Source organism: Morococcus cerebrosus, from assembly GCF_022749515.1.
GTDB lineage: Bacteria > Pseudomonadota > Gammaproteobacteria > Burkholderiales > Neisseriaceae > Neisseria > Neisseria cerebrosa.
On the sequence record NZ_CP094242.1, the window covers coordinates 1,498,976 to 1,556,646 of the forward strand.

Annotated in this window: 54 protein-coding genes, 2 tRNA genes and 1 pseudogene (1 of these 57 cut by a window edge); 21 read left to right on the top strand and 36 right to left on the bottom strand. The window is 51.8% G+C overall.

Annotated features, from left to right (window positions below):
• The first annotated feature begins 199 nt into the window (after positions 1 to 199).
• A complete protein-coding gene (locus MON37_RS07005; protein ID WP_039406620.1) occupies positions 200 to 1,618 on the top strand; it encodes an alanine/glycine:cation symporter family protein in 1,419 nt (472 codons plus the stop codon).
• A gap of 279 nt (positions 1,619 to 1,897) precedes the next feature.
• Here MON37_RS07005 and MON37_RS07010 read toward each other — a convergent pair whose 3' ends face one another.
• Both MON37_RS07010 and MON37_RS07015 read right to left on the bottom strand, forming a co-directional pair.
• Positions 1,898 to 2,692 (bottom strand): Cof-type HAD-IIB family hydrolase, encoded by a 795-nt coding sequence (locus MON37_RS07010; protein ID WP_039406623.1) that lies wholly within the window; start codon positions 2,690 to 2,692, stop codon positions 1,898 to 1,900.
• 209 nt (positions 2,693 to 2,901) lie between these two features.
• Positions 2,902 to 4,305, bottom strand: a complete 1,404-nt coding sequence (locus MON37_RS07015) for a 3'-5' exonuclease family protein (RefSeq protein WP_039406625.1) — start codon at positions 4,303 to 4,305, stop codon at positions 2,902 to 2,904.
• 118 nt (positions 4,306 to 4,423) lie between these two features.
• On the opposite strand from MON37_RS07015, the gene MON37_RS07020 reads away from it, so the two are divergent.
• From MON37_RS07020 to MON37_RS07050, 7 genes are all read left to right on the top strand, one after another.
• Positions 4,424 to 4,500, top strand: a tRNA-Arg gene (locus MON37_RS07020).
• A 15-nt stretch (positions 4,501 to 4,515) separates the two neighbouring features.
• Positions 4,516 to 4,590 (top strand) — tRNA-Glu (locus MON37_RS07025).
• A gap of 185 nt (positions 4,591 to 4,775) precedes the next feature.
• The gene (locus MON37_RS07030; protein ID WP_242883573.1) at positions 4,776 to 5,126 is read left to right on the top strand and encodes a helix-turn-helix domain-containing protein; all 351 of its coding nucleotides are present in this window, start codon (positions 4,776 to 4,778) and stop codon (positions 5,124 to 5,126) included.
• Positions 5,030 to 5,926: an IS3 family transposase gene (locus MON37_RS07035; protein WP_242883576.1), complete on the top strand. Its 897-nt coding sequence runs from the start codon at positions 5,030 to 5,032 to the stop codon at positions 5,924 to 5,926. The genes MON37_RS07030 and MON37_RS07035 overlap by 97 nt, the downstream gene beginning before the upstream one ends.
• A gap of 139 nt (positions 5,927 to 6,065) precedes the next feature.
• Positions 6,066 to 6,683, top strand: a complete 618-nt coding sequence (trhA, locus tag MON37_RS07040; RefSeq protein ID WP_039405409.1) for a PAQR family membrane homeostasis protein TrhA — start codon at positions 6,066 to 6,068, stop codon at positions 6,681 to 6,683.
• A 118-nt stretch (positions 6,684 to 6,801) separates the two neighbouring features.
• The gene (locus MON37_RS07045) at positions 6,802 to 7,695 is read left to right on the top strand and encodes a DMT family transporter (protein ID WP_039405406.1); all 894 of its coding nucleotides are present in this window, start codon (positions 6,802 to 6,804) and stop codon (positions 7,693 to 7,695) included.
• Positions 7,696 to 7,718: 23 nt separating this feature from the next.
• Positions 7,719 to 8,078 (top strand): SpoIIAA family protein, encoded by a 360-nt coding sequence (locus tag MON37_RS07050; protein WP_016687463.1) that lies wholly within the window; start codon positions 7,719 to 7,721, stop codon positions 8,076 to 8,078.
• A gap of 76 nt (positions 8,079 to 8,154) precedes the next feature.
• Here MON37_RS07050 and MON37_RS07055 read toward each other — a convergent pair whose 3' ends face one another.
• Positions 8,155 to 8,379 carry a hypothetical protein gene (locus MON37_RS07055; RefSeq protein ID WP_039405402.1) on the bottom strand — a complete coding sequence of 75 codons (225 nt, stop codon included), beginning with the start codon at positions 8,377 to 8,379 and terminating at the stop codon, positions 8,155 to 8,157.
• Between the two features lie 82 nt (positions 8,380 to 8,461).
• Positions 8,462 to 8,665 (bottom strand): cold-shock protein, encoded by a 204-nt coding sequence (locus MON37_RS07060; protein WP_003682902.1) that lies wholly within the window; start codon positions 8,663 to 8,665, stop codon positions 8,462 to 8,464.
• Between the two features lie 313 nt (positions 8,666 to 8,978).
• Here MON37_RS07060 and clpS point away from each other — a divergent pair, with 313 nt between their 5' ends.
• A complete protein-coding gene (gene clpS / locus MON37_RS07065) occupies positions 8,979 to 9,290 on the top strand; it encodes an ATP-dependent Clp protease adapter ClpS (RefSeq protein ID WP_003755322.1) in 312 nt (103 codons plus the stop codon).
• Position 9,291: 1 nt separating this feature from the next.
• Entirely contained in the window at positions 9,292 to 11,577 is a 2,286-nt protein-coding gene (gene clpA / locus MON37_RS07070) for an ATP-dependent Clp protease ATP-binding subunit ClpA (RefSeq protein ID WP_039405393.1), read from the top strand.
• A 68-nt stretch (positions 11,578 to 11,645) separates the two neighbouring features.
• Here the strand turns inward: clpA and MON37_RS07075 are convergent, their stop codons facing one another.
• Positions 11,646 to 12,011: a transcriptional regulator gene (locus MON37_RS07075; protein ID WP_039405391.1), complete on the bottom strand. Its 366-nt coding sequence runs from the start codon at positions 12,009 to 12,011 to the stop codon at positions 11,646 to 11,648.
• A gap of 143 nt (positions 12,012 to 12,154) precedes the next feature.
• Here MON37_RS07075 and MON37_RS07080 point away from each other — a divergent pair, with 143 nt between their 5' ends.
• Together MON37_RS07080 and MON37_RS07085 are read left to right on the top strand one after the other, a co-directional pair.
• Positions 12,155 to 13,525, top strand: a complete 1,371-nt coding sequence (locus MON37_RS07080) for a Slam-dependent surface lipoprotein (protein ID WP_242883579.1) — start codon at positions 12,155 to 12,157, stop codon at positions 13,523 to 13,525.
• Positions 13,526 to 13,650: 125 nt separating this feature from the next.
• Positions 13,651 to 15,072: a surface lipoprotein assembly modifier gene (locus tag MON37_RS07085; protein WP_070635810.1), complete on the top strand. Its 1,422-nt coding sequence runs from the start codon at positions 13,651 to 13,653 to the stop codon at positions 15,070 to 15,072.
• A gap of 287 nt (positions 15,073 to 15,359) precedes the next feature.
• Here MON37_RS07085 and MON37_RS07090 read toward each other — a convergent pair whose 3' ends face one another.
• The 3 genes from MON37_RS07090 to MON37_RS07100 form a co-directional block, all read right to left on the bottom strand.
• Positions 15,360 to 16,235 (bottom strand): metal ABC transporter permease, encoded by an 876-nt coding sequence (locus tag MON37_RS07090; RefSeq protein WP_019270326.1) that lies wholly within the window; start codon positions 16,233 to 16,235, stop codon positions 15,360 to 15,362.
• A gap of 106 nt (positions 16,236 to 16,341) precedes the next feature.
• Positions 16,342 to 17,067 (bottom strand): metal ABC transporter ATP-binding protein, encoded by a 726-nt coding sequence (locus MON37_RS07095; protein WP_209323750.1) that lies wholly within the window; start codon positions 17,065 to 17,067, stop codon positions 16,342 to 16,344.
• 523 nt (positions 17,068 to 17,590) lie between these two features.
• Entirely contained in the window at positions 17,591 to 18,574 is a 984-nt protein-coding gene (locus MON37_RS07100) for a porin (protein WP_039405350.1), read from the bottom strand.
• A 314-nt stretch (positions 18,575 to 18,888) separates the two neighbouring features.
• On the opposite strand from MON37_RS07100, the gene MON37_RS07105 reads away from it, so the two are divergent.
• The 5 genes from MON37_RS07105 to MON37_RS07125 all read left to right on the top strand — a co-directional run bounded on the left by MON37_RS07105 (position 18,889) and on the right by MON37_RS07125 (position 26,275).
• The gene (locus MON37_RS07105; RefSeq protein WP_039405347.1) at positions 18,889 to 20,514 is read left to right on the top strand and encodes a peptide ABC transporter substrate-binding protein; all 1,626 of its coding nucleotides are present in this window, start codon (positions 18,889 to 18,891) and stop codon (positions 20,512 to 20,514) included.
• 104 nt (positions 20,515 to 20,618) lie between these two features.
• Positions 20,619 to 22,415: an aminopeptidase P family protein gene (locus tag MON37_RS07110; protein ID WP_039405344.1), complete on the top strand. Its 1,797-nt coding sequence runs from the start codon at positions 20,619 to 20,621 to the stop codon at positions 22,413 to 22,415.
• Between the two features lie 329 nt (positions 22,416 to 22,744).
• Positions 22,745 to 23,665: an oligopeptide ABC transporter permease OppB gene (gene oppB / locus MON37_RS07115; protein ID WP_039405341.1), complete on the top strand. Its 921-nt coding sequence runs from the start codon at positions 22,745 to 22,747 to the stop codon at positions 23,663 to 23,665.
• 74 nt (positions 23,666 to 23,739) lie between these two features.
• Positions 23,740 to 24,648, top strand: coding sequence for an oligopeptide ABC transporter permease OppC (gene oppC / locus MON37_RS07120; RefSeq protein WP_016687970.1), 909 nt, complete (start codon positions 23,740 to 23,742; stop codon positions 24,646 to 24,648).
• Positions 24,649 to 24,670: 22 nt separating this feature from the next.
• On the top strand, positions 24,671 to 26,275 hold the full coding sequence (locus MON37_RS07125) for an ABC transporter ATP-binding protein (RefSeq protein ID WP_039405338.1): 1,605 nt from the start codon (positions 24,671 to 24,673) through the stop codon (positions 26,273 to 26,275).
• A gap of 433 nt (positions 26,276 to 26,708) precedes the next feature.
• On the opposite strand, the gene MON37_RS07130 is transcribed toward MON37_RS07125, so the two are convergent.
• The 18 genes and pseudogenes from MON37_RS07130 to sodC form a co-directional block, all read right to left on the bottom strand.
• A complete protein-coding gene (locus tag MON37_RS07130) occupies positions 26,709 to 26,978 on the bottom strand; it encodes a hypothetical protein (protein ID WP_003755528.1) in 270 nt (89 codons plus the stop codon).
• On the bottom strand, positions 26,971 to 27,369 hold the full coding sequence (locus MON37_RS07135; RefSeq protein ID WP_039405337.1) for a phage holin family protein: 399 nt from the start codon (positions 27,367 to 27,369) through the stop codon (positions 26,971 to 26,973). Before MON37_RS07135 ends, MON37_RS07130 begins: the two co-directional genes overlap by 8 nt.
• Positions 27,370 to 27,510: 141 nt before the next feature.
• On the bottom strand, positions 27,511 to 27,945 hold the full coding sequence (locus tag MON37_RS07140; protein ID WP_039405335.1) for a DUF883 family protein: 435 nt from the start codon (positions 27,943 to 27,945) through the stop codon (positions 27,511 to 27,513).
• A 209-nt stretch (positions 27,946 to 28,154) separates the two neighbouring features.
• Complete coding sequence (gene sucD / locus MON37_RS07145; protein WP_003745608.1) at positions 28,155 to 29,045, bottom strand: succinate--CoA ligase subunit alpha; 891 nt, start codon at positions 29,043 to 29,045, stop codon at positions 28,155 to 28,157.
• A 10-nt stretch (positions 29,046 to 29,055) separates the two neighbouring features.
• Complete coding sequence (gene sucC / locus MON37_RS07150; RefSeq protein WP_039405333.1) at positions 29,056 to 30,222, bottom strand: ADP-forming succinate--CoA ligase subunit beta; 1,167 nt, start codon at positions 30,220 to 30,222, stop codon at positions 29,056 to 29,058.
• A 98-nt stretch (positions 30,223 to 30,320) separates the two neighbouring features.
• Entirely contained in the window at positions 30,321 to 30,608 is a 288-nt protein-coding gene (locus tag MON37_RS07155; RefSeq protein WP_003755543.1) for a hypothetical protein, read from the bottom strand.
• Between the two features lie 17 nt (positions 30,609 to 30,625).
• A pseudogene (locus MON37_RS12470) lies at positions 30,626 to 30,749 on the bottom strand (IS5/IS1182 family transposase); the annotation flags it as partial.
• A 174-nt stretch (positions 30,750 to 30,923) separates the two neighbouring features.
• Positions 30,924 to 32,357 carry a dihydrolipoyl dehydrogenase gene (gene lpdA, locus MON37_RS07160; protein ID WP_016687976.1) on the bottom strand — a complete coding sequence of 478 codons (1,434 nt, stop codon included), beginning with the start codon at positions 32,355 to 32,357 and terminating at the stop codon, positions 30,924 to 30,926.
• Between the two features lie 195 nt (positions 32,358 to 32,552).
• Positions 32,553 to 32,822 carry a hypothetical protein gene (locus MON37_RS07165; RefSeq protein ID WP_039405330.1) on the bottom strand — a complete coding sequence of 90 codons (270 nt, stop codon included), beginning with the start codon at positions 32,820 to 32,822 and terminating at the stop codon, positions 32,553 to 32,555.
• A 193-nt stretch (positions 32,823 to 33,015) separates the two neighbouring features.
• A complete protein-coding gene (odhB, locus tag MON37_RS07170) occupies positions 33,016 to 34,197 on the bottom strand; it encodes a 2-oxoglutarate dehydrogenase complex dihydrolipoyllysine-residue succinyltransferase (protein ID WP_039405329.1) in 1,182 nt (393 codons plus the stop codon).
• A 112-nt stretch (positions 34,198 to 34,309) separates the two neighbouring features.
• The gene (locus tag MON37_RS07175) at positions 34,310 to 37,138 is read right to left on the bottom strand and encodes a 2-oxoglutarate dehydrogenase E1 component (RefSeq protein ID WP_039405326.1); all 2,829 of its coding nucleotides are present in this window, start codon (positions 37,136 to 37,138) and stop codon (positions 34,310 to 34,312) included.
• 207 nt (positions 37,139 to 37,345) lie between these two features.
• Positions 37,346 to 38,629, bottom strand: a complete 1,284-nt coding sequence (gene gltA / locus MON37_RS07180; RefSeq protein ID WP_039405324.1) for a citrate synthase — start codon at positions 38,627 to 38,629, stop codon at positions 37,346 to 37,348.
• A 117-nt stretch (positions 38,630 to 38,746) separates the two neighbouring features.
• Positions 38,747 to 38,995: an FAD assembly factor SdhE gene (locus MON37_RS07185; protein WP_003779310.1), complete on the bottom strand. Its 249-nt coding sequence runs from the start codon at positions 38,993 to 38,995 to the stop codon at positions 38,747 to 38,749.
• 3 nt (positions 38,996 to 38,998) lie between these two features.
• Positions 38,999 to 39,706, bottom strand: coding sequence for a succinate dehydrogenase iron-sulfur subunit (locus MON37_RS07190; protein ID WP_002241462.1), 708 nt, complete (start codon positions 39,704 to 39,706; stop codon positions 38,999 to 39,001).
• Positions 39,707 to 39,830: 124 nt separating this feature from the next.
• Positions 39,831 to 41,594 carry a succinate dehydrogenase flavoprotein subunit gene (gene sdhA / locus MON37_RS07195; protein WP_019270309.1) on the bottom strand — a complete coding sequence of 588 codons (1,764 nt, stop codon included), beginning with the start codon at positions 41,592 to 41,594 and terminating at the stop codon, positions 39,831 to 39,833.
• Positions 41,595 to 41,596: 2 nt separating this feature from the next.
• A complete protein-coding gene (sdhD, locus tag MON37_RS07200; RefSeq protein WP_003755562.1) occupies positions 41,597 to 41,938 on the bottom strand; it encodes a succinate dehydrogenase, hydrophobic membrane anchor protein in 342 nt (113 codons plus the stop codon).
• On the bottom strand, positions 41,932 to 42,309 hold the full coding sequence (sdhC, locus tag MON37_RS07205; RefSeq protein ID WP_003779309.1) for a succinate dehydrogenase, cytochrome b556 subunit: 378 nt from the start codon (positions 42,307 to 42,309) through the stop codon (positions 41,932 to 41,934). The genes sdhD and sdhC overlap by 7 nt, the downstream gene beginning before the upstream one ends.
• A gap of 653 nt (positions 42,310 to 42,962) precedes the next feature.
• A complete protein-coding gene (gene sodC, locus MON37_RS07210; protein ID WP_039405320.1) occupies positions 42,963 to 43,532 on the bottom strand; it encodes a superoxide dismutase family protein in 570 nt (189 codons plus the stop codon).
• 294 nt (positions 43,533 to 43,826) lie between these two features.
• On the opposite strand from sodC, the gene MON37_RS07215 reads away from it, so the two are divergent.
• On the top strand, positions 43,827 to 44,225 hold the full coding sequence (locus tag MON37_RS07215) for a YkvA family protein (protein WP_003755567.1): 399 nt from the start codon (positions 43,827 to 43,829) through the stop codon (positions 44,223 to 44,225).
• Between the two features lie 67 nt (positions 44,226 to 44,292).
• Here the strand turns inward: MON37_RS07215 and MON37_RS07220 are convergent, their stop codons facing one another.
• From MON37_RS07220 to MON37_RS07260, 9 genes are all read right to left on the bottom strand, one after another.
• Positions 44,293 to 44,805 (bottom strand): lipoprotein, encoded by a 513-nt coding sequence (locus MON37_RS07220; RefSeq protein ID WP_003755569.1) that lies wholly within the window; start codon positions 44,803 to 44,805, stop codon positions 44,293 to 44,295.
• A 110-nt stretch (positions 44,806 to 44,915) separates the two neighbouring features.
• Positions 44,916 to 45,089, bottom strand: a complete 174-nt coding sequence (locus MON37_RS12325) for a hypothetical protein (RefSeq protein WP_052242808.1) — start codon at positions 45,087 to 45,089, stop codon at positions 44,916 to 44,918.
• Between the two features lie 22 nt (positions 45,090 to 45,111).
• A complete protein-coding gene (gene cysK / locus MON37_RS07230; protein ID WP_003769224.1) occupies positions 45,112 to 46,044 on the bottom strand; it encodes a cysteine synthase A in 933 nt (310 codons plus the stop codon).
• Positions 46,045 to 46,158: 114 nt separating this feature from the next.
• Complete coding sequence (locus MON37_RS07235) at positions 46,159 to 46,767, bottom strand: hypothetical protein (protein ID WP_039405317.1); 609 nt, start codon at positions 46,765 to 46,767, stop codon at positions 46,159 to 46,161.
• Positions 46,764 to 47,615, bottom strand: coding sequence for a diaminopimelate epimerase (gene dapF / locus MON37_RS07240; protein WP_003755574.1), 852 nt, complete (start codon positions 47,613 to 47,615; stop codon positions 46,764 to 46,766). Before dapF ends, MON37_RS07235 begins: the two co-directional genes overlap by 4 nt.
• 122 nt (positions 47,616 to 47,737) lie before the next feature.
• Positions 47,738 to 48,400: a TetR/AcrR family transcriptional regulator gene (locus MON37_RS07245; protein ID WP_039405314.1), complete on the bottom strand. Its 663-nt coding sequence runs from the start codon at positions 48,398 to 48,400 to the stop codon at positions 47,738 to 47,740.
• Positions 48,401 to 48,411: 11 nt separating this feature from the next.
• Entirely contained in the window at positions 48,412 to 49,452 is a 1,041-nt protein-coding gene (murB, locus tag MON37_RS07250; RefSeq protein WP_039405313.1) for a UDP-N-acetylmuramate dehydrogenase, read from the bottom strand.
• A gap of 76 nt (positions 49,453 to 49,528) precedes the next feature.
• Positions 49,529 to 50,908, bottom strand: a complete 1,380-nt coding sequence (gene norM, locus MON37_RS07255; RefSeq protein ID WP_039405361.1) for a multidrug efflux MATE transporter NorM — start codon at positions 50,906 to 50,908, stop codon at positions 49,529 to 49,531.
• Positions 50,909 to 50,979: 71 nt separating this feature from the next.
• The gene (locus tag MON37_RS07260; RefSeq protein WP_242883581.1) at positions 50,980 to 51,945 is read right to left on the bottom strand and encodes an IS30 family transposase; all 966 of its coding nucleotides are present in this window, start codon (positions 51,943 to 51,945) and stop codon (positions 50,980 to 50,982) included.
• 27 nt (positions 51,946 to 51,972) lie between these two features.
• On the opposite strand from MON37_RS07260, the gene MON37_RS07265 reads away from it, so the two are divergent.
• Positions 51,973 to 52,155 (top strand): hypothetical protein, encoded by a 183-nt coding sequence (locus MON37_RS07265; protein WP_039410197.1) that lies wholly within the window; start codon positions 51,973 to 51,975, stop codon positions 52,153 to 52,155.
• Between the two features lie 6 nt (positions 52,156 to 52,161).
• Here the strand turns inward: MON37_RS07265 and MON37_RS07270 are convergent, their stop codons facing one another.
• A complete protein-coding gene (locus MON37_RS07270; protein ID WP_016687995.1) occupies positions 52,162 to 52,500 on the bottom strand; it encodes a P-II family nitrogen regulator in 339 nt (112 codons plus the stop codon).
• Between the two features lie 348 nt (positions 52,501 to 52,848).
• On the opposite strand from MON37_RS07270, the gene purL reads away from it, so the two are divergent.
• Together purL and MON37_RS07280 are read left to right on the top strand one after the other, a co-directional pair.
• The gene (gene purL / locus MON37_RS07275) at positions 52,849 to 56,745 is read left to right on the top strand and encodes a phosphoribosylformylglycinamidine synthase (protein ID WP_039410194.1); all 3,897 of its coding nucleotides are present in this window, start codon (positions 52,849 to 52,851) and stop codon (positions 56,743 to 56,745) included.
• A gap of 73 nt (positions 56,746 to 56,818) precedes the next feature.
• Positions 56,819 to 57,671: the 5' portion of an IS5 family transposase gene (locus tag MON37_RS07280; protein ID WP_242883552.1), read on the top strand. 155 nt of this gene lie beyond the right edge of the window; the window shows 853 of its 1,008 coding nt (coding positions 1–853); it begins with the start codon at positions 56,819 to 56,821; the stop codon falls past the right edge of the window.

Genomic DNA, 57,671 nt, shown 5'->3' on the forward strand with positions numbered 1-57,671 from the left:
CCCAAACCTGGCCCTTTTTTTCGTTTGCCTCACAAAAGGTTTACGGTATCATGCAGGCCTGCTTCAGGATTGTTGACAACTTGGGGCGAAACGGACGAAACCGGCCTGCTCGCCGCGCCGTCCGACACAACGGCATTCAACGGAGTAACCGCCGCCGGATGCCGTCATCTGTTCATTTTTCAATATAAGGTTTGTAATTATGGAAAAAACATTGTCTGCACTGGTGGGCGCAGTCAATCTGATTCTGTGGGACTACCTGCTGATTTACGCCCTTTTGGGCATCGGCCTGTTTTTCACACTCTATCTGGGTGCGCCGCAGATTACCAAATTTGGCGAAGGTCTCAAATCCGTCTTTGGCGGCTTGTTTTCCAAAAAAGACAAAGACGATAAATCTTTGTCGCAATTCCAAGCACTCGCCGTTGCCGTCTCCGCCCAAATCGGCACGGGCAACGTCGCCGGCGTGGCAACCGCCATTACCGCAGGCGGGCCGGGCGCGATTTTTTGGATGTGGCTTTCCGCCGTTTTGGGGATGTCCACGATTTTTGCCGAAGCCCTGCTCGCGCAAAAATACCGCGTCGTCAGCCACGGCAAATACATCGGCGGCCCCGCGTTCTACATCACACACGGCCTGACCCCGAAAATCGGGCGCGGCGCGGCGCGTTTCTTATCGGGCTTCTTCTCCATCGCCCTGATTATCGCGCTGGGTTTTATCGGTAACGCCACGCAGGCAAACTCCATCGCCTCCTCTGTTACCATCGCCTTTAACGTACCGGCATTGGCAGTGGGCATCACCCTCGCCATCCTTGCGGGCATGATTATCGTCGGCGGCGTAAACCGCATCGCCAACATCGCCCAATTCGTCGTGCCGTTTATGGCGATTATCTATATTTTGTGCGCGGTCGTTATCCTGTTTGAATTCTCCGACCACATCGTACCGATGTTCAACCACATCTTTACCGCCGCCTTCAATCCTGAAGCCGTTTTAGGCGGCGCAGCGGGTATCGGTATGCGCGAAGCCGTCCGTTACGGCGTGGCACGCGGGCTGTTTTCCAACGAAGCGGGTATGGGTTCGACGCCGCACGCACACGCAACCGCCGACGTGAACCACCCTGTTCAACAAGGCTTGGCAGCATTTATCGGCGTGTTCATCGACACCATCTTGGTCTGCACCGCCACCGCACTGATTATCCTCCTGACCGATGCCAACCTTTCCGGCGAACAAGGCGCGGCGGTGACCCAATTCGCCTTCAGCAAAGCCTTCCCCGGCTTCGGTTCGCAACTGCTCGCCGTCTGCCTGACCTTCTTCGCCTTCACCACCATCATCGGCTGGTACTACTTCGGCGAGTCCAACATCCGCTTCCTCTTCAGAGGCAAACACTTGGGCATCTACCGCGCGCTCGTGCTGCTGGCTATCGTGTTGGGCACGCTGGGCAAAGTCGATTTGGTTTGGAGCCTGTCGGATATGTTCAACGGCTTCATGGTCATCCCCAACTTAATCGCCCTATTCCTCTTGCGCAAAGAAATCCGCACCGTTTACGACGATTATCTGGCGCAGAAAAAAGCAGGCAAAAACTTGTCCTACCAATATGAATTCCACGAATTCCACGACAAGGCTTAATCCGCAATCGTGAAAATATGACTTAGCATCATATTGAGATTAAATGTAGTTATTTTTTTCTTGATACTTGTTTATTGCTGTTTTACCAGCTATGCCAATCTGCGGCTGCTTTTGCAGCCGTTTTTCTTTGTATATTCATATTAAATAGTATTGTAATAATGTAGATCCTCAAAGACTGTTAATGAGCTTGGTATTTCTGAAAGATTTTTGAAATAGCAAAACAACAAAGGGCCTCTGAAACCTGCTTTTCAGACGCCCCCCTCTAAAAACTACTATCCATCAATCAATAATTCCCAATTCAACCAAAGCCCTGTACACACCATCTTCATCTACACTCGGCGCAATAAATTTCGCCGCAGCCTTCGCCACCTCCTCACCATTTCCCATGGCCACGCCGAAACCGACGGATGAGAGCATTTCCAAATCATTAAAGCTGTCGCCGAAAGCCATAACATCTTCCATGCCTATGCCCAACTTTTCTACTGCATGTGCAATGCCTCTTGCTTTTGAACCTTCGCGGCGCAGCATATCCAGCGCAGACTCGTGCCAACGCACGGATTTGAAGCCTTCGGATTGGATTTTTCCGATAATTTCCTGCTCTTGGGCTTTATCTGCAAACACCAGCATCTGATAAACCGATTGTTTGCGGAAATATTCTTTATCCACTTCAAAAGCAGGCAGGATGTGCGACAAGGCTTCTTTCACCCTTTCGCCGGCAGCCGATGCGACAATTTCGGCATCATTTACGAAAGCATAATCAATATACTGACTGTCAAAAAATGCACACATCCGCTCCACTTCGGCTTCAATCATCGGATAAGCCTGCAACACCTCCCCGTGAAACGTCGTATATTGCCCGTTAATCGTAACCAGCATATCAATACCGCTGTCGCGTATCAGGGTTTTAACCTTACCCGGAATGGCCACCGGCGGTCTCCCCGTCGCAATCGCCGTCAAAATACCCCGCGCTTTCAATGCCTCCATCGCTTTAGCAACAGACGGGCGCAGCGTATCGGTATATTTTCGGTATAACGTGTCATCAATATCGAAAAAAATAATTTTTGGCGTATTCATTATCAGGCATACAATCGGTTTCAGACGACCTATATTGTAACGTGCAATGACGGGAACAATGCACAATTTCTACATGCAATGATGTAAACAAGCTGTGTATAAATCCGACTTCATATTGATTCCCAAGAGAAAAACAAACCTGATTAAAAGATAAGCAGGTTATCAGAGGTCGTCTGAAACCTGCTTATTCCATTTTCGCCATTATTACATTAAGCAATAATTTTGACGCTTTCCCGCTCCCGCCTGAATTTCATTTTCAGCAACGCGGGCAGACTGTCATCAAAGTACCAGCAGCCGTCCGGCATAGCAATCGCCCCGCCGGCACAACGCAAAGTGATGCTTTTTCCGGATAAGCCGTCCGTCTCCGTAATCTCTACCTCATGCGCTCTCCCCCAGTCTGCAACGGGCAACAAATGCGCCAATTCGCGGACACGTCCGTTTTGCGCTTCTATCCCATCCTCGGTACGGCAGGCACAGTCGCATTGCCCGAGTGCCTGTATAGGACACGGCACACCTTTTCCATTTGCAACAGGCAGGATATTCAAGGCATCAGGACAAAGTCTGTTTTCCAGCGCCCAACTATTAAGCGCGCGTTTGGCGGCTTTTTTATGGATGAACAACCCATACGGGCGGACAGCACGACTGCCATTATCCAAAGGCACAATCCTTGCCTGCAATACACCGTGTTCGTCGGGAGAAAAACGAACAGTAGAAAATGCAGTAGGCTTGGAAACGACTCGTTCAGGCGGGCGGATACCATATTCCCTCATCGCCTGAGCCTTCAGCCACACCGAATGCAGACTGCCCAACGCAGGAATAAAACGCACGGAAGCCGCAGCCTTCAAATAAAGCGGAACTTTTTTACCGTGCAGCATTTCTGCCGTTTCACTATACGCCTTCTCCAATGCAACTACCGCCTGCGCCTTGCCGAATGCGTCAAACCAGACCAACACACCTTCGCTGTCCGGCAACGCATAAATCTGCGCTGCCAAAGCATCCGTTACCCAATTTGGCAGCATTTTCGGATTCATCAAAGACCGGCAGTAATTATCCCAATCTTCTGTATTCTTTTCGCGCAAGCTGTGTTCCAAATAATCGCTCAAAGCCAAGACATCGGTCATCGCACGATGACGGTTTTCCACTGCAATTGCGTTCCGTTCGATAATGCTGTCCAAATTGTGTTTGTAAAACTCAGGATAAAGGCGGCGCGACAACTGGACGGTACACAAAGCAGGCGCAGCAAAATCAATACCGGCACGGCGAAACTCATGGCGCAGGAAGGTATAGTCGAAACGGCTGTTATGCGCCACCACCACGGCTCCCCGTAAAAGCGGCAACAACTGTAAAGCAATTTCCGCAAACAACGGAGCCGTTCTCACCATCTCATTGCTGATACCCGTCAGTTGCGCGACAAATTCAGGAATCGACTTACACGGATTCACCAGCCATTCATAACGGCATACGCTTTGCCCGTCGAAACGCAATAAAGCAACTTCCGTTACCCTGTCTTGATACAGATTCCCGCCGGTAGTTTCCAAATCCACCACAACCACAGGCCTCCCGAAACGGGCAAACGCCTTCTGCAACAACGGCCAGCGAGAAACGCTCTCCATTTTATTTTCCTGTAAATTCAACCAATAGCCGCGCATTTTACACTTTCCCTGTTTATTTTCCAACAACACCCTTGACAGAATTCCACCCCCTCCCTATAATCCCAATCTTTCTTACATCGCACCCGTAGCTCAGTTGGATAGAGTATCTGGCTACGAACCAGAGGGTCGGGCGTTCGAATCGCTCCGGGTGCGCCAAAAATCTATTTATCCGCGCCCATCGTCTAGCGGTTAGGACATCGCCCTTTCACGGCGGTAACCGGGGTTCGATTCCCCGTGGGCGTGCCAGTTGTTGATTAAAGCCTTGTTAATACAGCAAGGCTTTAGTTTTTTATTTTATATTGAAACATATCAATATCATTATTCAACCTAGCCTTAAAAAACAAAAGGCCGTCTGTAACCAAGATTTGTTTTTTGAACTGCACCCCAAAAGTTGGACATCCCCCCTCCAACTCACAAGGTGCAGTTTTTTTATGAGCAAATATACATTACACTTTAAATACCAAGCCGTACTCCACTACCTGCATATACGCAGCCAACAGCGTACCGCAGACCACTACGGCATCTCCCGAACCCACCTGCGACGATGGATACGCGCCTATCAAGAAGGCGGCATCGGCGCACTCGAACATCCCCAATCCAAAACCATGCCCCAACACCGCAAAAACCCCTTCATCGCCGACAAACCCGACCACGAAAAAACACAGGCGGAGCTTATCGAAGAGTTGTGCTATATGCGCGCAGAGGTCGCCTACCTAAAGGAGTTAAAAGCCCTCAGCCAAAAGCGGACCGAAAAGGACAAAGCCAAACCGTCCAAACACTGAGGGCGCAACACCCGCTCAAATACCTGCTGCACATCGCAAACCTGCCCAAAAGCAGCTTTTACTACCATCACCAAGATCGACCCGATCCCGACGAGGCCGACAAAGCCCTCCTTGTCGAAACCTACAAACGGCATAAAGGACGCTACGGACAAAGGCGCATTGCCGCAGCATTGGATTGGAACCGCAAAAAAGCAGCGCGGTTGATGAAGCAGTTGGAACTGAAAGCCCTCATACGGGCAAAAAAAGCCTACCGCCATCCCGCCATGGGCGAGATATCGGAACACCTCCTCAAACGCCTATTCACAGCCGAAAAGCCCAACGAGAAATGGCTGACCGACGTGACCGAACTCAAAGGAAAGGACGGCAAACTGTACCTCTCGCCAATCTTGGACCTGTTCAACCGAGAAATCGTCGCCTACGCCATGAGCCGCAATGCTAACAGCGAAATGGTGAAGGAAATGCTCGAAAAAGCCGCACCCCGGCTGACCGGCGAAGGAACGATGCTTCATTCGGACCAAGGCGTGCTGTACCGTACGGCGGGATATAGGGAATTGCTTGCGGAGCATTCCATGGTTCAAAGCATGTCGCGAAAGGCGAACTGCTGGGACAATGCGCCGATGGAAAGCTTCTTTGCGGTGTTGAAGACGGAGTGTTTCTATAACGCAGGAGAATTGACGGTGGACGAATTGATGAAGCAGATAGATGACTATATGGATTACTACAACCGGGAGCGTTGCAGTCTGAAATTGAAAAAGCTGAGTCCTGTCGCATACAGAACCCAGCTTGCACAGAGCGCCTGAAAAGGCTTTTATGAGTGTCCAAGATTTGGGGGCCAGTTCATTTTTCAGACGACCTTAACTTATCTTTATCCTTTTATCCTAGCCCCGCCTTTGCCTTTCGCGTACACTTTCTACACCTAAAGAAATGAGAACTACTCTTATGTATCACGGTGAACGTTTCAATGCGTACAGCCATTTGGCAGGCTCGATGCTAGCAGTGGCGGCATTAGTGCTGATGACTGTCAAGGCAAACGGTCCCTACCAACTTGCCTCGGCACTCACCTACGGTATCTGCCTGATCCTGCTCTATCTTGGCTCCACGCTTTACCACAGCATTCCTCAGCCCAAAATCAAAGCAATTTTGCAAAAAGTGGACCACTGCATGATTTATCTGCTGATTGCGGGCAGCTATACCCCGTTTACGCTGATACCCCTTAAAGGCAGCTGGGGGTGGTCATTGTTCGGCGTATCCTGGGGCTTGGCACTCTTCGGCATTATTCAAGAGCTGACTATCGGCAGAAAAAGCGAAAAACGGCTGCTCTCCATGATGATTTACATCATTATGGGTTGGCTGATTTTGGTTGCCGTATCGCCACTGGTACGCACCCTTCCCTTTGCCGGGCTGTTTTGGCTGGCGTTGGGTGGTATTTTATACAGCGCAGGCATTTATTGGTTTGTTAATGATGCCAAAATCAAACACGGACACGGCATCTGGCACCTATTCGTTCTAGGCGGCAGCATAGCGCAGTTTCTCTGTATTTATTTCTATGTTCTTTAATCCGTCAAAAGGTCGTCTGAAAACAAGATATACTTTTCAGACGACCTTTTTAAATATTTATTCCCCGAAGACCCCTATATCATTATAATGAACGCCCCATCTATCCATTAATATCGAAATGAACCAAACCGCGACTAAGGATCCGCTCGGTTCCGCATGGATTATCATCGCCACACTCGGTTTTACCGTCATGAACCTCTGCATCAAAGCGGCAGCAGGAAAATTCGGCTTCAGCAGCGGCGAATTGGTTTTCTGGCGCATGAGTTTTGCAGCCGTCATGCTTGCCGCCATAGCGAAAATGCGGGGAGACACATTTGCCACGCGGTATTGGAAAATCCACCTCAACCGCAGCGTCATCGGCACAGCGGCGATGTTGTGCCTGTTTTATGCCGTTACCCACCTGCCGCTGGCAACAGGCGTAACCTTAAGCTACACCTCGTCGATTTTTTTGGCCGTGTTCTCATTTTTGATTTTAAAAGAACGGATTGCATTTTATACGCAGGCAATATTGGTATTCGGCTTCATCGGCGTCGTCCTACTGCTAAACCCTTCGTTCAAAGGCGGACAAGAAATTGCCGCATTGGCAGGCTTGGCTGGCGGAGCGATGTCGGGCTGGGCGTATTTGCAGGTACGCGAATTGTCCCTGCTTGGCGAACCGGGCTGGCGGGTCGTTTTTTACCTGTCGGTAACCGGCGTCGCCATGTCGGCGGTTTGGGCGACGCTGACCGGCTGGCATTCCTTGTCTGCCGAGACATTACCCTACTTGGCAGGTATCGGGCTGTCCGCAACCATCGCCCAACTCTGCATGACCCGCGCTTATAAAGTCGGCAACAAATTCACTGTCGCTTCACTGTCCTACCTGACTGTCGTTTTCTCCGCATTGTCAGGCGTAATGTTTTTAGGAGATAGCGTTACTTGGCAGGAAACCTTTGGTATGATTATTATTGTAGCAAGCGGCGTATTGAGCGGTATCCGGCCGGTTGCGATTAAAAAATGGTTTTCCGGACATTAACGTCCTCAAACAAGGAGAGCATGATGATTTCCATCCGAGAGCAGTCTTATGGTTTGAATGTAGCGTTGTACAACGAGTTTACGCTGGACGACTTCCGCCAACTCGAATCCGCCCTGTTGGAAAGCAAACAAAAAATCCACCTGCCCGACATACTCTTAGATTTGTCCATGCTGAAAGACTTCACCATCGATATGGCGGTAGAACAAATAAAATTCCTCAATCAACACGAAAACGACTTTGGCCGGGTTGCCGTCATTACAGACGACATCTGGATCAAACTCGGCGCGCGCCTCTCCAGCCTCTTGACCAACCAACACCCCAAATATTTCGATGATGCCACAAAGGCTCAAGAATGGCTGCTGGCAAGCAACCTTAAACCTTAATCTCGAAAATAAAACGGCACGCCAAGGCGTGCCGTTTTATTTTTTATTTTTTATTTCCCAAAACCTGAAACTGTTTTTACTTGCCCCTTAAATGGCGGCGGTAAAACCGGTCGATATCCGCTATCGCCTTTTCATCACTCGGCCGCAGATCGATTTTCAAATCGGCAAGCCGTATCAGCATCAGGTCTTCTTGTTCCGCAACAGCGCAGCTCACTTCCCCGCTGCTGCGCAGATGCGTGATGAGTTCGTCCAACTGCCGCAGGGCGTTTTCGTAGGCGGCGTTTTGCGTGTCTTCTGCCATATAGGTTCCGTTTCTCATAGACAATAAAAAATGGCGGGGAATCAATCCCGCCATTATTCTACGGCATAAGCCGTACATTTATTTAAGCAGCCTGAATGTTAGCAGCTTGTTTGCCTTTAGGGCCGGTGGTTACGTCGAAAGACACGCGTTGACCTTCTTTCAGGGTTTTGAAACCATCCATGTTGATCGCTGAGAAGTGAGCGAACAGATCCTCGCCGCCTTCGTCAGGAGTGATGAAACCAAAACCTTTAGCGTCGTTAAACCATTTTACGATACCGGTTGCCATTAGAAACTTCCTATACTTAAAAATTAACAAAATCAGCAAAATAAGGCATACAGCAAACTTAAACGTTCAGCGTTTCTTCCTAGCTTTATATACTTGGTCGAGTGCCAGCTTCTGCTTAACCGTCTTTTTACATTTGTTAAGTCAAAACGTCAAGCCATATAAGGGAAAAAGTGCGAAAATGGCGGAAACAGACCAAAATACAACAGAAATTGAAATCAAACTCTATAATCACTATATTTATAGATTTATTAGGTATTAAATCTTTAGCAAGGTCGTCTGAAAACAAACCCTCTTCCACAAAGCCAAAATATTTATGAACAACCCAAACACACATCACGAATCCGATACTCTTTTAAGCGACCAAAAAACCGCCCCGCCGAAACGTTACGGCGTATTTTTGCTGAACGACGATTACACCACGATGGAATTTGTCGTCGAAATCCTGACCGAAATCTTTATGCTCGGACAGGAGCAGGCGGTGGCGGTGATGCTCTTAGTTCATCACGAAGGCAAAGGCTTGTGCGGCACTTACACACGGGACATCGCCCAAACCAAACAACAACAAGTCATGCAGCGGGCAAAAGCCGAAGGGCATCCGCTGCAATGTATTGTCGAGGAGATTTAATATGCTTTCACCCGAATTGGAACAGATTTTGCAGCAGCTTTACCGCGAGGCGCGTAAGACTCATTATGAATTTATCAGCCTCGAGCATCTGCTTTTGGTGTTAATCGAAGAAGATGCCTCCGTCCCCAACGTCCTCAAGCTCTGCGGCGCGGATTTGAAAGTGGTGTCCGAACAGCTCGCCGCCAGCGTTGCCGAAAATACCCCGCAGATTCCCGACCACCTTCTGGATACAGTCGAAACCCAGCCCACGCTCGGCTTCCAACGCGTCATCCAGCGCGCAATGGTGCATACCCAATCGGCGGGCAAAGGCTTGGTCGAGCCTTTGGATGTGTTGGTGGCGCTGATGAGCGAAACCGACAGCCACGCCGTCTATTTCCTCAAGCTGCAATCGGTTACGCGCTTTGAAGTTTTGCGCTGCATTGCCCACGGCGCAACCGAAGATGATGAACACAAAGGCTTTTCAGACGACCCCGACAATGATTCAGATGACCCCGTCGAATCGAAAAGCGGCTCGCTGTCGGACTACACCGTCAACCTCAACGCCGAAGTCAAAGCCGGCCGCATCGACCCCTTAATCGGCAGAAAGCACGAAATGGAACGGCTGGTGCAAATCCTCTGTCGCCGCCGCAAAAACAATCCGCTTTTGGTCGGCGAAGCAGGCGTGGGCAAAACTGCGCTGGCGGAAGGCTTGGCGCATCAAATCGTCAACGGCGATATTCCCGACGCGCTCAAAGAGGCCGAAGTGTACGCGCTGGATATGGGTTCGCTTTTGGCGGGTACAAAATACCGCGGCGACTTTGAAGCTCGGGTCAAATCCGTCTTGAAGCAGCTCGAAAAAATCCCGCAAGCCATTTTGTTTATCGACGAAATCCACACCATCATCGGCGCAGGCAGCACGAGCGGCGGCACGATGGACGCATCCAACCTGCTCAAACCGGCGCTGGCAAAAGGTTCGCTGCGCTGCATCGGCGCGACCACCTACGACGAATACCGCACTATTTTCGACAAAGACCATGCCCTAAGCCGCCGCTTCCAAAAAATCGACGTGGTCGAACCCACCGTCGCCGAGACCGTGCAAATCCTGCGCGGTTTGAAACCGATGTTCGAAGGCTTCCACCAAGTGCGCTACACGCAAGGCGCACTCGAAGCCGCCGCCGAACTCTCCGCCCGCTACATCAACGAGCGTTTCCTGCCCGACAAAGCCATCGACGTGATGGACGAAGCAGGTGCGGCGCAACGGATTTTACCCAAATCCAAACAGAAAAAAGTCATTGGCAAAGCGCAAATCGAAACCGTCATCGCCAAAGTCGCGCGGATTCCTGAAAAAACCGTATCGAACGACGACAAACAAGTGCTGCAATTCCTCGGTCGCGATTTGAAAAACATGGTTTACGGTCAGGAAAACGCCATCGACGCGCTGGTTGCCGCCGTCAAAATGTCGCGTTCCGGCCTCGCCCTACCCGACAAACCCATAGGCAGCTTCCTCTTCTCCGGTCCGACCGGCGTCGGCAAAACCGAAGTTGCCAAACAGCTTGCTTACTCGATGGGTGTACCGCTGCAACGTTTCGACATGTCCGAATACATGGAGCCACACGCCGTATCGCGCCTCATCGGCGCGCCGCCGGGCTATGTCGGCTTTGACCAGGGCGGTCTTTTAACCGAAGCCGCCAACAAACATCCGCACTGCGTATTACTCTTGGACGAAATCGAAAAAGCCCACCCCGACATTTTCAACGTCCTCCTGCAAGTAATGGATGCAGGCAAACTGACCGACAACAACGGCAAGAGTGCCGATTTCCGCAACGTCATCCTGATTATGACCACCAACGCAGGCGCGGAAAGCCTCAGCCGACCCAGTCTCGGCTTTACCACCAAGCGCGAACGCGGCGACGAAATGCAGGCGATCAACAAACTCTTAACACCCGAGTTCCGCAACCGCTTGGACGCGATTATCCCGTTTGCGTCCTTGTCCGAACCCGTCATCACCAAAGTCGTGGACAAATTCCTGCTCCAGCTCGAACACCAGCTCCTCGACAAAAAAGTCGAAGCCGAATTCACGCCGGCATTGCGCAAATATCTGGCGGAAAAAGGTTTCGACCCGCAAATGGGCGCGCGCCCGATGCACCGCCTGATTCAGGAAAAAATCCGCAAACCGCTCGCCGACGAACTCCTGTTCGGCAAACTCGCCGACGGCGGCTTCGTGCGGATAGACTGGGATGCAGCGAAAGAAGAAGCCGTGTTGAAATTCAAGAAAAACAAAGCCAAACCTGAAGCAGCAGCGGTTTGACGGATAAAGGCAAAAGGTCGTCTGAAAACGGGATTTCTGTTTTCAGACGACCTTTTTGTAATGAAAACTCAATCCTCCGCTTTATGAAGCAAAGTAATCAACGCCTCCTGCTTTTCAGGCGACAGTGCGCGGAAATATTTCAGCAACAACGTCTCTTGCGGAGAAACTGCCCCACCTTCTTCCAACATTCGCCCGTGCCGCAGCCATTCTCCGCTGGTATCCAGCCATTTCGCCAGCGTTTCGATTTTATCGGGCGTCGGAATCGAACGTCCGACCAACCAATGGTGAAAAGCCTGCGTGCTGACGGATTGATTGGGATGGCGCAGATTAAAGCGGTTGGCAAGGCTGGCATTGGAAAGATTATCCAAACCCGCCAGCCTGATTGCGGTTTTCAAGCGTTCGCTGAAATCGATTTTGTCTTGTTCGGTATGCATAATCGAGGATTATGAATAGCCGACTGTTGCAAAATTTAACAGTTTTGTTGTTTTTGTAAATTATTTACTTGATATTTTCAAATGACTGGTTGACAATACACCTGCATTTACTTATTAACCCTCCCATTACAAAGGAAGCATCTATGTCTTTACAAAAAATAAGCGCAGTAACCGTTATCGCTCTAAGTCTGGCAGCCTGTGGCGGAGGTGGGGGAGGAACGCCATCTGCACGACCAACAGATACCAATATTGAAAATACAAAAGCCGAAGAAGCTCGTAAAGCAGAGGAAGCTCAAAAAGCTGAAGAAGCCCGTAAAGCCGAAGAAGCTCGTAAAGCCGAAGAGGCTCGCAAAGCTGAGGAAGCCCGTAAAGCCGAAGAAGCTCGTAAAGCCGAAGAAGCTCGTAAAGCCGAAGAAGCCCGTAAAGCTGAAGAAGCCCGTAAGGCTGAAGAAGCCCGTAAGGCTGAAGAAGCTCGTAAAGCCGAAGAAGCTCGTAAAGCCGAAGAAGCCCGTAAAGCTGAAGAAGCCCGTAAAGCTGAAGAAGCCCGTAAAGCTGAAGAAGCCCGTAAGGCTGAAGAAGCCCGTAAGGCTGAAGAAGCCCGTAAGGCTGAAGAAGCTCGTAAGGCTGAAGAAGCTCGTAAAGCCGAAGAAGCTCGTAAAGCTGAAGAAGCACGTATCGCACAAAAAACTGCTGAATTAATTGAACAAGCTAAAGCTAAAGGGCTAAACGATGACGAAGCAAAACAATTTGCGCAAAATAATATCAATAATGAAGATGATGTATCTAAAGCAAATTTAGATAACATGATTAAAATAAAAGATTTGACAAAACTTGCTATTGCTGAAGGTCTTAATGAATATCAAGCTGCTGATTTTGCTAAAAATAATGTAGATTTAGATGAAGATACAGCAAAAGCTAACCTTGAAACACTTATCATCAATAATGCTAAAGGAATTTATAATGGACAATATCGTAATGGACTCGAGCAAAACCAATATGGCACATCAAGTAGTTCCTCATCTAGTTGTACAAATGGACATTGCTATTCAGTAAGAGAAACTATTACTACCGGTAAAGCAATCTATAATCAACCATATTCAATTGTTATTGCAGATACTAAATCAGGTGTTCGTAATTTTTCTAGTATTAATGAACTATCGAATGTACTAATTGCCGGCCTAAAAACAAAATTAGAAGCGATACCAACAAAAGGAACAGCTAATTATAGCGGTAAAGCATTTGATGCCGAAAATAATGGAACACTAGATTACAATGTTAATTTTGAAAATAAAACAGGCTCAGGAACTATTACCGGCTTAGGAAATAACATTACATTAGAACAAGGTTCGATTTCAGGAACTGGTATTTCATCTACTGCAACCCAAGGTTACAAATCAGGCTCTTACTCTTTAGATTTCTTCGGTAAAAATGCAGAAGAAATTGCAGGAAAAGTTATCTTTAATGGCAAAGATACTGTCGGCTTCGGCGGACAACGCAGAGAGATTCAAAAATAATTTTCCATCTTAATTATGATGTAAAAGGTCGTCTGAAACCGTTTCAGACGACCTTTTCGACCATTTTCACCGCGTTATCCGTATAATGACAGGATACGCCTGCCATCCATATCCCACTGAATAAAATGAATAAAAATTATCTCGTCTTACTGATGCTCTCTTTCCCGTCAGCCGCCCTTGCCGAGACACCCGTTGTCCGTGTACCTGCGCCTGTATTTTTTGACAAGCAGCCTAACAGCGAAACACCCTCAAAAGATTTTACCGACGACAAACCCGCAGAACAGAGGCTTTCAGACGACCTTTCTGCCGATTCCTCATTGGAAGCACAGATCAACCGCGCATTAATCGGACGGGACTGGAAGATGCTGGAAGGTTTGTTGGCGCAATATAAAGCCGCGCCCGACCAGGATGCCGTTTTATACGATTATGCTTTAGGTGCGTTGAGGCGCAGTCAGTTGCGGCATGATGAAGCTGTCTCGCTCTATCGCGGCATTTTGGCGAAACATCCCGATTTGGCGTATCCGCGTTTCGATTTGGGTGTAATGATGTTTGAAAACAAGCAGTACCGCGAAGCAAAGGCGGAATTGAAACAGGCAAAACCGGATTTGCAGCCGCCCATGCAGCAACTTGCCGACCGCTATCTTGCCGCCATTGAATCGGCGCAAAGCTGGCAGCCTGATGTTTCGCTGCAATACGAGCAGACCGATAATGTGAACAATGCCTCGTCCGAGCGCGTTATAGAATGGAACGGCAGACGCTGGAATAAAACCGCTGAGAGCCTGCCGCAAAAGGCGCACGGTATCCGCTACGGAGCTGGCGTATCACGCGAAATCAATGTAGGCGGACATCATTTTGTTTACGGCAGCCTGAACGGCGACGGCGTGCATTATTGGGACAATCAGGATTTTAACGAGCAAAGCCTGCGCTTGGCGGCGGGCTATAAAAACCGTTCGGCAGTGCAATCTTTCGGGATTGTACCGTTTGCTGAGCAAAACTGGCTGGGCGGCAAACGCTATAATCGCGAAACCGGTATCCATACCGATTTTTCACGTCGTCTGAACGAAAAATGGCGGCTCTCGCTCAATGCAGGTTATATCAAAAAATACTATCGGAACAGCGGCTCGGCAGCGCGTTACAACAGCCATATGCCGCTGGCGGGGGCAACGCTGGCATACTCTGCACCGAAAAACTGGCTGCTCTACGGCGGCGCAGACTGGTCGCACGACATGACCAAAGAAGCGGAGCAGGCATCCGTACGCAAGGGCATACGCTTCGGCGCGGCGAAAGCGTTTGAGAACGGATTCGGCATCCGCACCAACCTGCGCTACGCCCGCCGTACCTTTGATGCGCCGGGAAGCCTGGTGTACCGTCTGACCCGAAAAGACCATGAATATCAGGCAAATGCCTCTGTTTGGCACAATAAAATTTCATGGAAAGGCTTAGTGCCGCATTTGAATTTCCGTTATCTCAAAATCGACAGCAATATGAGCGGCTTCTATTCCCGCAAAAGTATGCAGACATTCGTCAGCGTGGAGAAACAGTTTTGAAGCAGCAGGGATAAAGGGTTGGAAAAACACTCTGCCCGCCATCCGCCGAGATTCCCGCGCAGGCGGTGATCCGTCGGACATCTTAAGAAACAGGTATTTGAAAAACAGTTGCCCAAATTGAAAGAAATTTCCGCCTTATCGGGAATAACGCCGATTGAAACGTTTCTATTTGAATGACAACAAATCGGTTTCAAAAATCCGATCGGTAAACCCGATAAAAAGGTCGTCTGAAAGCCCAAGCAGCTTTTCAGACGACCTTTTTGATTTTCAGCTTGCACAACTGCCCTTCACAAGGCCTTGTGCTTGCGACGCTTAAACCATTTGCCCAATATACCGCCTTCGCGCCCGAACACCAGCGATACGGCATACAGCACGCCGCAGCACAAGATAATCGCAGGTCCGGACGGAATTTCGACGTGATAGGAAAACAGCAGTCCGGCAAAACCGCAGACCAGCGCGATAAAGACGGACAAAGCCATCAACGCGCCCATGCTTTTCGCCCAGAGCCGCGCGGTAATCGACGGCAGCATCATCAGACCGACCGACATCAGCGTACCGAGTGCCTGAAAGCCTGCAACAAGGTTCATCACCACCAAAATCAGGAAAACGACGTGCCAAAAGCCGCCCTTCCCGCCGACCGCCTTCAGAAACAGCGGGTCAATGCTTTCCAAGACCAGCGGGCGGTAAATAATCGCCAATGCCGTTACCGTGACGCTTGCCGAGGCGGCAATCAGTTGCAGCGCGGGAATATCCACCGACAAGACCGACCCGAACAAGAGATGCAGCAAATCGACGCTGCTGCCGTTTTTACTGACCAAAACCACGCCGATTGCCAGACTGCTCAGATAAAAGGCAGCAAAGTTGGCATCTTCCTTCAACGATGTAAAACGGCTCGCCAAACCCGCCAAAAGCGCCATCAGCAAGCCTGCTGCAAACCCGCCGACGCTCATTGCAGGCAGGCTCAGCCCGGCAAACATATAGCCGATTGCCGCACCGGGCAGGACGGCATGACTCAAAGCATCGCCCACCAGGCTCATGCGCCGCATGACCAGGAACACCCCGACCGGAGCGGCACTCAAAGCCAGACAGAATACCGACGCAAGCGCATAGCGCATAAAGTCGAATTCCGCAAAAGGGGAAATCAGCAAATCGTATAAATTCATGGTATCCGGTAAATAAGGGAAAACTTCTGAAAATGGGAAACGTCGTCTGAAAATCCTTCGCCGCATCTTTCAGACGACGTACTGCCTTACAAGGGGGCTGCGCAAACTATACGTCGCACCAGTCCTCAGACTCCTGCCGCTGCATCAGCATATTCGCGCGGGCAAGGTTTTCATCGGTCAGGACGGACGGCGTTCTGCCCGCCGCAACCTTTTCCCGGGCCAGCAACAGCGTGTCCGAAAAATAATCGCGTACCTGCGCATAATCGTGCAACACCGCGATAATTGCCTGCCCTTCGTCATTGCATTGGCGCAATACATCCAAAAGAGCGTAAGTCGTGCGCGCATCGACGGCGTTGAAAGGTTCGTCCAAAAGCAGGAATTTCGCCCCCTGCGCCAGCATACGCGCAAATAAAACGCGCTGAAACTGGCCGTTGGACAAATGGGCGATCTGCCTGTCGGCAAAATCCCGCATACCGACGCGTGCAAGCGCATCCAAAACCCGGATACGCTGCGCTGCGTCAACCCGTCCGAAAAAGCCGATTTCGTACCACAAACCCATCGCCGCCAGTTCGAAAACCGTCATCGGCTGGCCGCGGTCGATGTCCGACTGCTGCGGCAGATAGGCGATGTCTTTGCGTTGCAGGTTTTGCAGGAGGACGCGTCCCGTATCGACTTGCTGCAAACCCATGACCGCCTTTAAAAAAGTTGATTTGCCCGCCCCGTTCGGCCCGCAGACCGCCCACATCGAATGCTCGGCAAATTCGATGCCGACATGGTGTACGGCAGGCCGTGTCCGGTAGCTGACCGTCAGATTTTCAACAACGATACTCATGCAACCGCCCAAAAATACATGCCCCAAACCGCCGCCAAAGCGAAAAGCGCAATCAGCAGGCGTTGGAACAATCCGGTGAGTAAAATGGAATTCATAACAATATCGGAATTAAAGACGATGTGTTCAAAATGAAACAAAAGTAAGGATGATACTTTATAACATTATGATTGTAAACATAAAGGCAGTATCCGGATATAGGCACGATTTTTGTGGACAAGGCATCTGCCGTTTTCAGACGACTTTTTTCAAAGCCGGCGCAGGCGGTTTGCCCGTATAAGCAGCGTGTGCCTTGCCCATGAAGAAACGACCCGGCTTATCGTCCGATTCAGGAGTCAGTAGGCCAGATATGAGTATCCAACGTTGCCAACATTCAAACCCTAATTAGGCAATGTGGAAAATTTCAAGCAGTTGTCGGATACAAGTATCCTACCTACATCAGCAAGCAATGAAGCCAATTACAAAAGGTCGTCTGAAAAACCCATATTCAGGTTTTCAGACGACCTTTTACGCTTCAAATCCCGCGTTATTGCAGGCTGTGTTCCAGCGAAATGCCTGCCGCCCAGCCGGTTTTGGGGTCTTTGCTTTCTTTGACTACGCCTGAGTTGAATGAGAGGGTCGTGCGTTTGGAGAATTTGTATTCGGTGTTAAACGCGAGCTGTTTGTAGTTCTTGCCGGTATCGGAGCGACCGTAGGCGACGCCGAGTTTGGGGGTGATGTTGCCCATGGTGTAGCCGGCGGTCACTTGGAAATCGCGGGTGTTGGTATTGGTTTTGGTTTCGTCTTCCCAGTGGAATTTGTCGGCAACATTGCGGGCGTACATCATACCGGCGGCGAGGTAGAGATTGTCTTTGTCGTAGCCGACTTTCATGGAATGAACCTGTCTGTCTTTGGTATCGTCAGGCGAGCCGTTGCGGGCGTATTCGAGGGCGTAGTGGGCGTTGAAACCGTTGGTCGGGTGTTTGTAGTGCAAACCTAAGCCCGCCATCCAGTCGCTGTTACGTTTCCTGTCTTTGTATTTGTTGGCACCGGGCGCGATTTGGACGCGGTAGTTGAAGCCGTTGTCAAAGGTTTTGGATTCGTAGTTCAGGGCGATTTCACGGCCGCCGAAACGGGTCATGCGCCCCATGGTTTGGGTGTGGTTGTTGCCGTTGAACGCGTCTTGTTCGCCGGTCAGGTAGTGCATGGGGGTACTGAGCCAGCCGGCGCGGACGGTACCGAAATCGCCGCGCAGACCGATGTAGGAGTCGTCCGTACTCCAGCCGTTGTAGTCGAAGGCGACGAATGAATTGACGCCGTAGATGAGCTTGAGGTCTTTGTCGAGTTTTTCACTGCCCATAATCCAGATGCGGCTGTTGTTGTCGGATATATCGGTAGCGGATTGCCCTTTGCCGTTGCGTTCGTGTTCGATAGAAGTAAATATCCGTCCGCCGATTTTGGCTTCGTTATCGGATGCCAATGCGGGGGCGGCAAGCGGGACGGCAACCGCAATCATTAATAACTTCTTCATTTTATTCTCCTTTTGCTTGATTTTTCTGAGGCTGCGTTTAAACAGGGTTTTATACTATTTGAGGCGTGCAAAAAAATCAATATTTTTGTAATCACTTGTAACTTTTATTTCAAAAAATGTTTTTTACGGCGTTTTTTTGTGTTATCTTGCAAACCGTTTCCCAAAGCAGGCGGATTTTTTCAAATATCCATAGAGAATAAATCTTTTTATCCGCCAAAAATCAGAATATTTCCCTGCCATGTAGTCATATGTAGTTTTTTATTTTTTGCAAAACGCAGGATGGAGGGAGAGATAGCGAGAAGAGGAGAAAAAACGTGCTGCCGAACAAACCTTATTCCATATCGGCTTTATCGCTTGCCATAGTGCTTGCGCTGTCGGCGTGTCATCGCGAAGTCAAGCCCGCGCCCGAATTCAAACGCAGCGAATACAATAAAATCGTCATCAGCAACGCGGTCGAACCGAGTACGCTCGACCCGCAGAAAAGCTCGGATATGGCGGCAGGCGCGATTATCCGTCAGATGATGGACGGCTTGGTCAGTACGGATGCCGAAGGCAAAACCATTCCCGCTTTGGCGTTGAAATGGGAGTCGTCGGACGAAGGGCGCGTTTGGACGTTCCACCTGCGCGATGCAAATTGGAGCAACGGCGACCCGATTACCGCCGAAGATTTCGTTTACAGCTTCCGCCGCCTCGCCGATCCCGCAACCGCCGCGCCTAACAGCAGCTATTTGGAAGACGCGAAAATACAGGGTGCGGCGGAAATCCTGCAAGGCAAGGCGAAGCCGGATACTTTGGGCGTCAAGGCTTTGGACAAGAAAACGCTGCAATTCACGCTCACCGCGCCCGTGCCGTATTTCCCCGATATGCTGATTCAGCAGTTCACCTACCCCGTCCACCGCGCCACGGTCGAGAAATTCGGCGAAAAATGGACGCAGCCGGGCAATTATGTTTCCAGCGGCGCATACATCCTCAAAGAATGGCGTGTCAACAGCCACATCACCATGGATAAAAACCCTGCTTATTACGACAGCAAAAAAGTATCCATCCCGCAGGCGGTGTTCCTCGCCAGCGGCAAAGAATACGACCGCTACCGCGCCGACGAAGTGGACGTTACCTACGGCATCCCTTCCGATCAGATTAAGATTGCCGAGAAAGAATTTCCCGGGCAGGTCCGGCGCGCGACTTTGCTGTGTTCTTGGTTTTTAGAGCCGAACTTGGAATCCGCCGAATTTAAAAATCCCAAAGTCCGCCGCGCGCTCAACCTCCTGACCGACCGCGCCATCATTACCAAAGTTGCCGGACGCGGCGACAAGGAAGCGTTCCAGCTTACCCCGCCAAATATGCAGGGCGGCGGCGAGTCTGCCCCCGCGTGGAAGCCGCTCAAGCGCGAAGCGCGCATTGCCGAAGCGAAAAAACTCTTGCGCGAAGCGGGTTACAGCGAAGAGAAACCGCTCGAGTTCCAAATCGTCTATACCACCAGCGAGGCCGCCAAAAAACAAATTACCGCGCTGCAATCCATTTGGAAGGCGACCGTGCCGTTTGTGCGCCCCACGCTGATGAACGAAGAATGGAAAACCTTTTTGGACAAGCGCCTGCAAGGCAACTTCAGTATGGCGTTTGCGGGCTGGTGTTCCGACTACAACGACCCTGCGGGCATGCTCAATATTTTCAAATCCAACAATCCAAACAACGCCTTCCATTACAAGAATCCCGAATTCGACAAGCTGATGAACAGCACGCTCGAAGCGGGCATTTCCGCCGAAGAGCGCGCCCGCCGCTACGTCAGCGCCGAGGCGATGCTGCAACGCGACGACGCCTTTATCCCGCTGTATCACCAAGTCAGCATCAATCTGGTGAAACCCGACATCCAAGGCTACTCCGACCGCGACCCGCTGAAAAATTACACCATCAAAAATTGGTCGTTTGCACCCAAGAAGTGATTTGATAACATAGACACGTTTTTCAGACGACCTCTCTGTACATCAAGTTAATCCGCTATAAAAAGGTCGTCTGAAACCACGAAACCCTATTGGAGAATCCGTTCATGAATACCGTATCGAATTACCTGTCCGCATTGCGCGAAGCCATGAAGGCGCAAGGTTTGGACGCACTCGTCATCCCCTCCGCCGACCCCCATCTTTCCGAATACCTGCCCGCACACTGGCAGGCGCGCCGCGAGTTGTCAGGCTTTACCGGCTCGGTCGGCACGTTCGTCGTAACCGCCGATGAAGCAGGCGTGTGGGTGGACAGCCGCTATTGGGAACAAGCCACCAAACAGCTTGCAGGCAGCGGCATTGAATTGCAAAAAAGCGGGCAAGTTCCGCCGTATAACGAATGGCTCGCGGCAAACCTGCCCGAAAACGCCGCCGTCGGCATCCCTTCCGATATGGTGTCGCTCACCGGCAAACGCACTTTGGCGCAATCCCTGACCGCCAAAAACATCCGCATCGAACACCCCGACGACCTGCTTGACCAAGTGTGGACAAGCCGCCCTGCCATCCCCGCCGAAACCGTGTTCATCCACGACCCTGCCTACGTCTCCGAGTCCGCCGCCGAAAAACTCGCCCGCGTGCGCGCCGTCATGGCGGAAAAAGGCGCGGATTACCACTTGGTTTCCTCGCTTGACGACATCGCTTGGCTGACCAACCTGCGCGGCAGCGACGTGCCTTTCAATCCCGTTTTCGTGTCCTTCCTGCTGATCGGCAAAGACAACGCCGTCCTGTTTACCGACCAAGGTCGTCTGAATGCCGAGGCTGCCGCCGCGCTGCAAACCGCCGGCATGACAGTCGAACCTTATGCCCAAGTTGCCGACAAACTCGCGCAAATCGATGGCGCGCTGCTCATCGAGCCGAACAAAACCGCCGTCAGCACGCTCGTGCGCCTGCCCGAAAGCGTGCGCCTTATCGAAGGCATCAACCCCTCCACCTTCTTCAAATCCGTCAAATCCGAAGCCGACATCGCCCACATCCGCGAAGCGATGGAACACGACGGCGCGGCGTTGTGCGGCTTCTTCGCCGAGTTTGAAGACATCATTGACAACGGCGGCAGCCTGACCGAAATCGACGTGGACACCATGCTCCACCGCCACCGCAGCGCACGTCCGGGCTTCATCTCATTGAGTTTCGACACCATCGCAGGCTTCAACGCCAACGCCGCCCTGCCGCATTACAGCGCGACGCCCGAAAGCCACAGCACCATCAGCGGCAACGGTCTGCTGCTCATCGACTCCGGCGCGCAATACAAAGGCGGCACGACCGACATCACCCGCGTCGTCCCCGTCGGTACACCGACCGCCGAACAAAAACGCGACAACACCCTCGTTCTCAAAGCCCATATCGCGCTTGCCGAAGCCGTGTTCCCCGAAAACATCCTCTCGCCGATGATAGACGCCATCTGCCGCAAACCCTTGTGGCAGGCGCAATGCGACTACGGTCATGGTACAGGACACGGCGTAGGCTATTTCCTCAACGTCCACGAAGGCCCGCAAGTCATCGCCTGTGCCGCCGTTCCCGGCCCGCAGCACGCCATGAAAAAAGGCATGGTTACCTCCATCGAACCCGGACTCTACCGTCCCGGAAAATGGGGCATCCGCATTGAGAACCTCGCCGCCAACCAAGCTGTTGCCAACCCGCAGGAAACCGAGTTCGGCAGCTTTCTCTACTTCGAAACCCTGACCCTCTGCCCCATCGACACCCGCCTGATGGATACCGCCATGATGACCGACGGCGAAATCGACTGGGTCAACCGCTACCACGCCGAAGTCCGCCGCCGCCTCGAGCCGCTGACCGAAGGCGCGGCAAAAGCATGGCTGATCAAACGCACCGAACCGCTGGCGCGTTAACCGCAAAGGTCGTCTGAAAAAGGCCGTAGCGTGGGCTTTGCCCACGAGAAACACCAGCAAAAAGGTCGTCTGAAACCAAAAATCCGATTTCAGACGACCTCCGAAACAAACCCAAAACGCAGGCTTCCGCCCGCGACTGCCACAATAAAAAACCGTCCGAAATCCTATTCTAAAGTTTTCAGACGACCATAAAACAAAAGCCCGCACACTCCAAAACCAAGGGCCTGACTACAAAGAAGAGAAACCATCCCAAGCGTCCGAACACCCGTTCAGGCCGCCTTCCCGTATTCAGGCATATTCCGACCCACCAAGCCCCGAGCAGGTACGATATGCTGAAATTCATCATCCGCCGCATACTTTCCGCCATCCCCACCATGCTGGTACTGATTACCGTCTCATTCTTCCTGATGCGGCTCGCACCCGGCAGCCCCTTCACCGGCGACAAAAACGTACCGCCCGCCGTACTGGCCAACATCGAAGCCAAATATCATCTGAACGACCCGATGTACCTGCAATACTTCAACTATCTCAAACAACTCGCCCACGGCGACCTCGGTCCCTCATTCAAATACAAAGACTACAACGTCAACGAGCTGCTCGCCCAAGCCCTGCCCGTTTCCGTCGAGCTGGGCGTGTACGCCTTCATCATCTCCACCGTCTTGGGCGTACTCATGGGCACCATCGCCGCACTCAGGCGCAACACATGGGCGGACTACACCATCATGACCGCCGCCATGACCGGCATCGTCGTCCCCAGCTTCGTCAAAGCCCCCATCATGATTTTCATCTTCGCCATCACCCTCAAATGGCTGCCCGCCGGCGGCTGGAATGACGGTTCGTTGACCAGCCTCATCCTGCCCGTCGCCGCCCTCTCCATAGGCTATGTCGCAGGCCTCGCCCGCATCACGCGCGGCGCGATGATAGAAGTGTTGAACAGCCCCTACATCCGCACTGCCCGCGCCAAAGGATTATCGATGAACAGCATCGTCCTGCGCCACGCCCTGCGTCCCGCCATGCTGCCTATCCTTTCCTATCTCGTTCCCGCCTTCGTCGGCATCATCACCGGCGCCATCGTCATCGAAAGCGTCTTCGGTCTGCCCGGCATCGGACAACTCTTCGTCAACGGCGCGCTCAACCGCGACTACGGCATGATCTTGGGGCTGACCATCCTCGTCGGCGTACTGACCATCGTCTTCAACGCCATACTCGACATCCTCTACGCCCTGATCGACCCCAAAATCCGCTATTAAAAGCAAAAAAAAGGTCGTCTGAAAACCGGTTTTGCCGTTTTCAGACGACCTCCGAACAAAAAACGGAGAACACCATGCTATTCAACAAGAAAAATTCCCGCGCCATAGCAGAAGCCGCCGAACAGGCACAAGTACACGGACGCAGCCTGTGGCAGGACGCATGGCGGCGTTTCAGCAACAACAAAGCCGCCCTGTGCAGCGTCTTCATCCTTGCCGCCATTATCCTCTTCGTTATCGCCGTCCCCTGGGTCAGCGCCTACACCTACGACCACACCGACTGGGACAACATGCAAATCCCGCCCTCCTTCGCCACCCGCCACTACTTCGGCACCGACCTGCTCGGACGCGACCTCCTCACCCGCGCCGCCGCCGGCGGACGCATTTCCCTGCTCATCGGCATCGCAGGCGCACTCGTCGCCGTCGTCATCGGCACGCTCTACGGCGCACTCGCAGGCTTTTTCGGCGGTAAACTCGACTCCGTCATGATGCGCCTGCTCGAAATTCTCAACGCCTTTCCTTTTATGTTTTTCGTCATCCTGTTGACCACCTTCTTCGGGCGCAACCTCTTACTCATCTTCGTCGCCATCGGACTCGTCTCATGGCTTGACGTCGCCCGCATCGTCCGCGGACAAACCCTCAGCCTCAAACACAAAGAATTCGTCGAAGCCGCCCGCATCACAGGCGTATCCCGCCGCCGCATCGTTACCCGCCACATCATCCCCAACGTACTCGGCGTCGTCATGGTTTACGCTTCCCTGCTCGTCCCCGGCATGATCATGTTCGAATCCTTCCTCAGCTTCCTCGGATTGGGCGTACAAGAACCCAAGACCAGTTGGGGTTCGATGCTCCAAGAAGGCGCAGCCTCCATGGAAGCCGCCCCGTGGCAGCTCCTCGTCCCCTGCTTCTTCCTCGTCGCCACCCTCTTCTGCTTCAACTTCATCGGCGATGGCCTGCGCGACGCACTCGACCCCAAAGACCGCTGACACACACAACGAGGACACACCCATGACCACCCCATTACTCACCGTCGAAAACCTCGACATCCGCTTCCAGCTCCACGAAAAAACCGTCCACTCCGTGCGCAACATCAGCTTCCAAGTTGCCAAAGGCGAAACCCTCGCCCTCGTCGGCGAATCCGGTTCCGGCAAATCCGTTACCGCCATGTCTCTCATGCGCCTTTTGCCCGAAAACACCACCCTTTACGGACAAGACTCACGCATCACCTTCGACGGCACATCCATCCTCGACGCAGACGAAAAAACCCTCCGCAGCCTGCGCGGCGGACGTATCAGCTTCATCTTCCAAGAGCCCATGACCTCGCTGAACCCCTTCATGAAAATCGGCACCCAGCTCACAGAAGCCCTGCGCGTCCACAACAAAACCATCACCCGCAAAGCCGCCCGCGAACGCATCCTCGACCTCCTCAACCGCGTCGGCATCCGCGAAGCAGAACGTCGTCTGAAACAATACCCCCACGAATTCTCAGGCGGCCAGCTCCAGCGCATCATGATCGCCATGGCGCTGCTCAACGACCCCGCTCTGCTCATCGCCGACGAACCCACCACCGCCCTCGACGTCACCATTCAAGCAGAAATCCTCGACCTCCTGCACGACCTCCAAAAACAAATGGGCATGGCGATTATCTTCATCACCCACGACCTCGGACTCGCCGAACACTACGCCGAAACCGTCTGCGTCATGAAAGACGGCGAAATCGTCGAGCGCGGCAAAATCAAACAAGTCTTCGCCAACCCGACCCACCCCTACACCGCCCAACTCATCCACTCCGTCCCAAAAGGCATGAAAGACCCCGTAGAAGGCAACCCGCCCGAGCTCATCCGTGCCGACAACATCAACGTCCACTTCACCCTCAAACACAACTTCTTCGGCAAACCCCTCAAAACCTTCCACGCCGTCAAAAACATCAGCCTCGCCATCCGCCAAGGCGAAACCCTCGGCATCGTCGGCGAATCCGGTTCCGGCAAATCCACGCTCGGCAAAGCCATCATGCAAATGCTCCCCTACCAAGGCAGCATACACTTCGACGGCAGCGACCTCGCCGCCCTCACCCCCGAACGCGCGCGCCAGCTCAAAGCCGAACGCCAAATGGTCTTCCAAGACCCCTACGGCTCACTCTCCCCTCGCCTCACCGTCGGCGAAATCATAGGCGAAGGCCTCACCGTCCACCGCCCCGAAATGACCAAAACCCAGCGCACCGAACTCGTCCTCAAAGTCCTGGACGAAGTCTCCCTGCCCGCTGACGCACTCAACCGCTACCCGCACGAATTCTCAGGCGGACAACGCCAACGCATCGCCATCGCCCGCGCCCTCATCCTGCGGCCCAAGTTCATCCTCCTCGACGAACCCACCTCCGCCCTCGACCGCTCCGTCCAAATCAAAGTCGTCGAACTGCTGCGCGGACTCCAAACCAAATACGGACTGACCTACATCTTTATCAGCCACGACCTCTCCGTCGTCCGCGCCGTCAGCGACAACGTCGCCGTCATGCAGCACGGAGAACTCGTCGAATACGGCAGCGCAGACCAAATCTTCCACCACCCGCAGAAAGACTACACCAAACGCCTCATCAACGCCGCCTTCGACCTCTGACTCAAGGTCGTCTGAAATCAAAAGTAGCGTAGGCTTCGCCCACGAACCCTGCTAACCTCAGAAGGTCGTCTGAAACCCAACTTTCAGATGACCTTCTTTCTAATCTCATCTACTTCATCGCAAATTTCAACGCAAACTTTACCAATCCAACCCATAATTACCTCCAGCAGCCTTCATTCCCGCGCAGGCGGGAATCCATCGGAAACCCTAAGAAACAGATATTCAAAAACAGTTGCCGAAATTCAAAAGTGGATTCCCGCCTGCGCGGGAATGACGGCAGAAAAATATCCCGTCGGATACGGTTATCCCAACCTACACCGACAACCAAAAATCGTCTGAAACCCACCGTAGCGTGGGCTTTGCCCACGAACCCCGCAAATACAAAAAGGTCATCTGAAACCCAACTTTCAGACGACCTTCTTTCTAATCCCATCTACTTCATCGCAGCCTTCAACGCAAACGCTGCCAGCAGTGCGCCGAAGCGGTATTTGCGCGGAATGGCGAGTCCTGCCGTTTTATACAGCAGGCTTGTCTGCGTCAGCTCGTTGCCCAAATCCAGCAACTTCATCAGCGTGTCCGACTTGCGCTCTTCCTGTTCCTTCAATTTGCGCTGTTTCAAATACGATGCCTCAATCCTCAGGCGGACGAGTTTGGCTTCCAGTTGCAGCAGTTCGCGTGCTTCATCGCGTTCCGTTTTATTCATCGCCCCCTCCTTCCTGCATATCTTGACCGCGCAGGCAGGCGATGTCTGCCTGAATGTCCTGCAAGGTTGCGGCGATTTTGTTGTTTTGGCTGCGCCAGCCTTTCGACACTTTGCCGAACAAGACCGCAATGACGATCAGGCAGACGGTGGTTATCCCGAAGAATACCCATATTGCCGCAGTATCCGGCAACACGCGGTTTAGTCCGAAAAGCAGGCTGATGAATGCAACCAGCAGCAATATGCCCGATACGACCAACCATATGATGATGCGGAACACGTTTTCCGCCTGCTCTGCCAAATCCAGATTCAAAATCTGCATCCGCAACAGGAACAAATCAATACCTTGATTCAGCAGCGTTTTCGTATGTTCGATATTTTGTCTGATGCCCATATTCCAATTTCCCTGATTGTTCCGAAACGGACAATCTGAAGGCTTTGGGGTCGTCTGAAATCTTTGTCGACCCGCATAAGCAAACGCCGCCGGAACAAGATTTCGGAAAATCATGTCCGGACGGCATTCATGTTTTACCGATTAGCGGCGGTTCAGCAATACGCCGACGACCAAGCCCGCCAGTGCGGCAAAGCCCATTGCGTAATAAGGTTTGTCGTGTACGGCTGCATCGGCTTGGCGTGCGCCGCGTTTGATGCGGTCGCCTGCTTCTTCTCCAAACTCGGCAAAGCGTTTTTTGCCTTCTCTGAAACGCTCTTCTGCCTCTTCTTCAAATTCGTCGTATTTTTCACGCGCGCGGTCAGCGTGGTATCTGATTCGGTCGCCGGCTTCTTCTTGGAAGTCATGCAAACGATCCTTGGCAGCTTCAAGTTTCTCCTGCAATTTGGCTTTGGCTTTTTTGCCCTCTTCCGAGCCGACTTCCACGCCTTTGCTGTACAGCTCTTCAACATCGCTCATCACGTCTTGGATGTCTTTCAACAAAGCTTCTTTGCGGGATTCAAAATCATGTTTTTTCATTACCTTCTCCTTGATGTCCATATGGGTGAAATAACAGATTATTCATCTGTTAACTGATTATAACCCCTTTACACTTCTTCTCAAGTCAATTCGGCTAAAGGTGGTTTGAAAACATGTAAAGATTAACGCTAGAGATAAAAAGGTCGTCTGAAAACCTGTTTCCAAGTTTTCAGACGACCTCTCTGCATTTCAATCAAAACGACTGAGCTTTACGCCAAGCCTTTTGCTTTCAACACTTCCAGCATGGTGCTGCCCAATTCGGCAGGGCTGCGGGTGTAGGCGATGCCGGCTTTTTCGAAAGCGGCGAATTTTTCTTCCGCCGTACCTTTGCCGCCGGAGATAATTGCACCGGCGTGACCCATGCGTTTGCCTTTAGGGGCGGTCACACCAGCGATGTAGCCGACGACGGGTTTGGTTACGTTGGATTGGATGTATTCGGCTGCTTCTTCTTCCGCAGTACCGCCGATTTCACCGATCATGATGATAGCGTCGGTATCGGGGTCTTCTTGGAAGAGTTTCAGCGCGTCGATTTGGTTCATGCCCGGAATCGGGTCGCCGCCGATACCGATACAGGTTGATTGACCCAAGCCCAGTTTGGTGGTTTGTGCCACGGCTTCGTAAGTCAATGTACCGGAACGGGAAATGATGCCGATGCGGCCCGGAGTGTGGATGTGGCCCGGCATAATGCCGATTTTGCACTCGCCCGGAGTAATCACGCCCGGGCAGTTAGGGCCGACCAAACGTGTGCCGTTGCCGTTGGTTTCCAGATAGCGTTTGGCTTTGAGCATATCCAGAGTCGGAACGCCTTCGGTAATCACAACCACCAAGCCTACTCCGGAATCAACCGCTTCAACGATAGAATCCAAAACAAACGGAGCCGGAACGTAAATCACGGATGCGTCCGCGCCGGTTTCTTTAACGGCTTCTTTCATGGTGTTGAACACAGGCAGGTTCAGGTGGGTTTGACCGCCTTTACCCGGAGTCACGCCGCCGACGACTTTAGTGCCGTAAGCCAGAGCTTGTTCGGAGTGGAAAGTACCGTTTTTACCGGTGAAACCTTGAACCAATACTTTGGTGTCTTTATTAATCAATACGCTCATTCTTTTCTCCTTAGGCGTTTACGGCTGCGACAATTTTTTCGGCTGCGTCATTCAGGCCGTCGGCGGAAGTCAGTTTCAGACCTGATTCGTTCAGGATTTTCGCGCCGAGTTCGGCGTTGTTGCCTTCCAGACGGACAACGACAGGCACGTCAACGTTGATTTCTTTAACGGCTGCAACGATGGCTTCCGCGATCATGTCGCAACGGACGATACCGCCGAAGATGTTGATCAATACGCCTTTGACGGATTTGTCTTCGAGAATCAGTTTGAACGCTTCAACTACGCGCTCTTTGGTCGCACCGCCGCCTACGTCCAAGAAGTTGGCAGGTTGCCCGCCTTTAAGTTTGATGATGTCCATGGTTGCCATCGCCAAACCTGCGCCGTTCACCATACAGCCGATGTTGCCTTCCAGCGCAACATAGTTCAGGTCGAATTCGGAGGCTTTCAGCTCGCGTTCGTTTTCTTGGGATTTGTCGCGCAATTCGGCGATTTTCGGCAGGCGGTAGAGGGCGTTGCTGTCGATACCGATTTTGCCGTCCACACAGGCCAGCGCGCCGTTTTCGCGGACTGCCAGCGGGTTCACTTCAAACAGGGCAAAGTCGTTTTCGACAAACGCTTTGTACGCGCCGGTCATCAGTTTGACGAACTCGTTGATTTGTTTGTCTTTCAAGCCCAGTTGGAACGCCACATCGCGCGCTTGGCAAGGTTGCAGGCCGACCAGCGGGTCAACGGTTACTTTGAAGATTTTTTCAGGGGTTTCAGCGGCAACTTTTTCGATTTCCACACCGCCTTCGGTCGAAGCCATGAATGTGATGCGACGGGTAGAACGGTCAACCACCGCGCCCAAATACAGCTCGGTTTGCACCGGATACATGTCTTCGCAAACCAAAACGCTGTTGACCGGCTGACCGTTGGCATCGGTTTGATAAGTAACCAGATTGGTGCCAATCAGGCTTTCCGCCACTTCTTTGGCTTCTTCACGGCTTTTGACGACTTTTACACCGCCCGCTTTACCGCGTCCGCCTGCGTGGACTTGGGCTTTAACGACAGCAAATTTGCCGCCCAGTTTGTCGTAAGCGGCTGCGGCTTCTTCGCCGTTGTGCGCCAAAATACCGCCTTGCACGGGCAAGCCGTAGCTTGCCAGCAGTTCTTTAGCCTGATACTCGTGTAGATTCATGGATTTCTCCTTTAGATTAGTGGAATGCCCTGAGACTGCCTCTGAATGACAACCCCGTGCGTTTCAGACGACCTTTCGGCGGTCGGAAAATCGTCGTTTCACTTGCTGAACGGCAACCACATCCGCGCAAGCAGATACATGATTGCGCCGCCGCCCCCGAGAATAAAAAAGACGATGCCTTTTTTACGCGAATTCGGACAGAGCAGGTAAACGGCAAGGCTGAAACTGATAAATAACAAAGCTACGCGCCAAACCAATTCTTTGTCTTTGAAACGGTTGAGCGTATAAGTTTCGGTCATCATCACATACATCTGCCACAACGCGGCCATACACATGCTGATGATTCCCATCGGTATAAACAGGATACCGATTACTTCTTTATTCATAATCAAATGCTGTCTGTGAATGTGTCGCCGATTATATATAGTGGTTCAAGTTTAAACCAGTACTGCGTTGCCTCGCCTTGCCGTACTATCTGTACTGTCTGCGGCTTCGTCGCCTTGTCCTGAATTTAAACTTAACCCACTATCGTAGATTCAAATAGAAAATGCTTAAATCGTCATTCCGACAAGAGAACAATGGCAACTGATATGCCCTATTTTCTCTCTATACCTATCGGAACATTGCTTCCGAACATTCATCTTTCCGAAAAGGTCGTCTGAAACTTTTTCAGACGACCTTTTATGCTTTACTTGACCTCATCAGCCGTGCAAAGCGCGTTTGTCGGCGGCCAGTGCGGCTTCGTGAACCACTTCAGACAAGGTCGGGTGGGCATGGATGATGCGGGCGATGTCTTCGCTGCTGGCGAAGAATTCGAGCGCAGTGACGCCTTCAGTGACCAATTCGCTGACAACCGGGCCGATCATGTGTACGCCCAAGATGCGGTCGGTTTTGGCATCCGCCAACACTTTGACCGTACCTTTTGCCTTGCCCATTGCCAAAGCGCGGCCGTTTGCACCGAAGCCGGAAGTGCCTTTTTTGTATTCCACGCCTTCGGCTTTGAGCTGCTCTTCAGTTTTGCCGACCCAGGCGATTTCGGGGTCGGTGTAAATCACGAACGGTACGCTGTTGAAGTCGATATGCGGTTTCTGACCGGCGATGCGCTCAGCAACCGCCACGCCTTCGTCGCTGGCTTTGTGCGCCAGCATCGGGCCGCGAACCACATCACCGATTGCCCAGACATTAGGCAGGTTGGTGCGGCATTCGCCGTCCACTTTGATAAAGCCGCGCTCGTCTTTTTCCAAGCCGACGGCTTCGGCGTTCAAGCCTTTGGTGTTCGGAATACGACCGATGGCGACGATGAGTTTGTCGAATACTTCGGTTTTGGCTTCGCCTGCGGCAGTTTGGTAGGCAACGGAAACACCTTTGCCTTCAGATTTGATGTCGCCGATTTTTACGCCCAGTTCGATGTTCAAGCCCTGCTCTTTGGTAAAGTATTTGAACGCTTCTTTGGCGATTTGCTGGTCGGCGGCGGCAAGGAAGGTCGGCATGGCTTCGAGGATGGTAACTTGCGAACCGACACGGTTCCATACAGAACCCATTTCCAAACCGATCACACCCGAACCGATGACGCCGAGTTTGGCGGGCACTTCGGTCAGGTTCAATGCGCCTTCGTTGTCCAATACGTTTACATTATCGATGGCAACCTGTGGCAGCGGACGCGGCACGGAACCGGTCGCTACGATGACGTGTTTGGCTTCGATAACGGTTTTCTCGCCTTTGTTATCGACTTCGATTTGGTAGGCATCGCCGTTTTTTCCGGCAAATGAAGCCGTACCGAACAGGCTGGTTACTTTGTTTTTTTGGAACAGGAATTTCACGCCGCCGGTGAGCTTGGTTACGATGGCGTCTTTGCGCGCAATCATTTTCGCCGCGTCAAATTTGATGTCGCCGACGCTGATGCCGTGTTCGGCGAAATCATGCTGCGCGGCGTGGAAATGTTCGCTGGATTGCAACAGGGCTTTGGAAGGAATACAGCCGACGTTCAGGCAGGTGCCGCCCAGCGCGGGCGCGTCGCCTGCTTTGTTGACGCCCGCATCGACACAGGCGGTTTTAAAACCCAGTTGGGCGGCGCGGATGGCGGCAACGTATCCGCCGGGACCTGCGCCGATGACTACTACATCGTATTGAGACATGTGAAAAATCCTTTGTTGTTTGATATTTTTGCCGCAGGAAAACCTTCAGCAAAAGTTTATCCACTATATTTTGCATGAGAGGTCGTCTGAAAACGCGGCTTCAACAAAATTAAAACTTATTCTGCCTTTTTCAGAGTGCGAAGCCTGCTCACAGGCACGACCTATTCAAATTTCAGCCCGATTGGTTCGGACGCATCAGCGGCGGCAGGAATGCGGACTGTATTCCCTGACTTCCTGTCCGGTAAAATTGTTGTAAACGCGCACGGTAGCGTGCAGATAACGTTTGCACAAAACGCTGCGGGCGACGGGAATGCCTGCTTTGTTGCTGTCCATTTCAAAACGCTTGTTCAACATTCTGCCGCGCGCATCATAAGCGTTGACGGAATATTCCTTGCCTTCGAATGCGGCACACGCGCCAAGCAGGGAAACGACAGCCAAAAGCGGAAACAGGGAGATGGGTTTCATGGATACGCTCCTATGGATTTTCAAGCGTTTGCTTCTGCACGAAAAATGGCAGCAACAAACTTTCTCCCTTAGATTTCAAACATCCTGCTGTTTTCAGACGACCTTTTTTCATTTCAAGGTCGTCTGAAAACCAGTGAGCAGCCCGATTTCAAACTGCTCTGTTTTTATCCGCTTTATATCCCTTTGACAGCGTTTACAGATCCAACAACAGGCGTGCCGGATCTTCTAGCGCGTCTTTGATGGCAACCAAAGTCAACACGGCTTCGCGGCCGTCGATGATGCGGTGGTCGTAAGAGAGTGCCAGATACATCATCGGGCGGACAACGACTTGACCGTTTTCCACGACTGCGCGTTCTTTGGTCGCGTGCATACCCAAAATGGCGGATTGCGGCGGATTGATAATCGGGGTGGACATCATAGATCCGAACGTACCGCCGTTGGTGATGCTGAACGTACCGCCGGTCAAATCTTCCAGCGCGATTTTGCCGTCTTTGGCTTTTTTGGCGTAATCGACGATGGCTTGTTCGATGTCGGCAATGCTCATTTGGTCGGCATCACGCAAAATCGGCACGACCAAACCGCGCGGGCTGCCGATAGCGATACCGATGTCGAAGTAACCGTGATAAACGATGTCGCTGCCGTCAACGGAGGCATTGACCACCGGATATTTTTTCAGCGCGGCAACGGCTGCTTTGACGAAGAAAGACATGAAGCCGAGTTTGACGCCGTGTTCTTTCTCGAATTTTTCTTTGTATTTCGCACGCAAGTCCATGATGGGTTTCATGTTGACTTCGTTGAACGTAGTCAGAATCGCGTTTTCTTGTTGCGAAGCCAAGAGACGTTCGGCAACACGGGCGCGCAGGCGGCTCATCGGAACGCGTTGCTCCGGACGTACGCCCGCCGGAACAGGTGCAGGAGCAGCAGCGGGTGCGGCAGCAGGTTTGGCGGTAGCGTTTTGCACGTCTTCTTTCAAGACGCGACCGTCACGACCAGAACCTTGCAGCGCGTTCACATCCACGCCGGTTTCGGCTGCCAGTTTGGCGGCGGCAGGCATGGCGGCATTGGTTTGCGCAGCGGCGGGAGCGGCTTCAGGTGCAGGCGCGGCGGCTGGGGCTTCAGCAGAAGCGGAAGCGGTTGCTGCGGTGTCGATGCGTGCCAATACTTGTTCGGCGGCAACGGTTTCGCCGTTTTGGGCAATGATTTCAACCAATACGCCGGCTTGTGGGGAAGGTACTTCCAAAACCACTTTGTCGGTTTCGATGTCAATCAGGATTTCGTCGCGCGCTACGGCTTCGCCGACTTTTTTCTTCCATTCCAAGAGCGTGCCTTCGGATACGCTTTCGGACAGCATGGGTACTTTTACGTCAATAATCATTTTGTGTCTCCGGATGGTCGTTGGTTTTCAGACGACCTGTTGTGTGTTATCTCTTTTGTTTGGCGGGCGTTCCGTCTGAAGTGTTTCATTCGGAACGCCGCACCGTATTGCGTTACAGTGTCATGGCGTCTTCAACCAGTTGTTTCAGCTGGGCGACGTGTTTGCTCATATAGCCGACGGCTGGCGATGCGCTGCTCGGACGGCCGGCGTAAGACAGTTTTTGGCTTTCGCTGATAACGTCTTCCAAGCGGTGGCGGATTTGGTAGAACGCGCCTTGGTTTTTCGGCTCTTCTTGCGCCCAAACCACGGATTTCGCGTTCGGATATTTCGCCAACTCCGCGCGCACTTCGTCGTATGGGAACGGATAAAGCTGCTCGACGCGGACGATGGCGACATCGTTTTCCAGTTTGCGCTCGGCGCGACCTGCTTCCAAATCGTAGTAAACCTGTCCGGCGCAAAGAATCACGCGTTTCACGCTTTCATTGTTGCCACGCTCGGCGGTATCGCCGATGACAGGGCGGAAGCGCGAACCTTCGGTAAAGTTTTCCAGCGGACTCATCGTGCCTTTGAAGCGCAACAGGCGTTTGGACATGAAAATCACCAGCGGTTTGCGGTACGAACCCAAGACTTGGCGTTGCAGCAGGTGGAACATTTGCGACGCTTCAGATGGCATGATGATTTGCATATTGTGTTCGGAGCAGAGCTGCAACCAGCGTTCCACGCGGCCGGAGGAATGTTCCGGGCCCTGACCGTCGTAGCCGTGCGGCAGGATGGTGGTCAGACCGCAGAGACGTCCCCACTTGGTTTCGCCGGAAGACAGGAATTGGTCGATGGTGACTTGCGCGCCGTTGGCAAAGTCGCCGAACTGCGCTTCCCAAATGGTTAATTTATCAGGAGCGGAGCAGGCGAAACCGTATTCGAACGCCATGACCGCTTCTTCATTCAAAATGGAGTCGATAACGAGGAATTCGCCTGCGCCTTCGCCCATATTGCGCAGCGGCACATAAGTACCATCATCCCATTTTTCGCGTTTTTGGTCATGCAATACGGCATGGCGGTGTGAGAACGTACCGCGTCCGGAGTCTTCGCCGGAAATGCGCACGCCGTGGCCTTTGGTGACCAGGCTGGCGTATGCAAGGGTTTCCGCCATACCCCAGTCAATCGGCTGACTGCCCGCAGCCATGCCTTTACGCGCTTCGAGCACGCGTTTGGCAGTCGGATGCAGTGCAAAGCCTTCGGGAACGGCGGTAAATTTCTCGGCAAGACGCTCGATGTCGGCAGCGGGCAGGCCGGTTTCCACATCTTCGCGCCAGTCTTTGCCTTGGTATTTGCTCCAATCGATTTGCGTGCGTTGGAAGTTGCTCAACGTCGTTTGCTCAACGTGTTCGCCTTTATCCAAAGCATCGCGGTAGGCTTGGATATAGCCGTCGGCTTCTGCCTGCGTTACCACGCCTTCTGCGATCAGTTGCTCGGTGTACAAAGCACGCGCTCCGGGGTGTTGCGATACTTTTTTGTACATCATCGGCTGGGTCAGGGTCGGATCGTCGCCCTCGTTGTGACCCCATTTGCGGTAGCAGACGACATCGATCACGATGTCTTTGTTGAATTTCTTACGGTAGTCCAAAGCGGCTTGGATGGCGAAGCAAACGCGTTCCGGATCGTCGCCGTTGACGTGGATGACCGGAGCGGAAACCATTTTCGCCACGTCGGTACAATGCACGGTCGAACGGGTGTCGCGGGTATCGGAAGTGGTGAAGCCGATTTGGTTGTTGATGACGATGTGAACCGTACCGCCGGTGGTGTAGCCGCGCGTTTTGGACAGGTTGAACGTTGCTTGGTTGACACCCAGTCCGACAAATGCAGAGTCGCCGTGAATCAATACGGGCAATACTTTGTCGCGGCCGTTTTCGCCCAGGCGTTTTTGTTTGGCGCGTGCAGAACCTTCAACGACAGGATTCACGATTTCCAAGTGAGACGGGTTGAACGCCAAAGAAACGTGCATCGGACCGTTCGGCGTAGCAATGTCGGAGCTGAAACCCATGTGGTATTTTACGTCGCCGCTGGGCAGCTTGATTTCGGCACGGCCTTCAAATTCGGCAAACAAATCGCCCGGTTTCTTGCCCAAAATGTTGACCAAGACATTCAGACGACCTCGGTGTGCCATACCGATGATGACTTCTTCGACACCGTCTTTACCTGCGTTTTGAATCAGGTAATTCAGACCGGCAATCACGCTCTCGCCGCCTTCTACGCCGAAGCGTTTCTGACCGACATATTTGGTATGCAGATAACGCTCCAAAGTCTCGGCAGCGGTCATTTCTTTCAGGATGCGGCGTTTCTGTTCGGCACTGTAGCTCGGGGTGGACAGCACATCCTCGAAATAATTGCGCAACCAGCGGCGCTCTTCGGTATTGGGAATGTAGATGTATTCCAATGCGAGGTGGCCGCAGTAGGTTTGCTTGAGGTTGCTGATGATTTGGGACAGAGGCAGTTTGCTTTGGCCGGAAAAATCGCCCTCGCCCATATTGAACTGAACCGCCATATCGGCATCATTCAGTCCGTGGAATTTGGGATCGAGGGCTTCAATGTCGCGTGGCGGGATACGTTTGAGCGGGTCAAGCTGAGCAGCGCCCACACCTTGAATACGGTAAGCAGAAATCAACCGCAGTACGCCGACCTGTTTCTTCATCATGGCTTCGTCCATACCGCCGGCAATAGCCGCTGTCGATTTGGTTTTTGCCAAATTAGCGAAGGATTCACGGATCGGAGCATGGGCGATATCAACATCCGCCGCACCAGGCTGCTTGCTTAAGTCGGTGAAATACTGCTTCCATTTTTCATCGACCGAATTGGGGTTTTCCAGGAAATTCTCATACAACTCCTCGATGTAGGGAGCATTTGAACCGAACAGATAAGAAAAATTGAGTTTTTCATCCATCATGACGCGAGCTCTTTTCTTTAAAATATAAACAAAGGGTAGAATTCCATGTGTTTCAACGGAATCCATGCCGTTTGAAATGACACTTCATTCTACCCTATTTCCAGCCAAATTACTTGTATCTGTTTCGTTTGCTGCAGACAAACTTATTTAAAAAAACTATTCGGCTTTCTCAAATGAAGTTCCGACAACATATTAATATACTGATTTTCAGCGTTTATCCGCCGGTACATAATCACGACGTACGGCACCGGTATAAAGTTGGCGCGGACGGCCGATTTTCAGCGAAGGATCGCCAATCATTTCATGCCAGTGCGAAATCCAGCCCACGCTGCGTGACAGGGCAAAGATGACGGTAAACATTTCGGTCGGAATGCCCAGCGCGGACAGGACGATACCGGAGTAGAAGTCGACGTTGGGGTACAGTTTGCGCTCCACGAAGAACGGGTCTTTCAGGGCAATTTGTTCCAATTCCATTGCCAGCTTGAATTTCGGACTGTCTTCCAAGCCCAATTCTTTCAGCACTTCATAACAGGTCTCGCGCATGATGCTGGCGCGCGGATCCATATTGCGGTACACGCGGTGTCCGAAGCCCATCAGGCGGTATTTACGCTGTTTCACGCCTTCCATATATTCGGCAACACGGGATACATCGCCGATTTCGTCCAACATTTTCAAGACGGCTTCGTTCGCGCCGCCGTGGGATGCACCCCACAGACAGGCAATACCGGCAGCGATACAGGCAAACGGGTTCGCACCTGAAGAACCTGCCAGACGGACGGTCGAAGTCGATGCGTTTTGCTCGTGGTCGGCATGAAGGATAAAGATGCGGTCAAGCGCGCGTGCCAATACGGGATTGGGTTTGTAGTCTTCACATGGTGTGGCAAACATCATGTGCATGAAATTTTCGGAATAAGAGAGGTTGTTTCTCGGATAATTGAACGGCAGACCGTTGGAATAGCGGTAGCACATCGCCGCAATCGTCGGAATTTTGGAAATCAGACGGTAAATTGCGATTTTGCGGTGTTCGGGGTTCGTAATGTCCAGACTGTCTTGATAGAACGCAGACAATGCACCAACCACGCCGACCATCATCGCCATCGGATGCGCATCGCGACGGAAGCCGCGGAAGAACCAAGTCAGCTGTTCATGCACCATCGTATGACGGCGGACGGTATTGTCAAATTCTGCCTTTTGCTCAGGCGTCGGCAGTTCGCCGTAAATCAGCAGGTAGCAGACTTCCAAATAATCGGATTTTTCGGCGAGTTGTTCGATGGGATAACCACGGTAATACAGCAGACCTTTGTCGCCGTCGATATAAGTGATTTTGGATTCGCAGCTTGCTGTTGAAACGAACCCGGGGTCGAATGAGAATAAGCCTGTGTTTTTCGTCAGTGCGCGGATATCGACCACGTCATGACCGATGCTCGCTTCCAATACGGGCAGTTCTAAATCCTCTTGATTGGGTACGTTGAGTTTAATTGATTTGGACATATTTATCGCTCCTTTGTAGGTTGGGGCTTTCGTTGCTGCCTATGCAGCACGGTCTTTATTTTCAGACGACCTCCGTATCCTAGAAATCCGCCGAAAGGCAGGCGGATTTCCAATACGTCAAGCTCGTCTGATTTTTTCAAGCATGGGGATAAGGTGTTCCTTGTCTGTCGCCGAATGTCCGTTGATCAGGGCAAGAAGCTCCTGATCTTGAAACTCAAGGATTTCGGAAAACTCGGACAGCTCTTTATCGCTCAAATGCTCGAATTCTTTTTCCATAAACCTGCCGAAAATCAAATCTAACTCCAATAATCCCCGGCGGGTTTGAAAACGGATTTTCCGTTTGGCAATATCGTCAAAAACCATCATTTCTTAAACGGCTCGTTTCAACATAATTTCTTTAATCTTACCGATGGCACGGGTCGGATTCAAGTGTTTAGGGCATACGTCCACGCAGTTCATGATGGTATGGCAGCGGAACAGGCGATACGGGTCGTTCAAATTATCCAAACGCTCGTTGGTGATGGTATCGCGGCTGTCGGCAATGAAGCGGTAGGCATTCAGCAAACCGGACGGACCGACGAATTTGTCGGGATTCCACCAGAACGACGGGCAGGCAGTCGAGCAGCAGGCGCACAAAATACATTCGTACAAGCCGTCCAGCTCTTTACGCTCTTCCTGAGTTTGCAGACGCTCTTTGTCGGCATCGATCGGATTGTCGTTGACGACATAAGGTTTGATGGAGTGGTATTGTTTGAAGAACTGGGTCATGTCCACAATCAGGTCGCGGATGACAGGCAGACCGGGCAGCGGGCGGATTTTGACAGGTTGTTTCAAACCTCGTAAGTCAGTCAAACATGCCAAGCCGTTTTTGCCGTTGATGTTCATACCGTCAGAACCGCAAATACCTTCGCGGCAGGAACGGCGGAAAGACAGGGTGTCGTCTTGCGCTTTCAGGCGCACCAGCGCGTCCAAAAGTTTGACGTCGGTAGGTTCCAGTTCCAACTCGTAACGTTGCATATATGGTTTGGCATCAACATCCGGATTGTAACGGTAAATTTCAAAACTCATTTTTTCCATGAGAAGTGTTCCTTTTCTCATAAACCGCCTGATGGTTTTATGTTATGGGTTCAGGCTGTTCAGTGTGGTGGTGTATTTGATTTTCAGACGACCCCTTGTGATACAGAGGTCGTCTGAAAACGCATCAGTAAACGCGCTTGGCCGGTTTGATGTATTCCACGCTCAAAGGCTGGGTGTGCACCGGTTTGTAGGACAAGGTATTGGTATCTGAATGATACAGCGTGTGTTTCATCCAGTTTTCGTCATCGCGCTCAGGATGGTCGTCTGAAGCGTGCGCGCCGCGTGATTCTTTACGTGCTTCGGCAGACACCAAAGTCGCTTTTGCCACTTCAATCAGATTATCCAATTCCAAAGCTTCGATACGCGCGGTATTCCACACTTTGCTCTTGTCTTTGATTTCAGTACGCTTCACACGCTCGGCAATCGCCATAATTTCTCGAACGCCTTTGCTGAGAATCTCATCGGTACGGAACACACCGGCGTGCAGTTGGACAGAGCGTTGCAGTTCACGGCGCAATGCATCAACGTTTTCGCCGCCGGTTTGGTTATCCAAGCGTTCGATACGTTGACGGGTCAGCTCGCCGGCATCGGCAGGCAGCGGTTTCCAATCGCTTTGCTCTTTGATGAATTTAATCATGCTGTCGCCGGCAGCTTTACCGAACACCACCAAGTCCAACAGAGAGTTGGTACCTAAACGGTTCGCACCGTGCACAGAAGCACAAGCGCACTCGCCCGCTGCGTACAGACCTTTCACCGGCACTTCATATTCGTCGCCTTGCGGAACAACGACTTCGCCGTGGTAGTTGGTCGGAATACCGCCCATCATGTAGTGGGTAGTCGGCACAACGGGAATCGGATCTTTAATCGGGTCGATACCGGCAAACTGAATGGAAATCTCGCGGATGCCCGGCAGTTTTTCCATAATTTTTTCGGCACCGATATGGTCGATTTTCAGCAATACATGGTCTTTGTTTTTGCCACAGCCTCGACCTTCGTAGATTTCCATCGCCATCGCGCGAGAAACTACGTCGCGCGAAGCCAAGTCTTTTACGGTCGGCGCATAGCGTTCCATAAAGCGTTCGCCGTCAGCATTCAACAGAATACCGCCCTCACCGCGTACGCCTTCGGTAATCAACACGCCTGCACCTGCCACGCCGGTCGGGTGAAATTGCCAGAACTCCATATCTTCCAACGGAATGCCTGCACGGGCGCAAATACCCAAACCGTCGCCGGTGTTCATATAGGCATTGGTAGAAGAAGCATAAATACGACCTCCGCCGCCAGTAGCAAACATCACGGCTTTAGCATGGAAAATGTAAACTTCGCCGGTTTCCATTTCCATGGCGGTCACACCGACGACGTCGCCGTTTTCATCACGAATCAAATCTTGCGCCGTCCATTCCACAAAGAATTGCGTATTGGCACGGACGTTTTGTTGATACAAAGTATGCAGCATTGCATGACCTGTACGGTCGGCAACCGCGCAGGCACGTTCTACCGCGCGTTTACCGTGTTCGGCAGTATGGCCGCCGAAAGGGCGTTGATAAATTTTGCCGCTTTCCACGCGGTCAAAAGGCATACCCATGTGTTCCAACTCAATCACCGCTTCAGGCGCGGCGCGACACATAAACTCAATCGCGTCTTGGTCGCCCAGCCAGTCGGAACCTTTCACGGTATCGTACATGTGCCAGTCCCAACGGTCTTCCTGCACATTACCCAGCGAAGCGGAAATACCGCCCTGCGCCGCTACAGTATGCGAACGGGTCGGGAACACTTTAGACAAAACGGCACAATTCAGACCGGATTTGGATAATTGGAGGGCTGCGCGTAAACCTGCACCACCACCGCCGACAATCACGGCATCAAACTTGCGAACAGGAAAACCCATACTTACCCCCAAATTACTTTAATTGAATACACCAAGCAGCCGACCAGCCAAACGATGGTGGCAACCTGCAAAAACAAACGCACGCCGAAGGGTTTGATATAGTCCATCCACAAATCGCGGATACCCACCCAAGCGTGCAAAAATACGGCGATAAAGCTAACCTGGGTGAACACTTTCACCCAAACTTGATCGAAAAATGCCTGCCAAGCCGAATATTCTTTAGGCAAGGTAAACAGAATCACTAAAAGCGCGACGGTATAGATCAACATGATAACCGCAGTCGCACGCTGCATCGCCCAATCGCGCAAACCGTAATGGGCACCGGTCAATTTACGCTCTACCATAACAACGCTCCCAAAACGACGGTCAACACCAGCGCGGCAGCAAACACCAATTTGGCGGTATTCCGCGCAGTATTCAGCTCAAGGCCTTTGTGTGCATCCAAAAATAAAAAACGGATACCGGCGAGAAAATGGTGCAGATAAGCCCATAACACGCCGATTAAAATCAACTTGACCAAAGGATTGGAAACGATGGCACGGTAAGTTTCAAACGCCGACTCGCGGCTCAACGTACCGGACAGGAGATACAGCAAAACGGGAAGCATTATAAATAACCCTACCCCGCTGATGCGGTGCAAGATGGAGACAATTCCCGGTATAGGCAACCGTATATTGGGAATCTCCAAAAAGACAGGACGCGGTTTGACGGACATAGCCAGTTCCTCTGTATTTTTTATCAGCTCAAAACCAATAACTCAAATTACATCGAGTTACATAAACTATAATTTACCTGTTTTATCCGATTTTGAACAGTCTAATTTATAAACAATCTAATAAATTTTACCAAAAAACATCATAAACTGTACCAATAACAATAAACATCTCTATTAATACTTAAACCAACATTTTTTCCACTACCGCTTAATCAGTTTCGCATAATCTCACACCATCAAAATAGTATTAATATCTTGTTTCTTGTGATAAAAATATGAATTAATATCATTTACCAACGCATCCACAAGCAAAACAACCATAACCTTATGGGATAAAACGTTGCATTCAAAACAAAATTTCAACAGGCAACTTTTCAGACGACTCTCTTATTTTTCTATTACAAAACTGCAATATTTTAGTGAATAAAGATTTGCGTCATACGTCATATCGATGATGTGATTTCTACTAATGCCTTCAAAAAGACAGCGCTGCAACCATAGCGGAATGATACGGGCTTCAGACAAACAGCTGATTGACGCTATTCATAAATTAAATAACACAGCTGAAGTGCTGAAGTAGATCTCATTGCAAATAAAAGTGCGGTTAAAACGTTCAACATTTTTAACCGCACTTTTTGTTTCTAACAATTAACCTATTTAATCACGCCACACGCCATACGCGCACCGCCACCACCAAGCGGAGCAGGATGATCGGAATGATTGTCGCCACCAACGTGGATCATAATAGAATGACCACGAACTTCATTAAGGTGTTTGATGCGTGGCGCAAGAACCGGATTGGTGGCTGTGCCGTCGTGCAATACGGTTAATGCAGGCAAATCGCCTAAGTGGGCATCATCTTGCCATGGGAAACCGTGTTTTTTGGTTTCTTTCGGATCCCAGTGACCGCCGGCACCCAACCCTGCAGTCAGTTTACCGTCTTTTTCCTTCGGCTCACAGCTTGGGTTTTGGTGAATGTGAAAGCCATGCAAGCCGGCTTCTAATCCTCTTAAGTTTGGCGTAAAGACCAAACCGTACTTGGATTCGGTAATCGTTACAGTGCCTACATCTTTATTACCATTAACCGGGTCAAGTTGTTGCACTTTCACTTTAATAGAAGCACCGGCAGGTGTCATGTGGTCATGTTTGTGTTCATGCGCATTGACCACTCCCGCAGCACAGATTGCACTGATACCAACAGCTACGAGTGTTTTAAATTTCATTTATATCTCCTTTTTATGTCAAATTTATGTCAAGGCCCCTTTGTATTCTAAACAAAATGGGGAGTAAATCGAGTATTTTTAAGATGTTATTAGCTATCAAAGCCATTTGATTTTTCTATCTTTTCCATTAATCGAAATAATATTTATTTATAATATGAAACAGCTACGATAAAGAAGTAGTCAACCATAATTTTGCCTCGTTTAGGCAAAACTGACATTTCTTTGCCTTACTCCGCTTTATACTGTGCCCGCATTACGGCAAACCCTTTCCACTCAATTACTGCGAGGCTTGTTATGAAACATTCCGAAGAAAAACAATACACCCAGTCTTCCGATCCGGAAAACTTTATCCCAAAATTCAGAAGGCGTAATTTGGACAAAACGGGCTTTCTCAACAAACTCGCCCGTTTTGCAGGCCGGTTGGGCGAGCCCATCGTACGCCAGTTGTATGCACTGTATTATCTTTGGGACTCCCCTCACACCCCCAGACGCGCCAAGATGATTATCGTCGGCGCATTGGTTTACTTCCTCAGCCCTATCGACAGCATTCCCGATTTGCTGGGTCCTTTGGGATTCAGCGACGACATTGCCGTTATTACTTTGGTGTACAGCCAGATGAAAACTTATCTGACGGAAGACATCAAAGAGCGGGCAAGACTGGCAACCGAGAAGCTGCTGCGTAAAACATCATAAATATCAGCATCCAAAACAAAAGGTCGTCTGAAAATTTTCAGACGACCTTTTGTTTGAAATGAGAAACTTATTTCAACGGAGTCATGTTCATGACTTCCATCAGGAAGTTGGTAAATGCCGGATTAGAAGGCTTGTTACCCATATTTTTCCAGCGTTGCTGCCATCCGCGCAGGGCGTTTTGGATATACAGTTTGGATTGTTCGGTATTGATTTCGCCTCGTTGGCTGTCAACGGCAGAACGCAGATAAACCTCATATACGCTGTCATCCACGACATTACGGCCGACAAGCTGGATACGGAACTTGTTCAGATATTGGGCAGCTTGAACTTTGGTCATTTTTCCTTGGCTGACCTGATAGCTCAAACGCGTCGCCTCATCGCGGATTTTTGAAACATCACTCCAATGCGAAGAAGCCAAACTGAACGCCGCAGATTTTTCACCCTTAGTCGTTTTAACATTAGGCTTAACATTAGTCGGACGGACAGGCACTTCTTGCAAGCTTGGGACATAAATGGTCTCACAACCGGCAAGTGCCGCCAACGCAAATAAGATGGGAATATATTTTTTCATGTCTACCATTATAATCAGGATTATCCAGATAACCAAATTCTATATCAATCTGACTTTTTCTGTTGACTGAATTACAACAACTTTCGCCTTACATTCCAATCTTTACACGATATGGTGGTTTATAGTGGACTAACTTTAAACCAGTACGGCGTTGCCTCGCCTTGCCGTACTATCTGTACTGTCTGCAGCTTCGTCGCCTTGTCCTGATTTAAATTTAATCCACTATAAATCCATTTTTGCGCCACACCATGCCGCAAGACCGCAAAAAAGACCGCCGAAGCGGTCTTTTTCATCACTTATTTTCTCCCAACCCTATTATGCCAAATCGGCAAACAGAGGCGTAGAAAGATAGCGTTCGCCATAAGAAGGCAGCAGCACGACAATCAGTTTGCCTTCGTTTTCAGGCTGTTTGGCAAGCTGCAGCGCGCTCCATACTGCCGCACCGGAAGAAATACCGACCAAAATACCTTCTTTTTCCGCCATCGCGCGGGCGGTTTCAAACGCCGCTTCGTTCGGAACTTGGGAAACGCTGTCATATACCTTGGTATTCAACACGGTAGGGATAAAGCCGGCGCCAATACCTTGAATCGGGTGCGGACCTTTTTCGCCACCGCTCAACACCGGAGAAGCTTCAGGCTCGACGGCAACGACTTTGACTTCGGGTTTGTATTTTTTCAACACTTCACCCACGCCGGTAACCGTACCGCCCGTACCGACACCCGCCACAAAAATATCAACTTTACCGTCAGTATCGCGCCAAATTTCTTCGGCGGTCGTTTCGCGGTGGATTTGCGGGTTCGCCTCGTTATCGAATTGGCGCGGCATGAAATAAGTATCGGGATGCTCGTCCACCAAGGCTTGTGCTTTTGCAATCGCCCCTGCCATACCTTCGGACGCAGGAGTCAAAATCAATTCCGCACCGAACGCACGCAGCAGCATTTTGCGTTCTTTACTCATGCTTTCAGGCATCGTGATTGCCAGCTTGTAGCCGCGCGCCGCGCACACCATTGCCAAACCGATACCCGTATTGCCGCTGGTCGCTTCCACAATTACAGTATCCTTACCGATTTTGCCCGCTTTTTCGGCGGCTTCAACCATTGCTTCGGCAATGCGGTCTTTCACGCTGCTGCCGGGATTGAAAAATTCCAGTTTGACGGCGACTTCGGCTTTCAAACCTTCAGTCAGACGGTTTAATTTGACCAACGGGGTGTTGCCGATCAGCTCGGTAATGCTGTTTGCAATCTTCATTTTCTACTCCAGATTTTGATGTGATATGACCTGTATATTAAAGACAGGTCGTCTGAAAAACCAATATCGAATGTTTCTTTATTTATAACTTTTGGTTGTTTGGCTTGATGCGTCCTAATGAAGTCCGATTTCTCCGACTATCGCCCCCGTGACTAAAGTCTGCATGACCAAAGCCATCAGCCAGCCCAGTCTGAGTTGCGCTTTACTGAACACCGCCGGCGACTGCTTGGCAATACTTCTGCGGTGCAGATAAAAAACCGCCATCATGACAAACTGCAAAACAAACCAATAAACAGGCTTGAGCGCGTACAGTTTCAACAAAGCCGGAAACGTAAAAGCCAAAGAACGGCCCGGCATCAGAAAATACAATATCGCGGCAATCGACACAAAAGCCAAAGTCATCAATACATTGCTGACGGCAAACACGCTCAAAAACGGATGCTGCAAATCCGCCTGCCAAAAACCAGTATCCGCCTGCTTTTTCCAATGAAAAGCAAAGAAAAACACACTGGCAAAAGTCAGATAAAAATGCGGGACAAACAACGGACCGACATGAGTAATCCCCCACATTCCCGGCAAAAGCTGCGATCCCAAAATCGACACGCCCAGCCACAAAACAACCGAAGCCCAAAACCACTGGAACATTTCAGCGCGGAAAATCAATCCAAAAAACACCAGCCCATAAGCAACAACGGCGAGAAAATCCAAATTCGTCCAAATCATGAATACTGCAACTCGCCTTCAAAAACCGTTTGAACAGGCCCGGTCATCAAAACGTCCTCACCATGCGACCAAGTAATAAACAAATCCCCGCCCGGCAGCGAAACCTTCACTGGCACACCTTCCGCCAACAGCCCCAACCGGACGCCCGAAACCACAGCCGCACAAGCCCCCGTACCGCAAGCCTGCGTTTCACCCACACCGCGTTCAAATACGCGCAGGCGGATAGATTCCCTATCGACAATCTGCATAAAGCCGACGTTGACACGTTCCGGAAACTGTTCGTGTGACTCAATCGCCTCACCCCAATGAGCCACGGGCGCAGTCTGTACATCCTCGACCACGATCACAGCATGAGGATTGCCCATATTCACACAACTGACCTGCACTGTCTCCAAACCGACCATCACCATATGCGTCAAAGCATCATCCGCTTCGTCAGGAACCGGTACAAACGGAATTTCAGACGACGTAAAGCGCGGTTTGCCCATATTCACGGTCACCAAACCATTATCCAACAGCTTGGGAATAATCACGCCCTTAGCCGTTTCCACCAAAATTTCCTTTTTATCGGTCAAACCTTTATCCGCCACAAATCGGGCAAAACAGCGTGCGCCGTTGCCACACTGCTCCACCTCGCTGCCGTCCGCATTGAATATACGATAACGGAAATCCACCGCATCGGAAGAAGGCTTTTCCACCAACAGCAACTGATCGAAGCCCACCCCTCTAAAACGGTCGGACCATTCGGCAAGCGGCGCAGTCAGCGGATCAAAATCCTGCCCGATACCGTTTACCACCATAAAATCATTGCCCAAACCGTGCATTTTGGTAAATTTCAAGGTTTTCATCAGTTTTCCTGTTTGTAATCGAATTGAGATGTTTTTTAGATATTGGCAACTAGGCATGGATACTCAGGCAGAGATTTGCCGCATCATCTTTTTTCAGACGACCTTTAACCTTGCCCCAATGATTATGATGTCAAAATATCGGCTGCCGCTGTAATTCTTCGGTCGTATTCCTCGCGGTGTTCCGGCAAGAGGTAGGGACGCAGGAGGCTTAAGGTACGGCGGATGCCGCGTGCTTTGGAGTCTTCGGTCAACTTGGTTCGCCCGCGTAGGGAGCTGTCGAAGTCGAACCAGTATTTCGTGACCATCCACATATTGACGGCGAGGTCGTTCATGGCGGTTTGGTCGGCTTGGATGATGTTCAGACCGTTGAGCTGGGTGAGCAGGTTGACCAAGAGCGGGGAGACTTTGGCTTGGGTGAAGGTATTGTGTTCGCCCAATAGTTCGGCACTGCGCGCAAGCAGGGTGTTCACGTCGCTAAAGAGGAAGCGGTATTCCCACATGACGTCATAAATGCCCGCCATATAATTGATGGAGTCTTCCACATCGGACGGCAACACGGCTTCATTCAGGTATGCCAGCAGGGCTTCGCTGTAACGTTTGAACAGTTGGACGATAATTTCGTCTTTGTTGCGGAAGTGGTAATAAAGATTGCCCGGACTGATGCCCAAATGCGCCGCGATATGGTTGGTGCTGATGTTGCGCTCGCCTTCCTCGTTGAAGAGCGTCAGGCTGGCGTCGATGATGCGGGTGTAAGTATTGGTTTTTGCAATGCGGGTCACGGGCATACTCCTTGGATTTACAGGCTGTACGAAGCGGGCAGCCAATTGGGTTCGGCGTGTAATTCTACCTGAAATCGAGTAAATACTGTATCGCAGACATGTTGCGCCAGTTGCCGGACGTCGTCTGAAGAAGCATTGTTTTTGTTCACCAAAACCAAAGCCTGCCTGTCGTGTACCGCTGCACCGCCGATTTGGAAGCCTTTCAGACGACATTGGTCGATCAGCCAGCCGGCGGCGAGTTTGACCGAACCGTCGGGCTGCGGATAGCGCGGCATATCGGGATGCTGCTGCAACAGGGAAGCGGCTTTTTCCGCGCTGACGACGGGGTTTTTAAAGAAACTGCCGACATTACCAAGTACGTTAGGATTAGGCAGTTTACTGTTGCGGATTAAACACACTGCATCGGAAATGTCTTTCGCCGTCGGCATTCTGCCCGCGCTCAGTTCGGCAACGGCGGCTGCCAAATCGCCGTAACCCAAATTCGGCTCGAAACGCTCTTTCAGGGCGAATACGACCGAAACAATCACATAACGCCCTTTGCCTTCCTGCTTGAACAGGCTTTCGCGGTAGGCGAAGCGGCAGTCGGCATTGGCAAGCTCGACAAAGGTTTCCGTATCCAAATCGAAGCAGCGCACGCTGTGAATCACGTCTTTCGCCTCCACGCCGTATGCGCCGATGTTCTGCACGGGCGACGCGCCGACCGTACCCGGAATCAGGCTCAGGTTTTCCAGACCGTTCAAGCCCAGCGCGACAGTGTGCAGGACAAAATCGTGCCAAATTTCGCCCGCCTGCGCTTCGATGTAAACGAGGTCGTCTGAACGCGCAATCTCGCGTATGCCTTTGTTTTCCATATGGACGACCAGTCCGGCGTAATCCTGCATCAAGAGGATGTTGCTGCCGCCGCCGAGCCATAAAACGGTATCGCGGTCGAACTCGGGCAATCGGACGATGTCGCGCAACTCGTCAGCGTGTTCGAGTGCGATAAAGGCTTGGGCTTGGGCGCGAAGACCGAAGGTGTTGTAGGGGGTGAGGTCGGTTTGGTATTGGATGGGTTGCATGGGTTTAAACTTTAAAATAGGTATTGTCAGTGGCGGGCTTCAGCCCATTGTTTCGATATTTTAATCGGCGGAGTTTTCAGACGACCTTATGCAATCTGACCATCTCCCTGCTGCACAATTCCAAGCACCACACCAAGGCGATGGCTGCGATGGTGAGCGAGGCAATCAATGCCGTCCAGAAGCCGTAAATGCCCATATCGAAACGGTAGGCGAGCAGGTAGCCCGGCAACAGGCCGCAGCCCCAGAAGGCGGCGGCGTGGATGAACATCGGCACCTTTGTGATCTTATAGCCGCGCAGGGCGTAGGATGCGATACATTGGGTGAAATCTGCCGGTTGGAACAAGCCGGCGAACAGCAGGACGGTGGCGGCAATGCTTAAAACCGCCGGGTCATTGTTGTATATGCTTGCCAGCGGGGAACGGAATAATACCAAGGAAAGCACGGTAATCACGGCGAGCACCCAGCCCGATACCAGCGATACGCCGGAAATATAACGCGCCCGCGAAAATTCGCGCCGTCCTAATGAAAAGCCGATGCGCACCGTTCCCGCCGAGCCGACGCTTTGCGGAATCATATAGAGAATCCCCGACAAACTGATGCCGACCTGCTGCGCCGCCACATAATCCTCGCCGAAAGGCGCAATCAAAAACACGATAAACGAAAACGCGCTGGCTTCCAAAAAATAAGACAGCCCGATGGGCGCGCCGATTTTCCAAATCTGTTTGAACACCGCCCAATCCGGTTTGCCGAATTTTGCCGTCAGTCCGAACGGGCGGAAGAATTTTTCCTTGGCGATATAAATCCACAACGCCAGCGCGCTGAACCAGAACACCGCCATAGTTGCCAACCCGCAGCCCGCGCCGCCCAAAGCGGGCATACCGAATTTGCCGTAAACGAAAATATAGTTCAGCGGCACGTTTAACACAAACGCCGCGAAGCTGACCAACATAATCAGGCGCGGGCGGTTCAGGCTGGAAGCGTAGGCGTGTAAGGCGCGGTGCACCATTGCCGCCGGCATCGCCAGACTGGTGAACAACATATACTGCGCCATCGTGCCTTCGACATAATCGCTCAAGGTCAGCCAGTTGCGGAACGGCGTAATCGCCGTCCACATCAATACCATGCCGAAAATCCCCAAAAACAGCCCGAACCAAATCCCCTGCCGCCCCGTTTCGCCCACTTCACCGGTTTTGCCCGCGCCGTGAAGCTGGGCAATCATCGGGTTCAGCGCCGCCATAATGCCCATAAAGGTAATATAAACCGTGGCAAACGCGCTGCTGCCCAACGCCACCGCCGCCAAATCCTCCTTGCCCGCACCGCCCGCCATCACGGTATCGACGAAACCGATGCCCACCTGCGCGACCTGCGCCAACAGCATGGGCAGGGCAAGGGCGGCCAGCAGGCGGACTTCTTTCAGGAAGACGGAAAAGGAAAAGCGGTTGAGGTCGAGCAGCATAAGTGTTTGTAGGACTTTAAAAAAGCGGAAATAAAGAAACAGGTCCTTGGATTCGGATTTCAAGTGCAACACTAGGGTACCAGTGGTTGGAACAGATTTAAGAATAAAACACTTGGCGTTTCGTAGCCAAGTGTTTTTCTCGGCCGGTGGTTCAACTCATCTTGAACCCTGCGTATCTCCCGATCGCTGATGTTTCGGAAATCGGTTTGTTTGGGGAAATATTGCCGGATGAGTCCATTGGTGTTCTCATTCAGCCCTTTCTCCCAAGAATGGTAAGGGCGGCAAAAATAGGTTTTCGCCTTCAATGCTTTGGCTATTTTGGTGTGTTGGTAGAACTCTTTGCCGTTATCCATGGTGATGGTGTGGACTCTGGCTTTATATGCCTTTAATACCCTAATGGCCGCCCGGGCAGTGTCTTCGGCTTTTAAGTTCTTTAATTTGCAGATGATGGTGTAGCGGGTAGTGCGTTCGACCAAGGTCAATAACGCGCTTTTCTGATTTTTGCCGACGATGGTGTCGGCCTCCCAATCGCCGATGCGGGTTTTCCGGTCGACGATAGCAGGTCGGTTTTCTATGCCGACGCGGTCGGGCACTTTGCCTCTGGTCCATGTGCTGCCGTAGCGTTTGCGGTAGGGTTTGCTGCATATTCTGAGGTGTTGCCACAAAGTGCCGCCGTTGCTTTTGTCTTGGCGGAGGTAGCGGTAAATGGTGCTGTGATGGAGTGTGATCCCGTGGTGTTTATGCAGGTAGGCACATACTTGTTCGGGACTGAGTTTGCGGCGGATAAGGGTGTCGATGTGTTGAACCAGCTGCGAATCGAGCTTATAGGGTTTTCGCCGGTGCTGTTTGGTCAGCCGGTTTTGCTTCTGTGCTTTTTCGGCGCTGTATTGCTGTCCTTGGATGCAGTGCCGCTTGATTTCTCGGCTGATGGTGCTTTTGTGGCGGTTGAGCTGTTTGGCGATTTCGGCGATGGTGCAGTGGCGGGACAGGTATTGGATATGGTATCGTTCGTCTTGGGTCAGTTGTGTGTAGCTCATGGCAATCTTTCTTGCAGGAAAGGCCGTATGCTACCGCATACTGGCCTTTTTCTGTTATGGAAAGTTGCACTTCAAATGCGAATCCGCCGTCGTCTGAAAATAGACGGCCTGTTCCGTATGGGATTTGAAAACGGAATTATATTGGAAACAACGGTTGATGGACAGCCAGAAACCTTTCAGACGACCTTAAACACCCTCAATGTCGTCTGAAAACCCTCAAATCGCCGCCTCAGAGCGTTCGCCCGTACGGATGCGGATAGCTTCTTCCACAGGCAGCACGAAGATTTTGCCGTCGCCGATTTTGCCGGAACGGGCGTTTTCGATGATAACGTCAATCACTCTTTCGACATCTTCATCGGCAATAATCAATTCAACTTTAACTTTGGGCAGAAAATCGACGGCATATTCCGCGCCGCGGTAGATTTCTGTATGCCCTTTCTGACGGCCGAACCCTTTGACCTCGCTGACGGTCATGCCGGTGATGCCGATTTCGGTAAGGGCTTCGCGTACGTCGTCGAGTTTGAAAGGTTTGATGATGGCTTCGATTTTTTTCATGGCACACTCCGATTAGATAGGAACAAACGGCAAATATAACAGAAGCAGCAGGGAAACGATAAGCGGTACGGTTCACTCAGCGATGCGGGAATGACGGTATTTGACATAAAGACATAAGGAAACAGTTGCTTCCTTCTACTTCCTGCAATTTTCCACATACCCGACTTTCGACGAAAATCAGAAAAACAGATAAAGCCCTTATTCCTTAATATTTTCAGACGACACGCACATTCCCACCGACCGCAGGTCGTCTGAAAAATTGTCAACATTTTCACCCAAATTACCAAGCAACCCAGACCCATTCGGCGTATAATACAGCCTTTCCCAACCGCATTTGTGAGCTGAATCATGTCTGTTGTTTTGCCCTTGCGCGGCGTTACCGCCCTTTCCGATTTCCGTGTTGAAAAACTCTTGCAAAAAGCGGCCGCACTCGGCCTGCCCGAAGTGAAACTGAAAAGCGAATTTTGGTATTTTGTCGGCAGCGAGAAAGCACTGGATGCTGCGACTGTTGAAAAACTGCAAGCCTTGTTGGCGGCGCAAAGCGTTAAAGAAACGCCCGAAGCGCGCGAGGGCTTGCATTTATTTTTGGTAACGCCCCGTTTGGGTACGATTTCGCCGTGGGCTTCCAAGGCGACCAATATCGCGGAAAACTGCGGTTTGGAAGGCATAGAGCGCATCGAACGCGGCATGGCGGTATGGCTGGAAGGTCGTCTGAACGACGATGAGAAACAGCAATGGGCAGCGTTGCTGCACGACCGCATGACCGAATCCGTGCTGCCCGATTTTCAGACGGCCTCCAAATTATTCCACCATCTCGAATCCGAAACTTTCTCCACCGTCGATGTTTTGGGCGGCGGGAAAGAGGCTTTGGTCAAAGCCAATACCGAAATGGGTTTGGCACTCTCCGCCGACGAAATCGATTATCTGGTTGAAAACTATCAGGCTTTGCAGCGCAATCCGTCCGATGTGGAGCTGATGATGTTCGCGCAGGCAAACAGCGAACACTGCCGCCACAAAATCTTCAACGCCGATTTCATCCTCAACGGCGAAAAACAGCCGAAATCCCTCTTCGGTATGATTCGCGACACGCACAACGCGCATCCCGAAGGCACGGTCGTTGCCTATAAAGACAATTCGTCCGTGATCGAAGGCGCGAAAATCGAGCGTTTCTATCCGAATGCGGCGGAAAACCAAGGCTACCGTTTCCACGAGGAAGACACGCATATCATCATGAAAGTGGAAACGCACAACCACCCGACTGCCATCGCGCCGTTTGCGGGCGCGGCAACGGGCGCGGGCGGTGAAATCCGCGATGAAGGCGCGACAGGCAAAGGTTCGCGTCCGAAAGCGGGCTTGACCGGCTTTACCGTCTCCAACCTGAATATCCCTGGTTTGGAGCAGCCTTGGGAACAAGCCTACGGCAAACCCGGCCATATTGCTTCCCCTTTAGACATCATGATCGAAGGCCCGATCGGCGGCGCAGCGTTCAACAACGAATTCGGCCGTCCGAACCTCTTGGGCTACTTCCGCACTTTTGAAGAGAAGTTTGACGGTCAGGTTCGCGGCTACCACAAACCGATTATGATTGCCGGCGGTTTGGGCAGCATTCAGGCACAACAAACACACAAAGACGAAATCCCCGAAGGCGCGTTGCTGATCCAACTGGGCGGCCCGGGTATGCTTATCGGCTTGGGCGGCGGCGCGGCTTCTTCGATGAATACCGGCACAAACGACGCGTCTTTGGACTTCAACTCCGTACAACGCGGCAACCCCGAAATCGAACGCCGCGCGCAGGAAGTAATCGACCGCTGCTGGCAGCTCGGCAACAAAAACCCGATTATCTCCATCCACGACGTCGGCGCGGGCGGTCTGTCCAACGCCTTCCCCGAACTCGTCAACGATGCCGGACGCGGCGCGGTATTCAAGCTGCGCGAAGTGCCGCTGGAAGAACACGGCCTCAACCCGCTGCAAATCTGGTGCAACGAATCGCAAGAGCGTTATGTGTTGTCGATTTTGGAAAAAGATTTGGACACCTTCCGCGCCATCTGCGAACGCGAACGCTGCCCGTTTGCCGTAGTCGGCACGGCGACCGACGACGGTCATTTGAAAGTACGCGACGACTTATTCTCCAACAATCCTGTCGATTTGCCGTTGAACGTTTTGCTCGGCAAACCGCCTAAAACCACACGTACCGACAAAACGGTTACGCCGTCTGAAAAACCGTTTAACACCAGCGATATCGACATTACCGAAGCCGCCTACCGCGTTCTGCATCTGCCTACCGTAGCCGCTAAAAACTTCCTGATTACCATCGGCGACCGCAGCGTCGGTGGCATGACCCACCGCGACCAAATGGTCGGCAAATACCAAACCCCCGTAGCCGACTGCGCCGTTACCATGATGGGCTTCAACACCTATCGCGGCGAAGCGATGAGCATGGGCGAAAAACCGACCGTCGCCCTGTTTGACGCGCCTGCCTCGGGCAGAATGTGCGTCGGCGAAGCCATCACCAACATCGCGGCGGTCAACATCGGCGACATCGGCAACATCAAGCTCTCCGCCAACTGGATGGCGGCGTGCGGCAACGAGGGCGAAGACGAAAAACTCTACCGCACCGTCGAAGCCGTTTCCCAAGCCTGTCAGGCATTGGATTTGAGCATTCCCGTGGGCAAAGACAGCCTGTCGATGAAAACCGTTTGGCAGGACGGCGAAGAGAAAAAATCCGTCGTCTCGCCGTTGAGCCTGATTATTTCCGCGTTCGCGCCAGTTCAAGACGTGCGCAAAACCGTTACGCCCGAATTGAAAAACGTCGAAGACAGCGTATTGCTGTTTGTCGATTTGGGCTTCGGCAAAGCGCGTATGGGCGGCTCGGCGTTCGGTCAGGTGTACAACAACATGAGCGGCGATGCGCCCGATTTGGACGATACAGGTCGTCTGAAAGCGTTTTACAACGTGATTCAGCAACTTGTCGCCGAAGACAAACTTTTGGCGTATCACGACCGCAGCGACGGCGGTTTGTTTACCACGTTGATGGAAATGGCGTTTGCGGGGCGTTGCGGATTGAATGTGGATTTGACTTCACTGGTTGCCAACCAAGCCGACGTCAACGAAGCCAGCATCCGCGCATTGTTCAATGAAGAACTGGGCGCAGTGATCCAAATCGCCAAACAAGATGTTGCGGCAGTAGAAGCCTTGTTTAAAGCGGCAACGCTGCCCTTGCATACCGTTGCCACCATCGGTTCTGACGAAAAAATCGTTATCCGCAATCAGGCAGGCATCGTGTTGGAACAAACCCGCGCCGACCTGCAACGCGCATGGCAGGAAACCAGCCACGCCATCCAAAAACTGCGCGACAACCCCGCCTGCGCCGACAGCGAGTTCGCCCTGATTGGCGACAACGAACGCAGCGCATTGTTTGCCGACGTGAAATTTGACGTGAACGAAGACATCGCCGCGCCTTTCGTCAACAGCGGCGCAAAACCCAAAATCGCCATCCTGCGCGAACAGGGCGTGAACGGGCAAATCGAAATGGCCGCCGCCTTCACCCGCGCCGGATTCGATGCCTACGACGTGCATATGTCCGACCTTATGGCAGGCCGCGTCCACCTTGCCGACTTCAAAATGCTGGCGGCGTGCGGCGGCTTCAGCTACGGCGACGTACTCGGCGCGGGCGAAGGCTGGGCGAAATCCATCCTGTTCCACCCCGCCTTGCGCGACCAGTTCGCCGCCTTCTTCGCCGACCCGGACACGCTGACATTGGGCGTGTGCAACGGCTGCCAGATGGTCAGCAACCTCGCCGAAATCATCCCCGGCACGGCAGGCTGGCCGAAGTTCAAACGCAACCTGAGCGAACAGTTCGAAGCGCGCCTGAGCATGGTTCACGTTCCCAAATCAACCTCCCTGATCCTGAACGAAATGCAGGGCTCCAGCCTGCCCGTCGTCGTCAGCCACGGCGAAGGCCGCGCCGACTTCGCGCTTCACGGCGGCAAAATTTCAGACGGCCTCGGCATCGCGCTGCAATACGTCGACGGACAAAACCAAGTTACCCAAACCTACCCGCTCAACCCGAACGGCTCGCCGCAAGGCATCGCTGGCGTCACCAACGCCGACGGTCGCGTCACCATCATGATGCCCCACCCCGAACGCGTGTACCGCGCCACGCAAATGAGCTGGAAACCGGAAGACTGGACGGAACTGTCCGGCTGGTACCGCCTCTTCGCCGGAGCAAGGAAGGCGTTGGGTTAACCGGCAGGCTGAGACCTTTGCAAAATTCCCCAAAATCCCCTAAATTCACACCAAGACATTTAGGGGATTTTCCATGAGCACCTTCTTCCGGCAAACCGCACAAGCCATGATCGCCAAACACATCGACCGCTTCCCATTATTGAAGTTGGATCAGGTGATTGATTGGCAACCGATCGAACAATACCTGAATCGTCAAAGAGCCCGTTACCTTCGAGACCACCGCGGCCGTCCCGCCTATCCACTGTTGTCCATGTTCAAAGCCGTCCTGCTCGGACAATGGCACAGCCTCTCCGATCCCGAACTCGAACACAGTCTCATCACCCGCATCGATTTCAACCTATTTTGCCGTTTTGACGAACTGAGCATCCCCGATTACAGCACCTTATGCCGCTACCGCAACTGGCTGGCGCAAGACGACACCCTGTCCGAATTGCTGGAACTGATTAACCGCCAACTGACCGAAAAAAACCTAAAAGTAGAGAAAGCATCCGCCGCCGTCATTGACGCCACCATTATTCAGACCGCCGGCAGCAAACAGCGTCAGGCCATAGAAGTCGATGAAGAAGGACAAGTCAGCGGCCAAACCACACCGAGTAAAGACAAAGATGCCCGCTGGACAAAGAAAAACGGTCTCTACAAACTCGGTTACAAACAACATACCCGTACCGATGAGGAAGGCTATATCGAGAAACTGCACATCACCCCCGCCAATACCCATGAGTGCAACCACCTGTCGCCTTTGCTGGAAGGCATTGCCGAAGGTACGACCGTCTATGCCGATAAAGGCTACGACAGTGCGGAAAACCGGCAACATCTGAAAGAACATCGGTTGCTGGACGGCATTATGCGCAAAGCCCACCGCAACCGTCCGCTGACGGAAGCGCAAACCAAACGCAACCGATATTTGTCGAAGACCCGTTATGTGG

Coding starts and splice junctions, on each gene's coding strand:
- MON37_RS07005 (WP_039406620.1), top strand. CDS start 200: ATGGAAAAAACATTGTCTGCACTGGTGGGCGCAGTCAATCTGATTCTG.
- MON37_RS07010 (WP_039406623.1), bottom strand. CDS start 2,692: ATGAATACGCCAAAAATTATTTTTTTCGATATTGATGACACGTTATAC.
- MON37_RS07015 (WP_039406625.1), bottom strand. CDS start 4,305: ATGGAGAGCGTTTCTCGCTGGCCGTTGTTGCAGAAGGCGTTTGCCCGT.
- MON37_RS07030 (WP_242883573.1), top strand. CDS start 4,776: ATGAGCAAATATACATTACACTTTAAATACCAAGCCGTACTCCACTAC.
- trhA (WP_039405409.1), top strand. CDS start 6,066: ATGTATCACGGTGAACGTTTCAATGCGTACAGCCATTTGGCAGGCTCG.
- MON37_RS07045 (WP_039405406.1), top strand. CDS start 6,802: ATGAACCAAACCGCGACTAAGGATCCGCTCGGTTCCGCATGGATTATC.
- MON37_RS07050 (WP_016687463.1), top strand. CDS start 7,719: ATGATTTCCATCCGAGAGCAGTCTTATGGTTTGAATGTAGCGTTGTAC.
- MON37_RS07055 (WP_039405402.1), bottom strand. CDS start 8,379: ATGGCAGAAGACACGCAAAACGCCGCCTACGAAAACGCCCTGCGGCAG.
- MON37_RS07060 (WP_003682902.1), bottom strand. CDS start 8,665: ATGGCAACCGGTATCGTAAAATGGTTTAACGACGCTAAAGGTTTTGGT.
- clpS (WP_003755322.1), top strand. CDS start 8,979: ATGAACAACCCAAACACACATCACGAATCCGATACTCTTTTAAGCGAC.
- clpA (WP_039405393.1), top strand. CDS start 9,292: ATGCTTTCACCCGAATTGGAACAGATTTTGCAGCAGCTTTACCGCGAG.
- MON37_RS07075 (WP_039405391.1), bottom strand. CDS start 12,011: ATGCATACCGAACAAGACAAAATCGATTTCAGCGAACGCTTGAAAACC.
- MON37_RS07080 (WP_242883579.1), top strand. CDS start 12,155: ATGTCTTTACAAAAAATAAGCGCAGTAACCGTTATCGCTCTAAGTCTG.
- MON37_RS07085 (WP_070635810.1), top strand. CDS start 13,651: ATGAATAAAAATTATCTCGTCTTACTGATGCTCTCTTTCCCGTCAGCC.
- MON37_RS07090 (WP_019270326.1), bottom strand. CDS start 16,235: ATGAATTTATACGATTTGCTGATTTCCCCTTTTGCGGAATTCGACTTT.
- MON37_RS07095 (WP_209323750.1), bottom strand. CDS start 17,067: ATGAGTATCGTTGTTGAAAATCTGACGGTCAGCTACCGGACACGGCCT.
- MON37_RS07100 (WP_039405350.1), bottom strand. CDS start 18,574: ATGAAGAAGTTATTAATGATTGCGGTTGCCGTCCCGCTTGCCGCCCCC.
- MON37_RS07110 (WP_039405344.1), top strand. CDS start 20,619: ATGAATACCGTATCGAATTACCTGTCCGCATTGCGCGAAGCCATGAAG.
- oppB (WP_039405341.1), top strand. CDS start 22,745: ATGCTGAAATTCATCATCCGCCGCATACTTTCCGCCATCCCCACCATG.
- oppC (WP_016687970.1), top strand. CDS start 23,740: ATGCTATTCAACAAGAAAAATTCCCGCGCCATAGCAGAAGCCGCCGAA.
- MON37_RS07125 (WP_039405338.1), top strand. CDS start 24,671: ATGACCACCCCATTACTCACCGTCGAAAACCTCGACATCCGCTTCCAG.
- MON37_RS07130 (WP_003755528.1), bottom strand. CDS start 26,978: ATGAATAAAACGGAACGCGATGAAGCACGCGAACTGCTGCAACTGGAA.
- MON37_RS07135 (WP_039405337.1), bottom strand. CDS start 27,369: ATGGGCATCAGACAAAATATCGAACATACGAAAACGCTGCTGAATCAA.
- MON37_RS07140 (WP_039405335.1), bottom strand. CDS start 27,945: ATGAAAAAACATGATTTTGAATCCCGCAAAGAAGCTTTGTTGAAAGAC.
- sucD (WP_003745608.1), bottom strand. CDS start 29,045: ATGAGCGTATTGATTAATAAAGACACCAAAGTATTGGTTCAAGGTTTC.
- sucC (WP_039405333.1), bottom strand. CDS start 30,222: ATGAATCTACACGAGTATCAGGCTAAAGAACTGCTGGCAAGCTACGGC.
- MON37_RS07155 (WP_003755543.1), bottom strand. CDS start 30,608: ATGAATAAAGAAGTAATCGGTATCCTGTTTATACCGATGGGAATCATC.
- lpdA (WP_016687976.1), bottom strand. CDS start 32,357: ATGTCTCAATACGATGTAGTAGTCATCGGCGCAGGTCCCGGCGGATAC.
- MON37_RS07165 (WP_039405330.1), bottom strand. CDS start 32,822: ATGAAACCCATCTCCCTGTTTCCGCTTTTGGCTGTCGTTTCCCTGCTT.
- odhB (WP_039405329.1), bottom strand. CDS start 34,197: ATGATTATTGACGTAAAAGTACCCATGCTGTCCGAAAGCGTATCCGAA.
- MON37_RS07175 (WP_039405326.1), bottom strand. CDS start 37,138: ATGATGGATGAAAAACTCAATTTTTCTTATCTGTTCGGTTCAAATGCT.
- gltA (WP_039405324.1), bottom strand. CDS start 38,629: ATGTCCAAATCAATTAAACTCAACGTACCCAATCAAGAGGATTTAGAA.
- MON37_RS07185 (WP_003779310.1), bottom strand. CDS start 38,995: ATGATGGTTTTTGACGATATTGCCAAACGGAAAATCCGTTTTCAAACC.
- MON37_RS07190 (WP_002241462.1), bottom strand. CDS start 39,706: ATGGAAAAAATGAGTTTTGAAATTTACCGTTACAATCCGGATGTTGAT.
- sdhA (WP_019270309.1), bottom strand. CDS start 41,594: ATGGGTTTTCCTGTTCGCAAGTTTGATGCCGTGATTGTCGGCGGTGGT.
- sdhD (WP_003755562.1), bottom strand. CDS start 41,938: ATGGTAGAGCGTAAATTGACCGGTGCCCATTACGGTTTGCGCGATTGG.
- sdhC (WP_003779309.1), bottom strand. CDS start 42,309: ATGTCCGTCAAACCGCGTCCTGTCTTTTTGGAGATTCCCAATATACGG.
- sodC (WP_039405320.1), bottom strand. CDS start 43,532: ATGAAATTTAAAACACTCGTAGCTGTTGGTATCAGTGCAATCTGTGCT.
- MON37_RS07215 (WP_003755567.1), top strand. CDS start 43,827: ATGAAACATTCCGAAGAAAAACAATACACCCAGTCTTCCGATCCGGAA.
- MON37_RS07220 (WP_003755569.1), bottom strand. CDS start 44,805: ATGGTAGACATGAAAAAATATATTCCCATCTTATTTGCGTTGGCGGCA.
- MON37_RS12325 (WP_052242808.1), bottom strand. CDS start 45,089: ATGAAAAAGACCGCTTCGGCGGTCTTTTTTGCGGTCTTGCGGCATGGT.
- cysK (WP_003769224.1), bottom strand. CDS start 46,044: ATGAAGATTGCAAACAGCATTACCGAGCTGATCGGCAACACCCCGTTG.
- MON37_RS07235 (WP_039405317.1), bottom strand. CDS start 46,767: ATGATTTGGACGAATTTGGATTTTCTCGCCGTTGTTGCTTATGGGCTG.
- dapF (WP_003755574.1), bottom strand. CDS start 47,615: ATGAAAACCTTGAAATTTACCAAAATGCACGGTTTGGGCAATGATTTT.
- MON37_RS07245 (WP_039405314.1), bottom strand. CDS start 48,400: ATGCCCGTGACCCGCATTGCAAAAACCAATACTTACACCCGCATCATC.
- murB (WP_039405313.1), bottom strand. CDS start 49,452: ATGCAACCCATCCAATACCAAACCGACCTCACCCCCTACAACACCTTC.
- norM (WP_039405361.1), bottom strand. CDS start 50,908: ATGCTGCTCGACCTCAACCGCTTTTCCTTTTCCGTCTTCCTGAAAGAA.
- MON37_RS07260 (WP_242883581.1), bottom strand. CDS start 51,945: ATGAGCTACACACAACTGACCCAAGACGAACGATACCATATCCAATAC.
- MON37_RS07265 (WP_039410197.1), top strand. CDS start 51,973: ATGCTACCGCATACTGGCCTTTTTCTGTTATGGAAAGTTGCACTTCAA.
- MON37_RS07270 (WP_016687995.1), bottom strand. CDS start 52,500: ATGAAAAAAATCGAAGCCATCATCAAACCTTTCAAACTCGACGACGTA.
- purL (WP_039410194.1), top strand. CDS start 52,849: ATGTCTGTTGTTTTGCCCTTGCGCGGCGTTACCGCCCTTTCCGATTTC.